This is a genomic window from Brevibacterium daeguense, assembly GCF_021729135.1.
In the GTDB taxonomy this organism is placed as follows: Bacteria; Actinomycetota; Actinomycetes; order Actinomycetales; family Brevibacteriaceae; genus Brevibacterium; species Brevibacterium daeguense.
The window spans coordinates 1-57,671 of the sequence record NZ_JAJTWW010000014.1; the positions used below are offsets into that span (position 1 = coordinate 1).

Here is a 57,671-nt window from a genome sequence, read left to right on the forward strand (position 1 = left end):
CTCGGCCGGTTCGGGTGCTGGCCGGCGAGAGCGACCGCGACGACAATGGGAGCGGCGGCGGCTCGGGCGACCCTCCGGGAAACCGCGACGCCTCGGGCGCGGGCCCGAGGTCACTTCGGGGCAGTCTTCTTCTGCCACGGCCAGCGGCCGGTGATCTCCAGTTCAAGGGACAGGCTGAGGAAGGTCCGGATGAGCACGATCGCGGCCAGCACCCCGACGGACTGGAACGTCGGTGCGATCGCGACGGTCCGGATGATGTCGGCCGCGACCAGCAGCTCCAGTCCCAGGAGAATGGAACGGCCCAGATGTCGCCGGTACCGGTGGTAGACATCCGTGTCCCCGGCCCTCTTTCTGATCAGCGCCGCCGCGGCGATGCTGGTCGCCACGAGGGCGCCGATGACGATCGCCGCCACACCTGCGACGTCCACGGCCTTGCCGACCGTCTCGATGCTGTGCTGAAACACTGGAGCTGCCTCCCTGCCTGCTGATCAATCTTCGGACCTGGGCGAGGCATCCGGAAAGCCGTCGTGGCCGGCGGCGGACAGGAGACGAGCCCGAACCGGCTGCTGCGTCACTCCGGACACCTGTCCGTGAGGCTCCGGGTCATCGCGCTGAGGAACGCGGCGACAGTCGCCCGCTCGTCCGGGCTCATCTCATTGACCACCTGGTACATCCTGTCGTGCATGTTGCGCAGGGTCTCCCGGACCTCGCGGTCTCCCTGATCGGTCGCCTCCACCGCCACCGATCGCCGGTCGCCCGGATGGGGGACTCGGCGCGCGAAGCCGTGGCGGACCAGCCGGTCGACGAGGGAGCTCGCCGAGGCGTTGGTGATGTCGAGCCGCGCGGCGAGGTCCTTCTGGCGCAGCACCGCGTTCCGGGTCCTGGCCTCGAGGAGGTAGCGCAGTGCGACTATGTCCTTCTCACCCATGCCCATGTCGCCGCGCACGCGGCCGCGCATTGCCGTTTCCGCCTCGCGGTACCTGCGCAGCAGGTTGAGGACATCCACAGCCGAGGCATCGCTGCCATCGGGCCCGTACCAGTACCCCGACGCCCGTTCACCGCCTCCCGACACGGAACTCTTCACCTCCGGCATTGCGCAACTCTCGTTTCATTGTTAGGTTGTCTAACTATTAATGATCCTACTTCACTTCCCCTCTGAGAGGCGCATTCGATGACCGCCATTCTGCCGACTGACGAGAGCGCCCGCTACCCATCCCCACCCCGGGCCGAGCATCTGGCACGCGCCGTCTCCCGCGGTCTTGCCATCAACCCCGATGTTGCCGATGTGGATACTACGATCCTCCGGGAGGGTTCCGAGTGGTCCCTGTCGATGACGATCTCGCTGCAGAACCCTCAGGCACTTGAGCGGGTGGTCGACACGGTGACGCGGGAGATCGTGCCCAGCGTGTCCCAGCTGTTGGGTGACTTTCCGCTGCGGCAGGATGTATCGTTCACAGTTGCTGATGAGAAGGGGGAGTCGCTTGCGCTCGCCGGATGATCAAGAGGGACGCTCGAAGTCGGAGGTCGTCGACCTCGTTCGCAGCGCGAGAGACCTGATGCTCCATCGCGTCGACGAAGATCTGTGTGTGGACTCGGTGCCGGCGACGCTGATCGATGTCGATCCGGGGGGCCGCTTCTGGTTCCGTCACTGGGTGAACTCCGGCGATTTCGACGGAGAGCTTGACCCCAGGCCGGGAACGCTGACCTTGAACGCCGACCGGGCCAGGGTCGTGGTGCACGGCCAGGTGACTCCGGATATCGAGGCGTCCGAGACGGAGGGCGTTGACACCGAGTGGCGGGCGACTGCTGAGATCGGATGCCTCCGGCCAGTAATCCTTAAGTTCGTGCCCCGGGTCGCCCAGATCTGGGACTGCGCGAGCCTGCCGCCCGTCGTGGTGGCCTGGGACGCTGAGCCGGCCGCGGGATCGGTGATCGAGGTGGACTTCGTCAAGCGCCGGGCGAACAGACGGGTGGTGTGAGCCGGGTGGTTCAACTGGTTGGCTCGTTAGGTCGGCTCAGGCGGTCGGCTGAGCTGGTCGGCTCGTTCGGTTCATGCGTTCGGTTCGGCCGGCGTCTCCCCGCGAGTGCGGATGAGTGAATCGTTCTCAATCGAGAACATCAGCCGGCCGCGGTCGTCGACCAGCGTCCCGGTCGAGGTGAACGCGGCGCGGCCGGGACCGGCAGGCGTGACGGAATTGATCAGCACTTCGCCGCGCAGCACTGCACCCGGGAAGACCGGGCGTTTGAACTGGAGCTCGGAGACCTTTCGACCGGCGATGATGTCGAAGCGGCTGAAGAAATTCTCCACGCACAGGCGCTGGAAGATCGCCACGGTGTGAATGCCGCTGGCGATGATCCCGCCGAAGTCGCTGGCCGCGGCGGCCTCGCGGTCGACGTGGAAGTACTGCGGGTCCCACTGCTGGGCAAAGGCGATGATCTCCTCCTCGGTGACCGTGTAGGAGCCGAGTTCGAGGGTTTCGCCGATCGGGAGATCTTCCGCCTTGAGGCGCTGCGCCGATTGGGAGACGGCTTCTTGCGAGGTCACGAGCGCGCCTCCTGCTGGTGCTTGAGCTCGGCACCCATGGCGCTGACGATGGCCTGCAGACCCTTGAGCGGCCGGACCATCACGGTGAACTCGGTGATCCTGCCCTCGGCGTTCCATTCGATGATGTCGACTCCGCTGACCTCGAAGCCGTCGATCGTCGCGGAGAACTGGAGCACCGCGGAGGAGTCGTCGTACCACTCGTGCTGGTACTCGATCGTCGGCCGGAGGACGCGGACGGCGGCCCAGAGGTAGGCGAACGTCTTCTCGGCGCCTTCCTGCGGGGTGTGCACGGCGGGGGAGCGGAAGGTGACGTCGGGAGCGAGAAGTTCTCGCAGCGCCTCGGGTGAGGGGGAGCGGACAAGCTCGTGCCAGGCGCTGATGAGCGGGGGAGCCGGTGCGGACGGCGATGATGCGGTCGACATGACAATCTCCTCGTTGAGAGCGGTGCGTGCTTCTTCGACAGCTTAGCCGGGCAGTGCTGGCCGCGCGCCCCACGGCAGCGCCACCGCCGACGGCACAGGATGGGGCTGGGGCCGCTGGTGGTGGCAGCAGTGCGGAGGTGATAGGGATTGCCTCTCACCCGCAAGCCGGTGACCTCTTCCCTCTTCGGTCCTCGGCAGGTCTACTGAGAGAATGGCCGCCGGCGGGCTCGCGGACGGTCAGGCGCACTGACTACCCGAAGGACGAGGATGACCACTGAGGCGACAACGCTCCCGAAGATGCTCGACGGCTACACCGTCATCGACCTCACTCAATTTCTCTCCGGGCCGCTGTGCAGCTCGACGCTGGCAGCGTTCGGCGCCGAGGTCATCAAGGTCGAATCGCCGGCCGGCGACGGTAACCGGAAGCTGCCCCCATTCATCGAGCAGCCCGTGACGGGCACGTCCGAGTCCGGGACGGGGACTTCCGAGCCCGGTGCCGCCTCCGGCGAGGAGTTGCCGGACCACGACCGCAGCCTCGTGCACTTCAAGCGCAACCAGGGCAAGAAGAGCATCGTGCTCGACCTCAAGACCGAGGACGGCCGCAGGGTCCTGCAGCAGCTGATCGCGCACGCCGACGTGGTGCTCCACAACTTCCGCGAGGGTGTGGCCGAGCGCGTCGGCGCCGACTACGACGCCGCGAAAGCCGCCAACCCGGACATCATCTACTGCGCGATCACCGGCATGAGCGCCCCGATCGGTGACGACCCGGAGGAACCGCTTCCTCCCGGCGGTGTCATCGACCTCGTCGCCCAGGCCCTCAGCGGCTTCCTCGGCGCAACCGGGCCGCACGGTGGAGAACCCGTCCGCAGCCGTTCCCCGATCGCCGACCAGACCTCCGGCCTCTACGCCACGGTCGCGGTCCTGTCCGCCATCATCGAGCGCGACATCCAGAACGGCGGACGCGGTTCGCGCCGCCTGCGGGTGCCGATGGTGGAGACCCTCGGCTCACTGCTGTGGGACGAGAGCCTCGACACCTCCCAGCAGCAGGGCGCGGAGAAGCGGATCGGAAACCGCTCCGGCCGCCTGTGCCCCTACAACACCTACCGGTCCCGCGACGGCAAATATGTGGCGATCGCCGCGGCCTCTCCCGGCGAATGGCGCCGGCTGCTCGACGCGCTCGACATCCCCGAGCTGCGCAAGCCCGAGTGGCAGCAGCCCGCCCTTCGGACCCGGGACGGCGACATCGTCGACGGCATCATCAGCGACTGGACCGCCCAGCACGACCGCGACGAGGTCATCGCCCGCCTCCGGGCGCACGGCGTCACCACCGGAGCCGTCCTCGAGGTCGACGACATGCTCGCTCCCGGCCCCTACCGCGACTCCGTGCTCTACGAGGCGGGCAGCTCGGTTGACGGCCCGGCCCATGCACCGCGCTTCCCCGTGGAAGTCGACGGGCACCGACCGGCGGGGCCGACGGGAATCGTGCCGCGCCTCGGCGAGCACAGCCGGGAGATCCTCGCCGAGGTCGCCGGGCTGAGCGAGGCGGAGATCGCCGGGCTCGTCGAGTCCGGGGTCGTCGCCGAGGCGGTCGGCGGCGCGGCACCGGGAGCAGCAGCACCCGGTTCCGCAGACCCCGCTCCCAGTCCCGCGACCACCGCGTCCGCCGAGCCACGATGACAGCCAGCATCGCGAACCAGACGGCGATCATCGGCATCGGCGCGACCGCCTTCACCCGCAGCAGCGGAGTCGCCGTCGATCGACTGGCAGCCGATGCCGCCTCGGCGGCGATGGACGACGCTAGGCTGGATCCGGCGGACATCGACGGAGTCATCGCCTACGCCTCGGGCGCGCGTGCGGAGGATCTCATCGTGCCGCTGGGACTGCCGAACGTCGGCTACTCAGCGACCGTGCAGCTGGGTGGGGCGAGCGGCGTGTCCGCTCTCCAGGTGGCGGCCGGCGCCATCGTCAGCGGGCTGGCCCGGCACGTGCTCGTCTTCATCGCCCGCAACGGCAGCACCGAGTCGCGGATCGGCGCTCGCATCTCCTCGATCCTGCCCAGCCCCCAGCTGCGCACCGCCTTCGAGCATCCGGTGGGCCTCTTCAGCCCCGCGCAGCACTATTCGATGATCTGCCGCCGACACATGCACGAGTACGGGACCCGGCGGGAGGACCTCGCCGAGGTCGCGCTGACCATGCGCGCCCACGCGCAGCTCAACCCGAAAGCCCAGATGTTCGGCCGCGAGCTGACGATGGAGAAGTACCTGTCCTCCCGCCCGATCGCGGAACCGTACCTGCTGGCCGACTGCTGCCTGGAGACCGATGGCGCGGTCGCCGTGATCCTCAGCGCCGCCGCCGAGGCGCCCGCCGGCCGGCCGCGCGTGCTCGTCTCCGGGGCAGCGGAGGGGAGGCCGCCGTCCGGCGACGACCTGTCCAACCGCGATCCGTTCTTCGACATCGGGCTCACCTATGCGGCGCCTCGGGCGTTCGAGATGGCCGGGCTGCGGCCGGAGGATCTGGATATCGCGATGATCTACGACTGCTTCACCTTCGAGGTCATCCATCAGCTCGAGGAGCTGGGCGTGTGCCCGCGCGGGGAGGGCGGGCCGTTCGTGCGCAGCGGCGCGATCCGCCTGGGCGGAAGGCTGCCGGTCAACCCGCACGGGGGCCTGATGTCGGAAGGCCACCTGGGCGGGATGGGACATATCGCTGAGGCAGTCCGCCAGTTGCGCGGCGACGCCGGTGAACGTCAGGTCGACGGCACCGAGGCGGTCGCGGTCACCGGGTGGGGCGACTTCGGCGATGGCTCGGTCGCGATCCTCATGCGCGGGTGAGGTGTGACGAACGGGCTGCCGCCGGGTATGGCGCTGCGTGATGGTGCTGACTGCAGCCGAACCGAACTGATCGAGGAGAGATGACAGCATGATCGACAGCCAGGAGCTCGAACAGACCCTCGGCGCAGGCTTCGGGGCACTGTTCCACCCCTACTTCGATGGACTGGCGCGCGGGCAGCTGGCGATCCCGAGGTGCACGGCATGCGGGCGGCACCAGTTCCCGCCCCGATCGGTCTGCGTGCACTGTCGAGGCCACGACTTCGCGTGGGACGTGGCGGACGACCCGCGGGGAACACTCTTCACCTGGACGGTGGTGCATCACGCGAAGGGCACCGAGTTCGAGGCGCTCGCGCCCTACGCCGTCGCGCTCATCTCGCTGGCGCAGTTCGACGTCCGCCTGTACGGGCTGATTCCGGAGCCGGAGGGGTTGGAGGTCGGCGCGTCGGTTCGGCTGGTATTCCCGTCGCCCGATGGCGAGGTGCCCGCCGGGAGTTCGACCGTCGGCCGACCGCATTGGGTGCACGCGAACCCCGACTGAGCGCTCCGATCTCTTACCGGTGCCCGGTCGGCTGATCCCCCACGGGAACTGGTCGGATCAGGAGCCTCTCCTCAGCGCGGACGATCAGAGGCGGGCAGCTTCGAAGTCCAGGCGCTTGGGACGAAAGGCGACGAACACCGCGAGGATCACGCCGGCCGTGACGAGAAGGGCGGCGGTCAGGGACACGGCGTCGGCAAGGATCCCTTCGAGGATCGATGCCAGGGGGCGGGAGCCGACGAAGCCGACCATCCACAATGCCATCACCCGTCCGCGCATCACGGGTGGGACGCGCAGCTGGACGAGGTTCATCGCGGTGGTGTTGGCAATCATGAACCCCGCGCCAGTCACAGCGAATGCGCTCAACGCCGTGATCGCAGTGGGTGCCAGCGCCACGAGCGTCGTGCCCAGGATCATCGCGGCAAGACCGATCTGGAGGACGTGTGGTTGGCGAATCGGCCGGCTGAGGAGCCGGTACCCGAAGAATCCCGCGACCGCCCCGAGGCCGAATGCGCCGGTGAGCTGCCCGACCAGATGGGTTCCGCCGCCGAGATCCACGGCGATGATCGGCGCGAGGGTGATCGAGGGCTCGGAGCCGAACCCCACCGCGGCCACCACGATCAGCAGGAGGAACATCGTGCGATCGCGCCGCACATAGCTCAATGCGGCACGGACCCGGAAGTCGGTATTGGCTGCATGCTCAGTTCCTCCGGGCAGCGCAGCAAGCAGAACCATGACAACGAACAGCGCATGGGCCAGGGCGGCGAGTGCAAACGCGAGCGCCGGACTGGCTTGAGCGGCGATGAAGGTCCCTCCCGCGGGACCGGCCACTCGGGCGAGGGTCATGGGAAGGGAGTTCAAAGCCATCGCGGTCGGAAACTCGCTGCGGCGAACGAGCAGGGGGATGATGGCCTGCTGTGCCGGTCCTCCCACCACGAAGCCCAACCCGGTGGTGAGGGTCGCCGCGAGAACGATGGCGGCATCGAGGTGACCTTCGAGGTCACCGCGGAGGTAGCAGAATACTGCCGTCGAACCCGACCCCACAGTGCAGAGCACCCGTCCCACCACGATCTGCCGCACGATATTGCCCCGATCGGCCCAGGTGCCGCTGATGGGTGTCAGAAAGATCTGCGGCGCGAACTGGACAACGGAGACGAGACCGACCCACAGCGCCGATCCGGTGGCAGCATAGACCACGACCGCGGCCACGATGCTGTGGATCCAGATTCCGACCCCGCTGATGAGTTTGCCCCAGAAGAGCGCCCCGAACTGCCTGTCGAGAGTCAAGCGCACTGCGCCGCGCGCAGGAACCTGTTCCTCAGCGGTGGAGGTTTCGGGGTCGCCTGTCATGCCTGGGCGAACCGTTCGTCGATACTGGTGCTGAGCCGGTGCAGCAGCTCCGCGAGCTTCGTGACATCCGGATCGTCCCAGCCGGCAACGGCCTCCTGGATGATTTGGCGGCGGCGGGAGGTCGCCTGCTCGAGGATTGCATTGCCCTGCTCGGTGAGGCTGAGCCGTGCTTGGCGCTTGTCGTCACCACACGTCACCTTCACCAGCAGTGAGTCCTTGACCATGCTGTCGATCAATCGGCTCGCCGTCGAATGCTTGACGCCGAGTTCCGTTGCGACGTGCCCGATCGATGGACCGCGATCGCCGGTTGTCAGCCGTGCTACTGCGCGCAGGACTCGCACCGACGCCACTCCACCATCGAAACCGAGGCCGTCCAGGATGAACCGGCGGTACGACGGGCGCTGCGTCGCTATCCGAAAGCCATGGATCGCGTCGTCAAGCGCATGCAGATCCTGCTCGCTCATATATGTATGTGTAGCACATACATATCTTTTACGGGATGCTGAGCACGTGGTCGTGGGGGTTGCGCCGTGGCTTCAGACAGCGGTGAAGCCGGCCGGCCAGGCGATGGCCGACCGCTGCTCGCGCAGCCAGCGGACGACGGCGCCCGTCGTGCGGGTCGATTGCTCGCCGTCGCGCAGCGCGATCGACAGCACGAGCGGGGTCACCGGATCCACGACCGGGCGGTGCACGAGGGGGTGTGCGTGCGCGGGACTCGTGAAGTCGGTTGCGGTGGAGAACGCGAGGCTGTCGGCGCCTGCGATGAGGCGGTGAGTCGAGGGCCCGGAATCGGCCACGCTCTGGACTTTCAGCTCATAGGGTTCGCGGAACGTCTCGAACACGGTGCGCAGGAAGGTCTGCGGAGCGTGGGTGATCATCCGCCGGCCCCGCAGCCGTTCCATCGGCACCGCATCGAGAGCCGCGAGAGGGCTGTCCGCGGTGAGGGTGACGTGAAGCGTGCCTGCTGCGAGGTCGACGAACCTGACGCCATCGTGCTCAAACGGGATCTCCGGGCTGCGGACCACCAGACCGAGGTCGAGCTCGCGAGCGGCGACCAGCTGCACGATGCGCACGGTGCCGGCTTCGACGATCTCGACGGTCGCCTCGGCGGAACGGTCCTGGATCTCGCCGACCAGACGCGGCACGAGCGAGAGCATGAATAGCGAGACGGCGCCGATCGTCAGGCGCGGCTGCTCCGCTGTCCTGAGCTCCTCGGCGCGCCGGGTCAGGGCGCTCTCGGCGCCGAGGAGGTCGGCGATCAGCGGGAGGAGGTCCTCGCCCTCTGCGGTGAGTCGGACGCCGCTGGCAGTGCGGGTGAGGAGGATCAGGTCGAGGTCCTCCTCGAGGCGCCGGATCTGCTCGCCGAGCGCCGGTTGCGAGATCCCGAGCGACGCTGCGGCTCGGCGGAGCGAGCCGTGTTCGACGGCCGCCTCGAGGTAGCGGAACCGCTTGATGTTCATGGGTCCATTGTGGCCCACCTGCTACGCTCCAGAACTGATGCAACGGTGCATGTGAACGAGAGGCTTCCCGAGGACGATGACTACCCAACTCCCCAGCGAGCAGATTGCCAGTTCTCTGTCCGAGGAATCGAAGGAGATCCTCTCGCAGAGCGTCGACCTCGGCGGTCTGCGATCGAGGAACCGCTTTGCCATGGCACCGATGACGCGCACGAACTCGGCAGACGGAGTTCCCCCGGAAGGCACCGGCGAGTACTACGCCGAGCGCGTGCGGGGAGGGGTCGGACTCATCATCACGGAGGGCATTCTGGTGCCCGACGCAGTCGCCGGTTTCAGCGCTCGGTCTCCCGTGATCGCCGATCCGGCCGCGCAGGAACGTTGGAGAGATGTCGTTGCGACCGTGCACGACAGCGGCGGTGCGATCGTGAGTCAGCTCTGGCACACGGGAATCCAGCGGCGACGGCCAAAGCGATTCCACCCGGAACTCGCCCCTGCCAGTCCCTCGGGAATCAACCTCGCCGGCGAGGCGGTCGAGGAACCACTGTCGATCGCGCGAGTCGACGAGATCATCGCCGCATATGCCGAGGCCGCACGAATCGCGCAGAACGTCGGGTTCGACGGGATCGAGCTCCACGGCGCCCACGGATACCTGATCGACGAGTTCTTCTGGAGCACGACGAACACGCGCAGCGACCGGTTCAAAGCAGGTCCGCAGTTCGCGGTGGAGATCCTCAACGCTATTCGAGGCGAAGTGGGGGAAGAGTTCCCCATCATCTTCCGGTACTCGCAGTGGAAGGCCGATCAGTACTCGGCACAGATCGCGGAAACACCGCATGACCTCGAGCGCTTGCTGTCGGCTCTGGCGGCAGCAGGTGTGGACTGCTTCCATCCGTCGACCCGTCGGTACTGGACCAGCGCTTTCCCGGACCACGGAGAGCTGAGCCTCGCCGGCTGGACGAAGAAGCTCACAGGCCTTCCGACTATCGCAGTGGGCTCGGTGGGCATCGACACGCCCTTCAGCGCCGAGAACATCATGGCCGGTTCACTTGCCCCGGAGAACCTCGACTTGGTCGCGGAATTCGTCGTTCGTGGGGAATTCGACGTCATCGCACTGGGGAGGGCACTGCTGGCAGACCCACAGTGGGTCGACAAGGTCCTCTCCGCGGGCGCCTCGGACGTGGTGAAGTTCGATCGCGACATGGTCGAGGAGAACGGCGAGCGCCTGTACTGACGCGGGCGGCCGCGGCAGTCTATAGTTCTTCGCACAGTCGTCAGTTCTTCGCACAGTTGTCGAAGAGCTGAGCGACGCGCCCCTGCCCGAAGGAGGGTGCGATGGTCGACGCACATGTCGCCAGCGTGTCCGACCCGCGCGCCCTCCGGCGAGCACGGATCGATGCAGCTGCCGCTGTTGTGGGATCCGCGGTATTCGGCGCGGTGCTGACATCGCGGGCCCCGGCGGAGCTGCCGGCACGGGTCTTCGCCGGAGCGGCGGGGCTCGCCTTCGTTGCGAGTGCGGCCCTGAGCATTCTGCGCCGGCAACCCTCCTTCTCGACCATCGCCGATCGGGTCACGCTCTTCCGCTGCGTGCTCGCCGGAGGATGTACCACCCTGGTCGCCCTCTCGTTCCTCGGAGCATTGCCGATGCGCTCATGGCCGCTGGTGTTCGTCGCGGTACCGACGTTGCTGCTCGACGCAGTCGACGGGCGAGTGGCACGCAGAAAGAGGTGCGCCTCGGTGCAGGGGGCTCAACTCGACATGGAGGTCGATGCCGCGCTCCTGCTGGTGCTGTCGGTGCCGGCTGCGGCCACTGTCGGACCGTGGGTCCTGGTGATCGGAGCGATGCGGTATCTGTTCATCGCCGCGACGTGGTGGCGGCCGGCGCTGCGTCAGCCGCTGCGCTTCAGCAGGTTCCGCAAGGCGGTGGGCGGCGTCCAAGGGGCAGCGCTGGTCTTCGGGCTGGCTCCAGTGGTGCCGCTGGCAGCGGCGACGGGGGTGCTGCTCGGGGCACTTGCTCTGCTGGTGTTCTCATTCGGTCGAGATATCTGGGAGCTGGAGCGTAAGTACAGAGGCGCCGCGGCGGCTCATTCGTCGAATCGGCCGCCGCACCAGCATGAGTCTCCCGAGCCCGGATAGACCCGGGCACCGCTACCCGATCAGGCTTATCCCTGCCTCGAACAGCACCGGCCGCGACGACGCCAGCGACTCGTAGATCGGGTCGATCCGTTTGCCGGTGACGTGGAGGTAGTGGTTGAAGCTCAGGATCGCGCCGTACTTGAAGCAGGCGTAGGCCTTGTACCAGTCGAAGTCGCCGATTAGCACAGTCGCTGCGGAACCAGAGCCAGAAGGAACCGATGCCGCTGCCCCTCTCGAATGTCGCTCGTACGCCTGAACCACGAAGTCAGGACCCAGTCGCACAGGAAATTTCTCCGCCCATTCCGGTGCCCACACCTCGGGGTCAAGCATCATCGCCAGCCATCCGAGGTCGCGGCCGACCGGTCCGATGCTGGCGAGCTCCCAGTCCACGACTGCCTGCACCGTTCCTGTGTCGGCCGTGCAGGAGCCGATGCCTGGGAGGTTGTCGGCCTCCCCAGTGCCGTCACCAGCCTCAGCACCCCCAGAGTCTCCGGCGGCCAGCGCATCAATGTCGAACAGCACGTTGTTCGTCTGGAAGTCGCCATGGGTCAGCCCGATCCTATGCTCCTGCGGCTCGCTCGCGAGCAGCGCATCGCGTAATGCCCTGCCCTGCTCAAGGACCTCACCCTCGGCGGACTTCTCGAGCAGCCGCGACCACAGCGCCGCTTCCTCCGCGACCGACCGTTGCACCTCCCAGTCCGGCAGCGCCTCGACCGCAGGCGCCGAGTGGATCGTGTGAAGAACACCGACAGCGGCCTCCACGGCCTGTTCGACCACGTGCTGCTGGGCCGACCACTTCGGATCGCGGAACCCCAGCGACGAGCCGTCGAGGTATTCCTGCACGATCGCATCCGTGCCGAACCAGGCCGGGTCGGACGTGGACCACACGAGTTCGGCGACGGGTACCTCGGTCGTGGCGAGGAACTCCAGCAGCGGCACCTGGCGCAGGACGTCCGTGTTTCCCTTCCTGCGGACGCCGGGCGGGGCGAACCGGATCACGTAGCCGGCTCGCCCCGAGGCGCGTCGGCCCCGGGTCCTTTCGTGCCGGGCCTGGCCGTCGGCATGGATGACCTCGAACCCGAACGACAAGCCCGCGTTACCGGGCATGCGGTGCAGCCTGGTGATGCCCTCAGCATCCGACCACAGAGCGTGCGCCCAGCGCCCGAGGCGCCCCGCCAGTTCCCCGTTCAGATCATCGAAGTCCACTGCCATGCTGCTCACTTCCGTCCTCCGTTTCCGCCGATTCGAAGCGGTCAATCGACCCGACCTGCTAGCCGACGATTCCCCGCCCACGGGATTGGGTGCCGTCAGGCCCGCGGGTCGAGGACGATCTTGCACACTCCCTCGGCGCGGCTGTCCATGAGCTCGTAGGCCTCTGCTCCCTCGGACAGCGGAATGCAGTGCGTGATGACCGCCTCGGGCTTCAGGCGGCCCGTACGGGTGAGCTCGATGAGGGTGGGCAGCTCGAACTGCACGGAGCACAGCCCGATCGCGAACTCCAGCTCTTTCACCTGGGCGCGCTCCATGTGGAAGGAGTACTTCTTGTTCTGGTTGACGCCGACCACGCTGACCCGGCCGGTGCGACGGACGATCCGCTGGGCGGTCTCGATGGTGACATCGGCGCCCACGGCCTCGACGGCGACGTGCGATCCGAGGCCACCGGTCCACTCGCGCACCTGGGCGACCGGGTCCTCGGCCTCGACAACGCGGACTCCCTGCGCGGCGGCCATCTGCCTGCGCTCGGGGACGGGATCGATGCCGAACACCTCGGCGGCGCCCATCAGCAGGGCGTGCTGGGCGGCGAGCTGGCCGATCGGGCCCAGACCGATGACGGTGACCGATTCGCAGGGGGAGATGCGGGCTCGCCGGGCCCCGTACCAGGCGGTCGACGCTGCATCGGTGAGGACGACGGCGGCGTCGTCGCTGAGCTCGTCCGGGATGGTGAATAGGTTCCGGTCGGCGTCGGGCACCGCGACGAACTGTGCCTGCGAGCCCTGCAGGCGGGAGCCCAGGCCGTAGCACTTCTCCAGCGCACCGCTGCGGGTGCGGCACATGCTGGTCCGGCCTTCTCCGCACTCGGGGCAACGGGTGCAGCCGACCGAGGCGGGAATGAGGACCCGGTCACCCGCCCGGTGGCGGTCGACGGCTGAGCCTGCCTCGACGACGACGCCGACCGCCTCGTGCCCCACGCAGAAGCCGAGGTCCTCGCTGAAGCCCTCGCCGTGGTAGATGTGCAGGTCGCTGCCGCAGATGCTGACCCGGGTCACCTCGATGATCGCTGCGCGGTCGTCCTGCAGCTGCGGATCGGGCACCTCCGAGTAGCGGATGTCGCGGGGGCCGTGGAAGGTCAGGGCTTTCATGCAGGGACCGCCTGGAGATGGCGCATCTCGGTCACATCCTTGTGATCGGAGGGCGGGGGTATTCAGGTATCGGGGAGCCCGTTCAGTTGCAGTGAACGATTGTTCAGGATGTTAACAAACTAAAGGCCGTGGGGACAAGGCTACGCAAGCTACTCGCGGGTAACGGCATGCTCTCGTTGTTCCTCGTTCGAACATCCGTTAAGTTCAACTCAAGGCTCCCAACGACGAGGTGCGGGGCCCCGAACTCAGCCTTGAGCGGATGAGAAAGACGAGGGTGTCTGATGAAGAGAATCATGGTGTCGATCGCTGCGGCAGCCAGTGCCGCGCTGGCGCTGAGCGCGTGTGCGGGGTCCGCCGGCTCGGCCGGGGGTTCGAACGCCGCCGGCGGTGAAGGCTTCGACTACGGCGCGTCCCAGGAGGACGTCGACGCGCTGCTGGCAGACCTCGAGCCGGTCAAGCTCAAGTACCAGCCGTCGGCGAACTCGCCGGAGTCGACCGGCGCGCCCTCCGCGGAGATGTTCAAGGAGTACATCGAGGAGCGCTCCGGCGGGAAGATCGAGATCGAGATCATCTGGGGACAGGCGATCGCGCCCTACACGGAGATCGACGATGCGCTCACCGACGGACGCCTCGACCTCGCCTACACCATCCCCGCGTATTCCCCTGCCGAGTACCCGGCGTTCAACGCGCTCATGGCATACTCGCAGTTCGGGCCGACCTCGCCCATGGAGGCAGAGCTGGCGACCGGCGCGATGATGGCCGAGCTCGCCTGGTCGAACGAGGCGGTGATGGCCGAGTTCGAGGACCAGGGTCTGACCGTGCTGTCGTCGATGATCATCGGCGGCGAGTACTACATGATGTGCAACCCGGACAACACCGGTGTCGAGGCGCAGGACTGGGACGGGCGCTCGGTGCGAGCGGGCAGCACGATGAACGAGCTCGTGATCCGCGGCGCGGGTGCCTCGCCGGTGTCGCTGGAATACGGCGAGATCTTCGAAGCGCTGCAGCGGAACACCATCGGCTGTGCTTTCGTGCAGTTCGCCGCCGCGACGAACTTCGGCATTCCCGAGGTGGCACCCAACATCAGCTACCTCACCGAAGGGTCGGTGGCCGGCCGGGTGTCGAACGTCCAGCTGGCCGGCAGCAGCTTCCAGAATCTGCCGCTGGCCTACCAGCAGATCGTCTTTGACGCCGAGCAGTATTCCTGGGGCGGCTGGCAGCGCAACGTTGTCGACTCCAAGGCGCTCGGCATCGAGCAGGCGATCGGCGCAAATGGGGAGATCGGGCCGATCGCCGAGGACGTGCAGCAGGACATGATCGACGCGCAGCTCGAAGCTGTCCGGAACGCCGAGGATCAGGGGCTGATGGCTCCCGAGGTCGAGGACCAGGCCAAGGAGCTCGCGGAGAAGTGGGCCGGAGTTCCTGAGGAACTCGGTTACGAGGACGGTGGCGACCTGCTCGACATCCACGAGTGGTACACGCCGGGTGAGGTCGACTTCATGCCATTCGCGACGAAGCTCTACGAGGACGTAGTGCTGCCGCACCGTCCGGAGTAAGTGGCCGGCGAGCGTCGAAGACAGCAAGGGAACGCTACCCACCCAACTATCCCGGCTCAACAGGCCGGGAGCGGCGATGAGGCCGCACACCACAACGGAAGGTGACGCATGAAGAAGAAGTTGCTGACGACTCTCGCTCTGGCAACCAGCGTGGGATTGGCGGTGAGCGGCTGCGCCGGCTCGGCGGGATCAGCAGGAGCGGCCGGCGGCGGCGAGGGAGGCTTCGACTACGGCGCTTCCCAGGCGGAGGTCGATGCCGCACTCGCCGACCTCGAACCGGTGACGCTCAAGTACCAGCCCTCGGCCGCCTCGCCGAACTCCGTGATGGCGACGAGTGCCCATGCCTACAAGGAAGCCGTTGAAGAACGGTCCGGCGGGAAGATCACTCTCGAGCTTGTGTGGGGGCAGGCGATCGCCGGCTACGCCGAGATCGACGATGCGCTCGCCGACGGGCGCCTCGACCTCGCGTACAATCTGCCGATCTACAACCCGAGCGAGTATCCGTCTTTCGACGCGGCAGTGACGGCGATGTCCGGACTGCCGACCTCACCGGTGGTCGGTGAGTTGGTGAGCAACGCGGTGTCTGGGGAGATCGGCTGGCAGGCCGAGAGCCTGCTGGGGGAGTACGAGGCGCAGGGCGTCGTCCCCTTGACGCCGATCATCGCCTCCGGGACCTACTACGGAGTCTGCAATCAGGAGGGCAATACCCTCGATGATTGGAATGGTCGGCAGGTTCGGGTCGCCAGTACCTCTCACCACACGGTCGCCGAGAACCTGGGCGCTTCCCCCGTTTCCATGGAGTATGTCGAGGTGTTCGAGGCGCTCCAGCGCGGAACGGTCGACTGCACTTTGGCACAGCTCATCTCGTCTGCGGAAGCAGGCGTACTCGAGGTGGCACCGCATATCTCCTACACCACCGACGAGAACAGCATGTCCTCGCGTGCGGTTGGTGCGGAGTTGGCTGGAGCCAGTTTCGAAACGCTTCCGCTTGCGTATAAGCAGATCATCTTTGACGCCGCGAACGAGGTGCGCCCTGCTGCGGGTGCGACGTCCATCGTTAACGGTACGGCGTTGGCAGTGACTCAGGCGAAGGAGGCCGGCGGCACTATCACTCCGTTCGGCCCTGAGGCCGACGAGGCGATCGGGAAGACGAACGAGGAGCTCATCGCCGGCGTGGTCGACACAGGGCTGCTCGGGGACGACATCGAGCAGCGCATCCGGGAGTCGTCCGACAAGTGGGTCGCCAAGGCTGAGGAGCTCGGGTACCGGGACGAAGGCACGATCGAAGACCTCGACGAGTGGTGGGACGGCGAAGCAGTCGACTTCTCCGATTGGTCGACCGCGGTGTACCAGGAGAGCATGCTGGCGCACAGGCCGGAGTAGTGGAGTCGCCCTGCTCCCCGCCGGCCACACAGTGCTCGCAAACGCGGAGGTCCCTGCTTCCAGAAGAAGCAGGGACCTCCGCGTTTGACGACGAACTAGACGAACAGAGTTTCGATCCACCGGCGCGTGTCCGCAGGATCGATGACATCGTCGATGTCGAAGAGCATTGCGGCCTTAATTGCCCGGCCCTGGTCGTATGATTTTGCAACCAGTTCCTCGTACAGCTCCTGCCGGGCTGCAGGATCTTCGATCGCCTCGAGTTCTTTCGAGAAGCCGAGGCGAACCGCGCCTTCCAGACCCATTGAACCGATTTCACCGCTGGGCCACGCAATCGTGAACTGGTTCTCGACGAAGCTTCCGCCGGTCATTGCCATGGCACCCAGGCCGTATCCCTTGCGCACGATGATTGCACCGAGGGGAGTGGTGAGGTTTGCGCCGATGCTGAAGAACTTGCCGAAGACTCGGACGCCGGGTTCGGTTTCCGCCTCAGGACCGACAATGAATCCGGGAGTATCGACGAAGGACACGACTGGCAGCCGGTGGCGCTCCGCCAATGTCAACATGTCGTTGAAGGACAGCGCTGCATCGACGTCGATCGCACCCCCGAGATGATGGTTGTCGTTCGCGATGACTACGAAAGGATTGTTTTCGACGCGCGCAAATCCGACGATCGCGCCAGGGGCAAATCCTCGGCGCAGCTCTACGAAGCTGCCGAGATCGACAACGTTGCGGATCGCATCCCGGATCTCGAACGCTCGCAAGCGGTCGCTCGGGATCACCGTGCGGGAATCGTCCGGTTGAGGTGCCCCGGTCTCGCCCCCGGCGAGTTCCGAACAGCCGGTCAGATACCCCAGCACAGTTTTGGTTGCGGCGACAGCGGCTGCATCATCGCGAACCAGAAGATCGATTACGCCGTTTGCAGCATGGACCTTTGCGGGACCAATTTCCTCTGCTCGGAACTTGCCCAGCCCGCCACCTTCCACCATGGCGGGACCGCCCAGACCGATGCTGGCGTCCTCGGTTGCGATCAGCACGTCGGCGAGTCCCGCAATCGCGGCATTGCCTGCAAAGCAGCGCCCGGAGACTACGGCGATCATCGGAACAACACCGGTCAGTCGAGCCATGAGCGCGAAGGTTTCACCGTTGAGATGCGCACCTGGGAGTCTGTCGGTTTCCCCCGGCCGCCCGCCCCCTCCTTCGGCAAAGAAGACGATTGGAAGCTTCCTCGATCCGGCGATGCGTAGCAGCCGCTGAATCTTGGCGTGGCCTCGGGTGCCCTGCGTGCCGGCCATGACCATGTAGTCATAGCTCAGTACAGCGGCGTCGACTACCCCTGCACCGGTATTGATCTTGCCGATCCCGCAGAGGAGCCCGTCGCCGCTGGTGTTCTCGATCAGATCGTCGAGGGAGCGGCGAGCCGCCTGGGCGGCAATGGCTAGTGGCGCATACTCGACAAAGCTGCCCGGGATGACGAGGTCGGCGAGATTCTCCCGTGCAGTTCGGCGATTGCGCTGGTGGATCTTGGCAACGGCGTGCGGGCGATGCTCATCCCGAACATTCTCGTGAAGCTTGATGACTTCCTCGAGTTGTGGATGTGGTGTGCGCGATTGGTCCTGAGCTTCCCGCTCAACCGAGTCCGTTCTTTGGATGATGAAGACGGGATCGCCCTTCATCACCGGGTCACCAATATCGACCAGCGCTACTGCACTTTCGTGCGGCGGGGCAGAAATGGGGTGATGCATCTTCATCGCCTCGATCAGACCGAGTTCTCCCGGCCGTCCGTCGAGGGACACGACTGTGCCAGACAGCGGCGCAACCACGAGTTCGTCGCGGGGGCCGAGATCTAGAGCTCGACCTTCACGGCTCCGTGGGGCGTCAGCTTCAGGCAGAGCAGCAGAACCGCGTGCAGCACTCCCGTCTGCGGTGATCGCGCTCGAAATTCGTGCTTCGGATCGTCGGACCAGGGAACCGGCATTCTCGTCGATCCACCCCGTGGACAGGTGTTCGGGGTCGATCTCGCTGAGGACTTCAAGGAGGAACTCGCGGGTAGTTTGCACTCCTTCGATCCGGAATTGCTGAAGAGCGGTTACGAGGCGTTTTCGGGCACCCTCGAACGTATCCGAGGAGCAGATGACTTTCGCCAGCAACGTGTCATAGAGCGCCCCGATTTTGACGGACGCTCCTGCCCAGGTGTCGACTCGCACTGCCGGACCGGACGGCAGATCGAATACCTGCAACACACCGGTGGAGGGCTGCGGTTCGCCGTCCACGGACAAGGATTCTGAATTCACTCGCGCCTCGATCGCGAAGCCCGACGTGGTTCCCGCCCACTCCGAGTGCAAGGCATAGCCGGCCAGATCGTCGCCCCTGGCGATCGCAATCTGCAGTTCGACAAGATCCAGACCGGTGACGGCCTCGGTGATGGTGTGTTCCACCTGGATGCGGGGGTTCACTTCCATGAAGACCCATTCGTCTTCGCGCACGAGGAACTCGACGGTAGCCAGTGACTGGTAATCCATCGATTTCAGCAGACTGACGGCAGCGGAGTGAAGCGCAGCGCGAAGTTCGGCCCGAAGTCCAGGTGCAGGAGCGATCTCGATCACTTTCTGTCGTCGGCGCTGAAGCGAGCAGTCGCGGTCTCCGATTGCGTAGACGTCGCCGTCTGCTGCCACACACTGCACCTCGACGTGGCGCGCTCCGTGCCACCACTTCTCGGCGAATACTCGGTTGTCGCCGAACCCGAATTCCGCCTCCTTGGAGCACTGGATGATTGCGGATTCTACGTCGTCGGGAGCATGGACAACTCGGATCCCCCTGCCGCCGCCGCCGGCGAGGGCCTTGATTGCGATTCCGCCGGTCGAGCGAGAAAGCAGATCCAGAGCGGGTTCCGGTTCAGCGAGCACATCCGTGGACTCGGAAACCGGGATTCCGACTGCTTGGGCCAGCCTTTTGGACTCGGCCTTGTCCGCAGCCTTACGCAGTACATCGGACGCCGGGCCCAGAAACTGGATCGAAGCCTCCTCGCACGCTTGGGCAAGCGCCGCGGATTCCGCGAGAAACCCGTAACCCGGATGTATGAAATCGGCACCTTGCTCGCGGGCGACCGAGATCAGCTCGTTGATGTTCAGGTACGCCTGAGGCCCGATACCGGAGAGTTCGACGGCGATATCAGCATGGCGGACGTGGAAGCTGTCGACATCGTCCTTCGGGTGCACACTCACCGTCCGCAAGCCCATCGCTGACGCTGTACGAATGATCCGTGTTGCAATCTCGCCGCGGTTTGCAACCAAAAGGGTTTCCATTGATGCCTTTCCTGAATGATGTCTGAAGTTCCTGCTGAAACGCGAAGGGCGAGTGGAGCCGGAAAAGGGAGTCGGGTCATTTCCGGCCCCGCACGCTTGTCTATTTGCTCGTCAGCTGAACCAGGCCCTCACGCTTGACCCGGAACCCTGTTTCGTTCAGGTCCCAGGTGGAGCCCCCTACGCCTCGTGCACGCAGTTCGACCTTCTGCACCTTGTGCGTCGGGGTCTTGGGCAGCTCGTCAACGATTTCGATGTACCGGGGCACCGTGAAGTAGGGCATTCTCGGAACCAGGAAGCGAATCAGTTCGATCGGGTCAAGGGACTGGCCCTCGCGCAATACGATGAATGCTTTGATCTCCTGTTCGGACAGTTCGGAATCGACTCCCACTACCGCTGACTCAAGCACCTGGGGGTGTTCATTGATGGTGGTCTCCACCTCGAAGCTGGAGATGTTCTCCCCTCGTCTCCTCAGTGCATCCTTTGCTCGATCCAGGAAGTAGAAGTGCCCGTCGACATCGACCTTGAAGATGTCTCCGGTGTGCACCCAGCCGTCCTGGTCGATCATGTCTGCGGTCTTCTCCGGAAGGTTGTGATATCCGGACATCACCATCAGGGGATGTTCCGGTTTCACCAGCAGCTCGCCGGGTGTGTTCGGTGCAACTTCTCGGCCGTCGTCCCCGACGACCTTGAGAAGGTAGCTCGGCCGCCGTTTCCCGGCCTCGCCCGGACGGACATCATCAGGATCCTCGCCCCTCAGGACGGAACCTACTTCGCTCATGCCGTACACCGGCTTCGCTTGCACTCCGAAGCGCCGGCAGAACGCCTCCGCGTTCGTGGGCAATGGTGCCATCGCTGCTTCGAGCAACGTGTTCTCCGAATCGCCGGCCGTTGGAGCCTGTTGCTGGAGCATCTCCGCCTGGGCCCCGAGCAACACTGTCCTAGTCACCTTGTTGTCGTTGACGACATTCCAGAACCTACTGACCGAGAACCCCGGTTCCAATACGCACGTGACGCGGCTGATGAGACAGCCGTAAACTCCCGCCCATTGACCAGCGAGGTGGAACAGCGGCAACGTCACGAGGATGCACTCATCAGCGGTGGGTTCGTACGAATCTTCTTGGGAACAATAGGTGTAGGCATGCACCTGCGACGATTTCACCCCCTTGGAGGGCCCTGTCGTGCCGGACGTGTACATGTAACCGATGATGTCGTCGGGCTTGCATGCTCCGGGGAGTGCCGGCTTTGCCACGCGAATCTCGTCGTACCGCCGGAAGTCCAGCGTAGTGTTCGTTGGAGTTCCTTGCGTCGAGTTGCGGACGACGATCGTCCTGAGGCTGGAGAGCTGATCCGCGACCGCGAGAATCCTCTCGACGTAGTGTTCCTCGACCACCAGCACCTCGGCAGCGGAGTCGTTGAGCACGTGGGCCAGGAACCTTCCGCGCAGGGCGGTGTTGATGGGAACCTCAATGAGGCGCTGAAGCGCTACGCCCATCCAGGCAAAGACGAAATCACTAGAATTGTCGAGCAGGAATGCGATCGGCACTTGAGGGCGTTCGACCAACTCCCGAATACCTTGTCCGATGGCGAGGGCTTCCTCGAATGTCTGCTCAAATGTCCAGGACTTGCCCTGATACCTGAGGAATTCCTTCGACGGACATTCGTCCCGCGCTCGTTCGAATGCGTTGCTGATCGTGCGCGCGGCGATGGGTGGCAATGCGCCGGGGGTCATGTCATGTCTCCAATTCGTGAGAGGGGTATGGCGTGGAGGAAGCGTTCTTGCAGGAGAACCCGGTGCATCTCGGGTGCTGGGTAGCGGGTCTGCTCACTGAGAGAACATGGAGTCGCCGACCTCGTCGAAGTAGGCCTCTATACCTTCTATGTCCTCGGCGATCTGCACATAGGCGTCCCGGTACTCCTGATCCGTTGGCGGGATCTCCCTCGATGCTGGGGTGTTGTTCTCGAAGGCCGAGGCGTGGCGCTCGTGAAGTTCCCTGTATGCCGCGACTATTGTCTCGGCATCTTGGACTGATTCGGGCGCCTTGTCGGCATGCTCGGCGAGCATGGTTCGGTGCAACTCGTCAAGAGCGTCATTGATTTCGTCCGATGCCTCGATGCTGACGTTGGCATCTTTACCCGCCTCACCAGTAGTCAGAATCTCCGCTTCTTCTTCGACTCCGACCTTTGCGTAGTGTTCTAGGAACGCTCTGCTGCCTGTTGTTCGAAAGAGTTCGACGAGCTCGGGCGGCAGCTCTTCCGTCAGCCCCTGGTTCATGACGATGACCTGCGCGGCGGCCGAGAAGGACGTCGGGGTGATGTATTCCACCTGCTCGAAGTGGCCGAGGTCCCTGGCGCCCGTGAGCACTCCGACCGTGCAGTCGATGGCTCCTCGCTGGAGGCCTTCGTACGACTCGTCGTTGGACATTGAGACGGGGGTGAGTCCGACCGCCTCTGCTTCGCGGATGTGTGCGGGAGACGCCGCTCGAACCAGTGTCCCCTTGGCATCTTCGATGCCTTCAATCGGTTCCTTGCACTGCAGGCTGTACGCGCCGGTGGAAGCCACGACCAGAGGTTCGGCGCCGTGCTCGGCGTACTCGTCGAGAATGACCTGCTGTCTGAACAGCTCGCTCAGTGCGCTGCTTGACACGGGAGCGTGGAAACCGGGCGCTGCCGGCGTCAGAATTGATAGCTGCTCGCCCCAGGTGGCGACGGGCAACTCGCTGGGGTAGTAGGCCGTCGGCGCCATTGCGATGTCGACCATGCCTGAGCCCAGTGCGTCCAGGACTTGATCTCCAGGCACCAGCGCGCTGGACCAGAAGTATTCGACTTCGAGGTTGCCCTCGTACTCTTCATCCACCGCTTCAAACATTGCGATAGCTGCCTGGCTGACGGGTGAATCCTGCGAGGTCATGTTGGAGAAGCTCAGTTTGACTGTGTCCGCTGTTTCGCCCGTACTGACACCACCCGCGCAGGCGGATAGTGAAAGAGCGGCAATTGAGCCGGCGAGGATCAAGGCTGATTTCTTCATAACATCCACTTTCGAGAGTTCGAGTGTGAAGACGGCGTCCGGGAGGTATGCCTTGCGATCGCTGCAGCCCCTTCCGACGAGAGCAGAACGCCCTTCCCGCGCAGGCCACCCAAGACTTGAACGAAGCCCGCAGGGGAAGGAGCCTCTTCGACCACAGTTATAACAACGGTGTTAATCGGCAGTCGAATGAACAGTCACTTAGACTAAATTTGACATTCGTGCCGACCGTTGTCAATACCCGTGGAGGGGTCATTGGCCCAGCAGAGTCCGAAAGCGTAGAGGTTGTTGACAAGCCCCACTCGACGAGGGAAGGTTTTAGACAAACCGATTGTTCACTAGGTGATAGAGCTTTCGGTCTTTCACCTCAGTGCGGAGGTGACAGCAATCGCGTCGTCGGCGCGAACAATCGAATAGGAACAACAATGAAGCATACAAAGAAGTTGCTTTTTAGTTCTCTGACAGCCATCGGAATAGCCTCCCTTGTGGGTTGCGCTGGATCAGCGGGTGGCAACATGGCTTCAGCTGACGAAGGCGATGCAGTGCCTTGGGGGGCGACAAAGGGAGAATTTGTCGAGGCGATGTCGGCCATGGAACCGGTGAAGATCTCCTATCAAACGGTGTCCGCTGGCCCGGGTCCATACGGGGGCCCTGAAACATTCAAGGAGCACGTTGAGGAGTGGTCGGGGGGAAAGATTGAGGTGGAACTGGTCTACAGCCAGGCAGTGAGTCCATTTGGGGAAGTCGTCGAGGCGGTAGCAGACGGTCGATTAGATATCGGAACTGAAGTTCCGACTTATACACCTGACAAGTACCCCGCAACCAACGACTTAGTCAGTTTGACAGTAACTACGCCCGGCTCTCCGTACTTCGGTGAGATGGTTTCGCAGGCAGCTTTGCTCGATTTGGCCTGGGAGTCAGAACCTCTTCGGGAGGAGTTTGAGAGCAAGGGCGTAGATCTCTTAGTTCCGACGGAGTTTGGGCAAGCCGGCGCTTTGATGTGCACCGATCCAATAACGAGCCTCGACTCACTTCGAGGGAAGCAAATCCGCGTCGCCTCGGAGGCCGATCGAAAGATTGTAGAAGGGTTTGGGGCGACTCCCGTCTCGTTTCCGTCTCCCGAGTTGTACGACGCCCTTGCTCGCAACGTGGTCGACTGTGGGATTGGACGACCCGACCAAGCGATTGGATTCGGAACTATCGAGCACGCGCCGAATATGATTTTTGGGAGCGAGCGCGCATTTGTTCGCACGCCTGTAACGGTCGTCGCGGGTCCCACAATTCAGAAGTTGCCTTTGGCGGCACGCCAGCTGATTTTTGATACCGCGACGGTGCACTCATTCATTAATAACAACACCTCGAACATGGGCTACCTTGCTGATGTGTTTGACCGTTCTTCTGAATATGGCGGCGCCATACATGTATTAGAGCGCGATGCTGAGGATTCTCTCAAGGAGAGCACTAACGATCTAGTGGAGCAGTTCAGAAGTTCTGAAGCTATCGATGGCGAAGCAGCTGCTCAAGCGTATGAAACTGCTTTTGAAGAATGGTCGACGATTGCTGTCGATAAAGGCTACTCGGACATTTCTGACTTCGAAGAATTTGTCGCAACCCATAAGGTCAATCCCGTGAACGTCGAGGGGTTCGCTAACGCAGTGTTTGAAGAGATCTACCTGCCGCATCGCCCGTCTTAAACTCCTCTGACGAGGTGGGTGGGATCGAGCCCGTGCACGAGCTCGGCGTGGATCCGCCGCACCCCGTAGCGGCCCCGCGACGCGCGGTGGATGTTGGCGATCGTCGGTCAGCATCGCGTGGCGGATTCTGCGCTGGCTCAGCGGTCGGTCCCGCCAGGCCCGGTAGCCGCGTTCGGTCACCCGTAGTACGCGGCATGCGGTCTTAGTGCTGATGCCCTGCCCGGTTAGGGCCTTCACGACTGGGAATCGCCGTTTGGGCGAATGCCCTGGTCCTTGAGCATCGAGGCGGCCAGCTTTGTTGGTTACGGCTCTTCTTCGAGGTGCCGGGTCCGTCGTCTGGCGTCAGCGAGCTCTGCTGCTTCCGCGCTGGTCGTTCCCGGCCGCTCGCCGGCGTTGATGAGCGCTTGCTGGTGCCAGCGATACAGCGTGGCCGGCGCGATCCCGAGCCGTTTGGCCAGCTCGGTGAGGCTGCGTCCTTCGTCGAGCAACGCGAGGGCACGCGTTCGGCATTGGGATGAGTACTGGCGCGGCATGAGATGGGTTCCTCTCTGGTCAGTGCGCCCACATTCTCGCAATCGAGGGGAACGAGACTCAGGACAGGTCACCCGGCGCACCCTCCGCACGAACATCGGAAACGCGGTGGTTCCTGCTTGTCCGGGAAGCAGGAACCACCGCGTCTGATCTTGCCTTCAGTGTCGGGGCCAAATCCTGGGCTGATCGCAGCTCTCGTTCATCCCCAACAGGGACAGATGAATTTGGACGAGGTCGTCAGCCAGCTGCTCGAAGTCCGATTCGCTGTCGCTGAGGAGTTGGGCGTAGCGCATCACGATTCCGTTGACAGCATTGGCAATGGAATTCAGAGGCGCGACTGGTTTGGCGACTCCCCGTTGTCTCAAGCGTTCCATGAACCGGATGTGAGCGCCATTGATCCGCGAATGCATGTCTTCCCATAGGGAACTCATTGTTGACTCTGCTAGGGACTGATGCTGAATGATGGTGAGCAGCCCAATGTTGTCCACGTAGTTCCGCAAGTACCGGGTATCTGCAGTGCGAATGATCTGATCCGGTGCGAGCTCTGTAGGCATCACCTGGCCGGAGGAGAAGGTCTCGCTCACCTGCTCCGCAAGGTGTCGGAAGATGTCTTCCTTCGAGGAGAAGTAGGAATAGACAGTTGGACGAGTACTGCCTGCCTCGGCGGCAATGTCTGCAATTGTTGTTCTCGTATACCCGAGCCTCGTGAAGACACGGGCAGCTGCCGCCAGGATCGTTTCATCCGTGCCGGTGCCGCTCGCTGCGGGGCTCTTTCCCCGCTCATGCCTCATCCGGCCTCCCGAAATATAAGGGCTTATGGCTGGCAACCATACTGCGATGCCGATTTGTCAAAGAAATCACTCCGCTCAGTTATGAGAGCGAGCTCTCGTAGTCGCGGCCACTCAAAGGATCCGAAACGCCCGCCAGCTTTCCAGCTGGCGGGCGTAACCGCAGCAACAGAGTTATTAGCTGAAATGCCACACGAGTGGCAGTTACTCCTGCGATGGACGGTGAGGTTCGGCGAGATCCTGGTAAACCTTCTCTGCGAACGGGCGGTAATTGATGGAGCTGTCGTACCACTCGGGCAGATTCGCGAACTCGCCGTCGTCGGCGATGCCTGACTCCTTGGCGGCGGCCGTCCACTTGGATTCTGCGTCAGTGAGCGTCGTCAGCGGATCATCGCCCAGTACCCCTGAGCTTTCGATCTCGGCTACAAGATCCTTGTTCGCACCCGCGATCTTGGTATCGACTTCCTCGGAGAACTGCTGCACTTCACCGTCGTGCTCCAGGGCGGAGCGGATGCCGATGGCGTTTCCAACTGACTCCTGCATGCTCGCTGCGAAGAAGGCGATCTGTGCATCGAAGATGATCTGCTGATAGGCAAGCGGAAGCTGGCTGACGTTGCGGCCGAACACGATTGCAGAAGGGGCCTTCGCGTAGCTGACCGTACTCGGGTAACTCAGATGAGGTGCCACTTCCAAGACTCCGGTTTCTGCCAAGGACGCGAGCTTTCCGACGGTGCAGTCGATAGTGCCCCGCTGCAGGCCTTCGTAGATCTCGGGGTAGTCCATTGACACCGGTGTCGCTCCCATGGCGGTGACCTGATCAGAGATCGCCGCACTCGCGACGCGAATCTGTCTTCCCTCGAAGTCCTCTGCAGAAGTGCCAGGCTGACTGCACGCCATATAATTGCCGGCCTGGGCGAAGACGGGGATGATCGGCGTCAGCTGCTTGTCCTCGTATTCGGCCATCAGCTTCTCGGAGCCCCATCCGAGTTCCAAGCCCACAGCGTTCGCGGCGACCTCCGACACATGCGGCGAGCTCTCTAGGTTCGCGAGCATCGTGTCGATGGCGGAAAACGCCGGGTACTGCTGAGGATGGTAGCTGGGAATCGTTCGTCCGATGTCAAGGCGGCCGTCCGCCAGCGCATCGTCGATGTCGTCGTATCCAGCGATCGCCTGAGCCCACGCGATCTCGACGGTAATTTTCCCATTGGAGCGTTCCTCGATTTCATCTGCAAAGCTCGTGTCCACATGGGCGGAGGTCGAGTTGGGGCCAGATGTCGTCGGTTGGTAAGTGATAGTTACTGGCTCCAGGTCTGCTACGGCCGCGTCGACCTCTTCCTGTGCTGCGCCGAAGGAGAATCCGCTTCCCGATTCCTCGCCACCGCCCTGCGCAGTGACTCCACCGGCGCACCCTGAGATGGTCAAAGCGGTCGCGCCGATGACGCCCAAAACAGGGCCGAGCTTATTCTTCACGGTTTTCACGTACACCTCGTCGTGTATCGCGTTCTGCGCGGCGAGCGCTGCAGAACAAACTTGATGGAATTTTGCGCATATCAACTTGAACTACTAACGAACAATCGCTTAGCGTTATCGACATTAGGGGTGACTTGACACGAGCGTCAAGCAAAATTTCCGACGACTGCTCAATGGGGAGAGATCGTGAGTACTAAAAGCAGCGCGATGACGTCCGCGCGCGAATCCGCCGAGCTGGTGAACGGGCGGAGAGGTCAGTTCGGCCCTCAGAACTCGAATCCCGGCGGGATAACACTGCTACGTGAACGATTCAGCTGCCGCGCCTTTCTCGATGAGCCCGTCTCGGAGGAAGCTCTGAAGCGAATCTTGGACCTGGCCAATCGCAGTCCCTCCTGGTGCAATACCCAGCCCTGGACAGTGACGCTGGTGCAGGGTGAATCACGCGAAGCGCTGGTCAGCGAGCTTCTCGCGGCGGCGCGCGACAGCCAGCCTGCTCCGGAGATCGCGGTCCCGGAGCGCTATGAGGGGGTGCATCAGGAGCGCAGGCGCGGGGCCGGTTACGCCCTGTACGAGAGTGCTGGAATTGAGCGTTCTGACACAGATGCACGGGCAGCGCAGGCACTGAGAAATCTCGAGCTGTTCGGCGCTCCCTGTGCTCTCCTGATCACAGTGCCGCGGTATTTGGGGCCATATGCCCTAGTCGATGTCGGCGCCTATCTGTCATACCTTCAGCTTGCGGCGCAGTCGTTCGGTGTGGCGACAATTCTCCAAGCCGCTCTAGCAATGCATCCGGAGGCTGTTCGGAAGGTGGTTCCGCTGCCGGCCGACGAAGCGCTGGTGTGCGGCATCTCGCTGGGTTACCCCGACCTCGACCACCCCGCCAACTCGTTCGAAACCGAGCGGAACCAGTGGTCTATGGGACCCGGCGGTGAATGGCCGCTTCAATAGGCGAATTCGAAGTACAAGTACATCAACACACGAATGACCAACGCCGATAGCGGTTGCGGGTAACCTCACCATCCGCGGTGTCAACGCCGCAACCGATTCGGGTCCGAGAACAGGGAGATTGGCAATGACGTCAGCACAGGGACTGCCCGCAATCGAGGAGCGCACTCTGCGCCATGCTTTCGACAGAGTATTGGCAACTGCAGAGAACAAGGAATACCTTCGGTTCCAGAACCAGTCGTGGTCATTCCGCGAAGCCTTCGAGAAGGCGAAGAGCTTCGGAGCAGGTCTGCGCGAGCGGGGAGTTGAGTCTCAGCAACCGGTCGGCCTGCTGTTGGACAACTCCAGCGACTTCGTCTTCGCGTGGCTGGGCATTGCCCTGCACCGCATGATCGAGGTGCCCGTAAACACGGCTCTGCGAGGAAGGTTCCTCGCGCACGTGATCAACGACTCGGGCGTCGAAGTCCTGGTCATCGAGAGTGAGTACGTGGAGCGTCTGCTGCTGATTGAGCACGAGGTCCCCAACCTCAAGCAATTGGTGATTCGAGGAGGTGGATACTCCGAACAGGCTGCCCGCCGCTTTGCTATCAGCGCCTTCGAGGACGTCTTCACCGACTCTGAGCAACCGCTCGAGGCGACACGTCCCAACGACATCATCGGCTACATGTACACCTCGGGGACCACTGGGCCGTCCAAAGGCGTTGCAACCTCGCACGTCCACGCCTACACCTACTCCTCGCAGGAGGACTCGTCGTTCGTTACTTCCGATGACGTGATCCTGGTGACCTTGCCGATCTTCCACCTTGCCGGTCAATGGGGCGGAACTTATGCCTCGCTGATTCACCAGACAACATGCGTTCTCGAACCCCGGTTCTCGGCCACTTCGTTCTGGCCGACAGTAGTGGAGAACGGCATTACGAGCACAGTGCTGCTCGGAGCGCAGGCGGAAATCCTCCAGCAGCAGGCTCCTGGCGAAGCGGACTCACGTCATAGTCTCAAGATCGCATCCATGGCACCGCTGCCATCGAACCTGTCAGCCTTCACCGGGCGGTTTGGCATTGCAGCACGTCCGGTGTATGGCATGAGTGAGATTGGGCGCGTCCTCGAAGGGCGCGACACCTCCGACACTCGTCCTGGTGAAGCGGGAATGACTCGGGCGGGCTACCAATTGCGAATCGTCGACGAGAATGGGCGCGACGTCGAAGCCGGCGTGCCGGGTGAGCTCCTGGTTAAGCCGGAGCATCCGCTCATGGTGATGTCCGGATACCACAATCTGCCGCAGAAGACTGCCGAGATGATCGATTCAGATGGTTGGGTGCACACCGGGGACGTATTCCGGATGGATGAGGACGGGCACTTTTACTTCCTCGACCGGATGAAGGACGCCCTCCGCCGCCGCGGCGAGAACATTTCAAGCTTCGAGGTCGAGAGCTCGGTCAACGAGCACCCCGCAGTCCTCGAATCGGCTGTGGTGGGAGTGCCGTCGGAGATGTCCGAGGATGAGATCAAGGCGTTTATCGTGCTGCGCGAGGGCGAGGAGGTCGACCCGGTCGAGCTCACGCGATTCCTCGCTGAGCGGATGCCGTACTTCATGGTGCCGCGGTACCTCGAATTTGTTGCCGAGCTGCCGAAGACGCCCACGCACAAGATCCAAAAAGCAGTCCTCCGCAACCTCGGAATCAACGACGGCACTTGGGACAGGGAACAAGCTGGGATCACCGTGACCCGGGAGGGAGTCCGTTGAGAACACTCCTCGTCGCCAACCGCGGTGAGATCGCCGTCCGGATCATCCGCAGCGCCAAGCTGATGGGATTTCGCACGGTGGCCGTCCACAGCTCGGATGAAGCCACGGCCCTGCACGTGCAGCTTGCCGACGAAGCCCACGCTCTCGACCAGTCCGGGCCCAAGGCATACCTCGACATCGAGCGCATCATCGAGATCGCGCGGCAGAGCCAGGCCGATTTCCTCCACCCAGGCTACGGATTCCTGGCGGAGAATCCGGAGTTCAGCAGGGCATGTGAACGGGCCGGAGTGACTTTCGTCGGTCCGTCGGCCGAGATGCTGAAGCTGTTTGGCGACAAGGCGTCGGCCCGGCAGCATGCGACTGCACTCGGTGTTCCCGTGCCCCGCGGCACTGGTGTCATTGACGGTGGTGCCGAGGCGGGCACCTTCTTCGACGCGATCAGCGTCGAAGCGGGAGCCACCGGAATCATGGTCAAGGCGGTGGCCGGCGGTGGAGGCCGTGGATCCGCCCCGGTCCGGGACAGAGTCGAACTGGAGCGGACGCTCCGCCGGTGTTCCCGCGAGGCCGAAGCCGCCTTCGGGAACGGGGAGCTGTTTCTCGAGGAGCTGCTGGAGACCTACCGGCACATCGAAGTCCAGGTGCTCGCCGATCAGCACGGGAACGTCGTCGCCCTGGGCGACCGGGACTGCTCGATCCAGCGCCGGCGGCAGAAGCTGCTTGAGATCGCGCCGGCTCCGGAGCTGAGGGACGACGTGCGGCAGCGGCTGCAGGAGCACGCGGTCACCCTCCTTTCGGATACGCCCTACGTCGGACTCGCCACAGTGGAATTCCTGGTGCATGAAGATCGGGTCGTGTTCCTGGAGGTCAACCCGCGTATCCAAGTCGAGCACACCGTCACCGAGGAGATCTTCAACATCGACCTGGTGCGGCTGAGCCTCGAACTGGCGGCAGGCACCTCGGTGGTGGACCTGGGTCTGACAACTCATGCTCCGCCTCGGCCGGGGTTCGCCATTCAGGCGCGCATCAACGGGGAGACCGTGTTGACGACGGGAGAGATCGGGCCGGCTTCGGGCGCCATCAGCGAGCTGAACCTGCCGGCCGGACCGCGCGTGCGCGTCGACACCCACGCCCGCGAGGGCATGCGGGTCTCTGGGGAGTTTGACTCTCTGCTGGCGAAGGTCATCGCAGGGGGAAGCACATTCGCCGAGGCGCTCGAACGCCTCAGGCTGGCGATCGAGGAACTGACGATCGACGGGGTCGACCACAACGGCGCCCTCCACCTCCTGCTCATCGAGTCCCTGGGCGACGCTGCGGCGGTGCCCACCGTGTCCTACTTCGAACAGTGGTTCGAGGAGAACGCGATCGGGCAGCAGCTCAGTGTCTCCGAGGATCTCGGGCCGGTCGACGACAGCGTCCTGGTCGCCCCGGTGCCGGGCACCATCGTCGGGGTGCAGCACCAGCCGGGAGAGACAGTCAGAGCCGGGAGCGACGTCCTCGTCATCGAGTCCATGAAGATGGAGTACTCCGTTCAGGTTCACGCCACAGCAGTGCTGACCTCCGTGCACTGCTCCGTCGGGGAGCAGGTGACAGCGGGACAGGTCCTGGGCCAGATCGAGCCGATCGCCGATTCGTCAGCAGGAGCGGTGGATTTAGACCACGCCGCCGAGGAACGCGTCCGCCAGGATCTGCAGGACGTGCTCGCTCGCCAGGAGAAGGCGCTCGACCGAGGGCGGCCGGAAGTCGTCGAGGCGCGACATGCCGGTGGTCGAATGACTGCGCGCGAGCACATCGCTAGCGTCATCGACCCTGATTCGTTCGTCGAGATGGGCTCGCTGGCACTCGCTGCTCAACGCCGCCGAAGGTCAGCCGAGGAGCTGGTGGAGAAATCCCCTGCGGACGGAATCATCACGGGCACCGCCACCATTCGCGGGGTGAAGACGGCCATCGCGGCCTATGACTACACGGTCATGGCGGGGACACAGGGCTACATCAATCACCAGAAGACTGACCGGCTGCTTGAGCTGGCGATCAAGCACGAGCTGCCGTTGGTGCTCTTCGCTGAAGGCGGGGGCGGCCGGCCCGGTGACACCGACATCCCGGAGGGCGTCGGGCTGATCAGTCGGACGTTCGAGCTCGCCGCCGAGTTGTCAGGGTTGACCCTGACCGTCGCCGTCGTCTCCGGATACTGCTTTGCGGGCAATGCTGCACTGGTGGGTGCCTGCGACTTCGTAGTTGCGACCAAGGGTTCCAACATCGGCATGGGCGGTCCCGCGATGATCGAAGGGGGAGGCCTGGGCCGATTCAAGCCCACGGATATCGGGCCTGCGGACGAACAGGCCGCGATCGGTGTGGTCGACGTCCTGGTCGACGACGACCACCAGGCGGGCAGAGCAGTCAGGGACATCTTCGGCCTGGTGCACTCGCAGCCGTCCTTCGAGGTGTCTCCGAACCCCAGGCTGCGGACGACTGTCCCGGAGAGCCGCCTGCGGGCATACGACATGCGCCCGCTCATCGAGGAGCTCGTCGATCCCGGATCGTTCCTCGAGCTCGGTGCAGATTTCGCTCCGACCATGGTGACCGGCATTTGCAGCGTGGGCGGAAGACCGTTCGGGCTGCTGGCCAACAACCCGTTGCACATGGGTGGAGCAATCGTTGTGGACGGGGCGGACAAGGCCTCGCGCCTGCTCCGCATCTGCAACACCCTGGGGCTTCCGGTGCTCAGCCTCTGCGACACCCCGGGGTTCATGGTGGGACCCGAGTCCGACGGGCAGGGGGCGGTGCGGCGCTTCGGCAGCTTCTTCGTTGCCGGCGCACAGCTGACCGTGCCGCTGATTACCGTGGTGACGCGCAAGGGCTACGGACTTGGCGCGATGGCGATGGCCGGCGGCTCGTTCCGGCGGCCGGACTACCTGGTGGCGTGGCCGTCGGGCGAGTTCGGCGGCATGGGACTGGAAGGCGCGGTGCGCCTGGGATACAAGCGCGAGTTGGAGGCCGAGACCGACCCGGTCAAGCGTCAGGCGTTGTACGACTCGCTCTTGGGTAAGCTCTACGACGCGGGGAAGGCACTCAACGTCGCTGGCACGTTCGATATCGACGACGTCATCGACCCCGCAGACACTCCGGTGCTGATCAGCCGGTTCGCTGCCGATCTCGGGAGGGCCAAATGATCACCTATGCCGATCATCCATCGCTGCCGGAGCCGCGGGGGTACCACCACGCGGCTCGGGCGCAGGGCCCGTTCATCTTCACCGCGGGGCAGACGTGGTCCTCGCCGGAGGGAGCAGAGAGTAGTGAGGCTGACGCCGGGTTGCTGGCGCAGGTTCAAAGTTCGGTGAGCAACGCCATTGCAGCGCTTGAAGGGGCAGGCGGAGGGGCAACTGGGGTGGTCTCCCTCGAATTGTTCGTTGTCGGACTCACTCCGGAGTCGGTGAATGATGTGTATCGAGGCATCGGCAGGGCTTCGAGGGACCTGGGGTTCGGTGACGTTCCGATCACGGTCCTCGGAGTCGCAGCCCTTGCGATTTCAGGAGCGCTCGCTGAAACGCGCGCGATCGGCGTGCCGATCGAACGCTGAGAGCCGGCACGGATGGCTGACGCGTGCGAAAGATAAACCGGGTGCGTCAGGTGTTTCACCAGCGGGCAAGGAGCTTGGTCAAGTTCCCACCCACGAGCGCCGAACTGCGCCTCACGTCCTCCCCGCGAGGTACACGGTATGAGGTGCAATCCAATGCGCTGAGAGCGCCGCCTCCGAAGGCGGCGCTCATAGGTCATGAAGTTGCCGACAGTCTAGGTTGCAGAAATTGCGGTAGAAATAGGGACACCGAGCTGAGTCGCTATCGGTGTGTACAGGTCCACCCCTTGTTCCTTCGTTTGAAGCGATAGAAGAAGTGCGTAACGCACTGGAAGATCGCGTCGGTCCCTGCGGCTGTTGTTCTTCCACCAGCCACCCACCGGGTAAACAGCCACGTTGTTGCAGTGCGCCAGCTCCGCGCCCGTACCGGTCCACTCATCCTGATGCAGCGACCCCAGGTGCCGGGCATTTTCCCCCAGGAACCAGCGGGCCGATTCGGTCGGGCGTGAGCCGTCCTCCTCACTCTGCGCTTCCCGGTTGACTCGCTGGACGAACTCGGCCTGAGTCTCCGTCCGGCCTTGGAGATCGAATCGCAATCCGTGCGATCGGTAAGAGTACTTGTTGCGCCAACCACGGCGTGATGCGGAGGGTTCAATGAAGTAGGACAGAGTGATTCGAAGACGTACTTCGGCGGGCCCGAGGTCCCGCAGGACGTCGGCGGGCCACGGTAATGGATGGAGGCGGAAGTGCCTCATTGAATACTTTTCGCCACTGAACGGCACAAAGCTGTCTTGTGCAACCATAGTCACAGCCCCACGCGCCGAGTTCAATACTGCTTCTTCGGAGGGAACGCCCCACCCAAATTGGCGAAGCAGGGTGTGGCGAGCGCCCTTGCTTTTGTCATTGTTGAGTTGCTGCAGCATCGGCTCCGTCCACTCTGCGGAGTGGGTCAGCAATCCACGCACAGTCTCTGGCCAGTACGAGGGATAACGCTCCATCGCGAGCGTCGCGAGACGCGACGCCTGTGCCGTCGCAGCGCTCGTAGCATTCGCCGAGGTGAGTGCCACGTCATTCCGATGCCCAGTTGATCGCAAGGAGAGTGTCGGGAGCCGATCTTCGTAGAGCCCTGCACCATCACTCAGTACGTTGCCGCCCTCCATGCAGATGTCCGGTTTTATCGGCCATCGGGTTCTGCTGAAATAGAGCGAAGTAGTTGTGTGAGGTGAGATGTCCCCAGCCTGAGCAACCACCTGCCAGCCAGCGTACTGCGGGTGCGAAGGTACTCGTGACAGGTCGGTGAACGCACCAACCGTAATAGCGTTCCATGCTTGTGCAGGGTCTTGAATCGGTGAGTTCACAGAGTTTGTGCGGTGATCCATTTCGTAGTTGGAGGCGTTGCCTGCGGCAACGACGATCAGACGAGCTGAGTCTGGTTCTGGTACGGAGAGCAACTGAAGCTCATTTCCGTCGCGAACGATATCTGTTCCTGCGGCCAAAGCGTCGACAGCCGCGGACCACAGCGTGGGTTCGCCGGGCTGATCCGGCTCGGTGCTCAGAGTCAAGCAGAATGTACGACGGCGATCGCGCCGCACGGCTTCTGGGAGCGCGACCGCTGAGACTGTTGCTGTGCCGTAATCGAGAGGCTCTACTTGCCGCTCACCGCGCGCTGGATACATCCGGACCGATTCCAGCCGATGTCGGAGACCAATTTTCTTGCTATTCGTCAGCAACGGTTCTAAATCACCGTACAGCGCAAGACCGGCCATCGAAGTGCCGTGCCCCCTCGGATGCACGTCGGCCCCAGTGCCACCCAATGCGGAGTGCAGGTCAGCAGATGATAACGATCCTTCGATGAGCGTGTGCGTCCTCAATACCCCCGTGTCCAGATGACACACGGACGGTGCGTCATCGGGTGCGTGCCTGACGCGGGCGGCGAGGTCATCGACGAACTCAGTCTGCTCTTCCAGGCTGAGATCCTCAACATTGTCGATAAACTCGGGACGTCGAATCTCCATCAACGGCACCGAGGTAAACGGCAGCGCCTGGAGCTGGTCCCAGGCTGCCTGGATCCAGACAACGAGTCGATCACCAATGCGGAACGAGCCCTTGCGCGCTTGAAGCCGGTAGGCCGCCACAAAGTGATCAATATGATTGGCTTGTGAACTATTGCCATCAAGCCAAAGCTCCCACCAATGGACACCTCGTCGCGGTGGCTCACCGTCCGATGTCCAAAGGTCATCGATGAATGCCTGACGGATGCGTGAAATGTTGGCGACGAGCAGTTGGTTGCGGGGACGCCCCTTCGGTGAGTTCTTCTCTTCGTCGAGGTAGTCCTCGAATATCTTGAGGAACTGTCCGCGATATGAGTCTGATACCCAAACGACCGCTGTCTCTGGTTCTTGTTTTTCGCCCCCTCGAACGGACAATAACAGCCATTTGGGTCTTCTGACTCGTCCGCCCGTATAGCTGTTGAGCGAATCGATCTTCAGCGGAAATGCGGCACCCTCACCTTCTAGCACAATGAAGGTGCCCGTAGCACGTAGCTCCTCATTGGTGGGAATCGCGGAAACGACTTGCTCGTCGATGCGCTTAAAGATGTCCTCGACCGACCGCTTAAGTCCCGATCCGTGTGCACGACGGTCAACCTCACGAGGAGGCTTACCGGGACCGCCCCCTCCTCGATGGAAGTTTGCATTTTCAACATAGCCCAGGACGTAAAGGTGATCGAGGCTGCGTCCGGCCTCAGCCAAGGCTTGCCGTTCGCCTAGCAGTTAAAGCAAGGACGACGTCATCCCGAGTCACAGTAATGTCACCTCGCATAATTACAGTCTTTGCTGCAGTTTCTGCTGCTTTGACGAGCTCCGCATGACTAAGCCCAAGAGTGTACTCGCCGAGCTTGGCCATGCTAGTGCCGCTCGCAAGAGACCCAAGGCGAGCCTTGATAACAGCAGCGGCCTGGCGAGCGTCGGGCAAAGAATAAGTGAGCACCGCATCGAATCGCCGAAACAGTGCCTTGTCTAGTATCGTTCGATGATTTGTCGCAGCGATCACGAGGGATTCGGAGCTCGCTTCTTCAAGGAAAACCAGAAAGGAGTTCAGGATGCGCCGGGCTTCGCCAACATCATTGCCGGATCGATCAGCGCCGAGTGCATCAAATTCGTCGAATAAATACACCGCTCTCCGCTGAGCCACGGAGTCAAAGACAAGGCGGAGTTTGCTCGCAGTCTCCCCCATAAACTTACTGAGAAGACTGTCTAACCTGATCGTAAACATCGGTAGGGCCAGCTCAGTCGCAAGGACAGCTGCCGTCATAGTCTTGCCAGTCCCAGGTGGTCCTTCGAGCAGTAGCCGGTGCGCGGGATCAAAGCCATGCTCGAGCAGGTTCTTGCGCTGGCGCTGTTCGGCGAGGACTTGTTTGATCTGCGTGACCAGTTCAGCTGGGGCGATCAGTTCCCGCAGATGGACGTCAGGATGTGTGGCTTCAACAAGTTCAGCCAGCTCGCCCCGCGGTTGCGCGAGCGTTGTGACCTTGCCGACTTGGGTACGCTCACGCGACGCGTCAACGGCCTTCTTAATATCGTTTGCGAGCAGGTGGTGTCCAGCTTTAGCCTCACGAGCAGCGACCTGCAGCGCTACAGAATAGAAATTGTCGTCATCACCGGCTGCGTGGCTACGCACCATCGCAGTAATGTGTTGCCCAAGCCCAGCCATAATGCACCCCGCTTCCCGCGCTCGATCCTGACATCCATTTCGTCAATCCTACTCGGCTAGAGTCCTGCCATTCTGCACCGCGCCCAACAGCACGGGGCGGTCACCGCCGCTTTCAGCTCCAGCCATTCGAAGCGCCGAGATACACAATGCCGCTGGCCACCGGTGCGGTCGGCAACTTCCGCTCTTCTGGTGCCCTTGCAGATAGCAGGCGTTTATCCGGGGTAAGTTGGCGCCAGCAAAACAGTAGCTCGGCGAGATCCTTGAGCAGGACTTTGTAGGCATATGTTCACGCAACAGCGCGAGCTTCAAGAAACAGATCCGGCGGCATAGCCCGATCGAGTTCCCACGTGATCTGCATCGGCCGCGAACCCTGGTGGGAGCGATAGTGCACGATGCCGAGGCACGTGTAGGGCTCAATTCCGATGTCACCGTTCTTCGCGCGTCGCACGAAGAGAACAACCTGCGATCCCTCTTGGTCATGGGAGATGTAGCGGCGCCCCGTGCGGCTCTCCGCCCGGGTGGTGCTCTGTGACTCCCAGTGGAAGAGCCTCTCGTTGATAGCGAAGTCCCGATAGAGGGTCGTGGGGGAGTAGTCGGCCTCCGACTTCTGCAGGGTGACCAACAGCACGTCAGTCCGCGCCGCCTCTATCCACTTCACGCCTTCGCGGACTGATCTTGGCGTGCCGTTCTCCACAGTTCCGATTCCCAAACCCGCGAGAAGCTCCTCCCGTGAATACCTTGCATGGGACTTCAGCGGGTAGTGCTCAAGATGGCCTGAAAGAGGCCGTGGCAGATTTCGAGCCGAAGCTTCGAGGACGTCGAGGAGCCCGAGGAGCTCCTCTCGCATAGCCTTTGAGCCAGCAATCTCGTTCATCCCTTCGACCAGGCGATCACGCGACCCGTCGACGTACAGCGAGTAATAGAGCATCGCCGCGAACGGGTCACGCAATACCGACGAGTCGAACCGCGGTGTGGTCAGCAGTCGCCGGTACGCGGCGATTCGCGCCGGATCATCGACGTGAGTCAGAGACCGTGCCCGGCGAAGAAGCAGGTCTTCTGTCGAGTAGTCGATTCGGGCGTTCTGCGGGAACGCCCAGTCCCGCACGGCCAACCATGTGGCCGCGCGTTTGTCTCCTGCAAACGTCCTGTTGCTGGGGGAGTAGATGTCAGGAAGTGAGCGGTCCGACTCGTGAAGGTAGTCCGCCAATTGGTAGTCCGCCACGGAGACGTTCGGCGGCTTGTGCTCCCGAATGTCGCTGATCAGGCTCTTGGTCGTTAGCTGCAGATGGCTCTTGAGGTTGCCCAGCACTTCCTCGCGCGCGACCCGGTCCAGAACGATCTGTGATCCCGGTGGGAGAAACGGAAAGCCCTGCTCAGTAGCGTGGACAAGACGTCGGCGGGACAGCCCGGTAAGCGCTCGAAGCTTGATGTCGAAGCGGAAGTCCTTATGTTGATGCCCCACGAAGTCCAGCACTGTGAGCACTGACTTATTCAGTGCCTTTCTCAGTCCCCGGCCCAGCTGCTGGAGGAAGATCGTGGCTGATTGCGTGGGACGCAGCATGATCACGGTGTCGACTTCTGGAATGTCAACGCCCTCATTGAAGAGATCAACGGTGAAGATGCACGCCACCTCACCGCGTTTCAGCTTCTGGAGGCCCTCAGTCCGATCACGATCGGTCGATTCGCCAGACAGCGCTACCGACGCGATGCCGGCTCGGGTGAACTGCTGCGCCATGTAATGGGCGTGATCCACGCTGACGCAGAAGCCCAAGGCTCGCATCTTCGTGGGATCGACGACTTTGTCCGCGAGCGCGGCCAGGATTTTCGCCGTCCGAGCAGTGTTTCCGGTGTACAGGTTGCTCAGCTCGTTGACGTCGTAGCGACCTCTCTGAAACCGGAGCGCTCGCAGATCGGTCCCGTCTGAGAGGCCAAAGTAGTGGAAGGGAGCCAGAAGCTGGGATTCGAGAGCCTCCCACAGCCGGAGCTCGCTCGCGATTTTCCCATCGAAGAAGTCGACGGCGACGTTGCGGCCGTCTGCTCTTTCCGGGGTGGCGGTCAGCCCGAGGAGTTCCTCGGGATCGAAATGATTGAGGATCCGCCGGTACGTTGGAGCTGAAGCGTGATGAAACTCGTCGATGACAACGACGTCGAAGTGCTTCGGATCCCATTGGTCGAGGGTGTTCTCGCGCGACAGCGAGGCGACCGAGGCGAAAACATGGTCCCTCACCTGAGGAACGGCGCCGTCGACCATGAGCTCACCGAAGCTCCCATCTTTGAGCACATCGCAGTACGTGCGCCGAGCCTGATCGAGGATCTCTTTGCGATGAGCGACGAACAGCAGCCGCGGCGGCTTGCCTGCTTCCAGCGCAAAGCGCTGGTAATCCAAAGCGGCGACAACCGTCTTTCCCGTTCCGGTCGCAGCGACCAGCAGATTCTTGTGTCGCCCGTGGATGACTCGTTCGGCCTCAAGCTCATCCAGCATCTTCTTCTGGTGCGGAAATGGGCGGACATCAAGGTTAGAAATCGAGATCTCGGCCGAGGCCGTCGAGCCGCTTCCCAGAGCCAAGGCCCGATCAAGTCGCTCGCCGTCGCGATCCGGGCGGTACTCATCAAAGTTCTCCGACGCCCAGTACGAATCGAAGGTGTTCTGGAACTTGTCCATGAGCGCCGGAGTCGCGACCTGAGATATCCGCACGTTCCACTCCAGCCCGTCGAGGAGCGCGGCGCGACTCAGGTTGGAGCTGCCCACGTACGCGGTGTCATAGCCCGTCTTTCGATGGAAAAGCCATGCTTTGGCATGCAGGTGGGTAGTTGTGAAGTCGTAGTTGACCTTCACTTCTGCGTTGAACTCTCGCACGAGGCGATCCAGAGCCTTGCGTTCAGTTGCCCCGATGTATGTCGTTGTGAGGACTCGGATGGGGACGTTGCGTCGTCGGGCTTCGTTGAGGCTCTCTTCGATCAGCCGAATGCCGCTCCACTTCACAAATGAGCACAGGAGCTCAATCCTGTCGGCGCTCGCCATCTCCAGCCGGAGCTCCGAGGCGAGCTGGGGATCGTGCGGGGAGTTCGTCAGCAGTGCCACGTCCGACAGCGGGGTCGAGGGACGCCGAGGAGGGAGAGTGTCGAGTTCGAAGACGTCGGTCAGCAGTTGAGGGCCCTCGACGAGTTCATCCCGCGGATCTGCCTCAGGAAGTTGCGCAAGTAGCCGGTTGGCCAGTCCAACGCGCTGCTCTGGCCGGAGCGCCTCGAGTGACTGAGCGATCCTCGAAGTAAGATGAACCGCCAGGGAGTGAGGCGAATCTGCAGAGTCGACCTCCGACGTTCTGCTGTTGAGCGCAGGATGGTGCCGCAGCACGTCGTTGAGGCCCTGGTCGATCAGGGTCTCGTGCAGGCCCGGAACAAGTTCGTTCATGAGGCGGACATCGGAGAGCTGATCGGAAGAGAGCGACGGTACTCCACGTCAATTATGCCGAGAATCGTTCGAGTTCCCATTCCTGCAGCATAACTTCGATTCCGCGTCCCTGTGGCGAACCCAACTCGTCCCTCAGCGCCAAGTTCAAGTTCGCAGTGGTCGCCGGCTCCCCAAGGCACACATCCAGAATGCTCTCGATCCTCCCCAGCGCATGCCCTCGGAGACCAGGTTCGGATTGTCCTTCCGCGCGACGAACGATGTGATCTTGTCCAGCTCAGCACTGGCGAGCCCTCGTCCCTGCACTGCCGTCGCGCATCAAGGTGAGTGGCATCCGGCCATGATGTCGCTGGAGGCACAATTGGACAATGGATTGGATTTCTCTTTTAGCGGTGGTAGTCGCTCCTGTCGCTTCAATATTGACACTGTCACTCGCCAATCGACATGCCGCGCGGATGGCTGAAAAAGCGAAAGAAACCGCGGAGCATGATCGAGAGTTTGCCGCGAGCGAGAAGAGGTACGAAGACCGTCGCGACGCGGTTGTTGCTTTTCAAAAAGCCGCACTCGACGAGCAGGACGCAATAGTGAGGTATGAGTACGACTATGATAACCGCGGCTTCTCGCCTGGGGATATTCATGACGATTACCAGTTCGACGCCCTGAATGAAGCTCTCGCCGCAGTTGAATTGCTGGCGACTGACGATGTTATTGATGCGGCAAATGCCGTCCGAGACGCTGTCGTGAAGCGCTTCTCCGATCCGCGTGCTCAGCCTGTGTTGCGTGACTCGCTGGCGGCTTACAAGCGGGCGAGCCGACTAATGCTTGGTACTGCTGGGACACCGACCTCCGCGATTAGTTCCGACTGATCAAATCTGGAGTCTGGGAGGATCGGTGTGGTGTGCAGGATGCCCGATCGAAGTTGAGACTGGGCATTCGTTGCCTGGCGGGCGCCCCTGGCGGTTGAACAGCGTGCTCAGCCCACGCGCGGCGACGACAGCGGCTTCTCGCACCCGCGGATCGGTCATCTGCTTGCCCGAGGCGTCCCTCGTCATCGCCCGGAGCACGCAGACTCCCGGCGCGGCCACTGCCATAAGCCCAAGCACCCGTACGAGATCCTCGGGAGGCGGCCGAAGTTCTTCTGTGATGCTGCTCGGCCTCCAGTTGACGTGGTCGGCAAGGTGGGAGTTGGCATCGCGTTCGCCCCAGACCGCACGGGACAGGCCGTTCGACCTCTCCTCTTCCGTAATGGGAGTGATCCGCGCTGACGGAGAATCCCAGGACTCTTCGTGGGATTGACGACTTTGTCCGGTGTACAGGTTGCTCAGCTCGTTGACGTCGTAGCGTCTTCCTCTCTGGAACCGGAGCGCTCCCAGCTCGGTCCAAGCACTGACGTGTCCTACCGGCGCGGACCAGGACAACGGCCGCGCGCGGATTGTTAGCTCCCGCCCGATCGCTCGCCGCCTGCCGGCTGAGGTGCTCCCGCGAAAAGGACGGGCGCCGAGCTCCTGATGAGCGAGAGTGACGGGTCTGGCACCCGCCAACTCGACGATTGTTTCCCGCGGTGAGGTTCGAGCTGGACGATGGGATCCAGAAGTCCGGAAAAGTGTCGGCGCCGCGCGAGTAGCTCTACATCGCTAAGGCGAAACTCCTAGACCAGGATCAGTCACTTTTGTCCGAGGCGATTTCTACTAACGTCTGATACAAGCACGCAAGTTGTCGAAAGCGACTACGGACGGCGTCATGTCGCTTTCGATTGACCATTGGTTTCTAACACCTCAAGGAACGGACGGTACCCAATGATCAAGTCCGCCAATCAGTACCCGGTGCACACGTTGTTCAGTCACGAGGGCAACGTGCTGTACCGGATACCTCCTTATCAGCGCGAGTACTCCTGGCACAAAGCGCAGTGGGAAGACCTCTTTGAGGACCTGGTGGAGGCAGACGGTTCACACTTCCTGGGCACGATCATCACGCTCGATCAGACCACCGACACGCTCGAGGGCAATATCCTTCACGTTATCGACGGGCAACAGCGGCTGACGACACTCACGTGTCTATTCCGTGCTCAAGAGCAATATCGCCGAGCTCGACGACGACACGCGAACTGACTTGACTAATCTTGGCCGCCAGCTGGTGCGCAAGTCCGACAAGCAACCCAGGGTCACGCCGCAGAGGCAGGGCCATAACCTCGCCGACTTCCGGAAGGTGCTCGAGACGGCCGGCCTGCCGATCGAGGGGGAGTGGAAGCCGTACTTCCCGAGCCGCAAAATTTCCAAGTGTTACCACTACTTCCGCTCGGCCATCATCAAGCTCGCTGAGACCGAGGGACTCTCGGAACCGGAGGCCGCGTTAAGAGTGCACGAGGCCGCGTTGCAGGCGGTCATTGTGAAGATCGAGGTCGCCAATCACGCTGACGCTTTCGTGCTCTTCGAGTCGCTGAACAACCGAGGCGTGCCCCTTTCGCCTGTCGATTTGATCAAGAACCACCTTCTCGCCGAGTCTGAGAAGAGGAATGTTATGAAGGTAGACGAGGCGTTCAAGCACTGGAATGACGTGCTGGCTAGCCTCGGTGACAGCTATTCCACCCATGAGCGTTTCCTGCGGCATTACTACAACGCGTTCAAGTCAGAGCTGCCCGATGTCCCGAACGCTACGGTTGCTACGAAGTCCCGTCTCATTCGAATCTACGAGACCCTCCTTGAGCGGGATCTCGAACGGGTTGTCGACTCCTTGGTAGGAGCAAGCAAGATCTATGGACGCATCAACTGCGTGGTCGAGCTCGATCAGCCCACGTCGTTGGACCTGGCTTTTCAGCGACTGATGCGTGCACAGGGCGCGCCCTCTTACGTGCTGATTATGTGGCTGATGTCGAAGCAAACTGGACTCGAACTGAGTGAAAAGCACGTTGAGAAGGTAGTCGACCTCCTGACGAGCTTCTTTGTCCGCCGCAACTTGACAGGCTATCCACCAACATACGCCCTCGCAAAACTGTTCATGACGACTATCGACGCAGTGGGTGATGCACGTGGTGACGAGGTGCTGTCGGTGGTCAGGGAACGTCTGAGTTCAGCCTCAGCGTCCGACGACGAGTTCCGTTCGCGCCTGGTTGGGCGGATTTACCAGGAGAACACCGACGTCACCAGGTTCGTTCTTGCAACATTGGCCGAGGACTCCATGACCAGGGAAACGAAGGTGGATCTATGGCGGCAGGAGAAGAACCACTTCGTATGGACGATCGAACACATCCTTCCGCAGGGCGAGAATTTGCCACAGGCCTGGCAAGAGATGCTCGGCAGCCCAGAGGCTGCTGCTCAGGCTCAAGAGGAGCACCGACACCGACTCGGTAACCTCACCATCACCGCTTACAACAGCAACCTTGGAAACAAGTCGTTCGTGGAGAAGCGTGATCGTCAGGATTCCAAGGGAAGGTTCATCGGATACCGCAACGGCCTGTCCCTTAACACCGAACTTTCCTCGCGCGATTCTTGGCCCGCTGATGACATTGAGAGGCGCACGTCTGCGCTGGCTGACAAGGTGATCGAGCGGTTTCCCCTCGCCTGACTAATTCTCCGCAGCGCTGTTTTATCCTGCACGCGTTGACCATCTAGGTCAGGACCAGGTGGATGGGGCTGTGGCTCCTATGGCGCTATTTGACAAGGACGCTAGCGGCCCGCTCTGCCAAAAGCTCGGGGGCGCTTCACCACCTAAATCTGCTCGCGTGGAAGCGCCACCCACGGAGGGTGGGCGAATACCAGAGACCTGTGGCCTCTCTGCGGCGGGCTGAGACCCGCATCCGCTTGCCGCTCCCCGAACTCTTGGCACCACTGAGCCGGCCGGCGAGGAGGCGAGGCGGGCGGCGAGTAAGCACCTTCGGTCGCCCCGCGAGGAATGGCTGAAGGAGGAACCTGCAGCGGTTACGGAGCGGCGGAGGTCAGGAGAGGTGGCAGTTACGGCGCCCTGCGCCGTAGGCGGTCATTTTCGGCTGGGGACCGACGAGCTGCCGGCGAAGTCGAGCGGGCAGTATGAGAGGCGATGCAGCGGCTATCGTGAGCGAGCTGAGGAGGTCCGGCAAGTTCTTGAACGTGCAGCCCCTCTTCGATGTCTCGATTTAGCTCGAGCCACGCAGGCTTTTCGAGCCGACCACGGAACTCGTGGTCAGTTCAACCGATTCACGAACTATAGTGAAGAGTTATTAGACTGTCTGGTGAGCACGCGAGCCTGCGAGCCCCAGCCCAGAACGTAGACCGGAGCACCATTCACTGATGAAGGCTGACTCACCGAACTGGAAGGTCATGGGACCGCCGGCGACGCCCGAGGAGGCTGCCGCTCTGGAGGCCTTCCGAGAGGTCCTTCCCGACGACGGGCGCACCACTGCATGGGTCAACCTGACCTTTATTGACACGAACAACCGAACGGCCGAGGTTGACGTCCTGCTCCTGACCCCAGTCGGTCTATTCTGCGTAGAGCTCAAGGGCTGGCACGGCACGATCACCGGCAACTCGCAGCGCTGGTACCAGCCGGGCAAGACGCACCCCAACCCGTTCCTCGTGACGGACCGCAAGGGTAAGCGCCTGGCATCGCTACTCAAGTCGTACGCGAGCACCTCACGCATGGAGCACGCGGTCCCGTGGGTGAACGCGTTGGTCGTTTTGCACGGCCAAGGTTCGACTCTTGCAGTCGACGAGTCCGGTCGCGCCGGTGTCATCAAGCTCGATGGCTACCATGTCGCATCGAAGCCGCCCCTGCAGCGCCTCAGCGAATTCTTGGCGACTCCGCCAGAGAACCCGAAGGACAACATCGACCCGCAGGGTGCGCGGCTGGTTCGGCACCTCTGCGAGAAGGCCGACTTCCGTCCCACGCCGAAAACTCGCATGGTCGGTGACTATGCAGTAGCCGAGTCTGACCCGGTGGCCGAGGGCGTCGACTGGCAAGACGTCGTTGTCACGCACCCGAACCTGCCGAAAATCAAGCAGCGGCTCCGCTTGTACGACGTGCCACCAAAGGCTTCGGCATCGGAGCGTAAGCGCATCGAGCAGCTCGCCCAGCGCGAGTTCCAGCTCACCTACGGCATCAAGCACGAGGGCATCGCAGTCCCGCACCAATTCCTTACCACCGACGACGGCCCCGCCCTGCTCTTCGAGTACGACGACGCCGAGCGACCCCTGGACGCGTTCCTCGCTGACGAGGGCGCCGCGTTTACGATTGACGACCGGATCGCAATGGTCGAACAGCTCGGCGATATCCTCCGGTACGCGCACAATCGCCATTTGATCCATCGCGCACTGTCTCCGCAGCGCGTGTGGGTCCGGCCTTCGTCCGAGGGGCCGCGCTTGGAAGTGCGGGATTGGTACTCGGCCCAGAAGGACCGCGAGACGGCGGCCACGACCCGGTGGACGGTGATCAGTCGCGGCGTCACTGACCTAATCGGGGTCGCCAGCCACCAGGACTTGATGTGGCTCGCACCCGAAGCCCGCCAGTCCGTCACGGACGTCCCCGGCGCCCCGCTGGATGTGTTCGGTTTTGGCGCCTTGGCATTTCTGATCCTTACGGGCAAGGCGCCGGCGGCCACTATCGCCGAGCTCCAGGAGATCCAGCAGCGGGCCGGCCGCTTCGACCCGCGCGCCGTAACCGCGGGCCTTCCCGACACACTGGCCGAGGTTGTCGCCGACCTGACGGCTGTCGACGAGGCGGAGCGCCCTGCGTCCATTGCGGACGCACTCGAACTAGTCCGAATGGCGTGGGACGAGTTCCGCCGTCCCGGCGAGCAGGCCATACCCGAGGAGGTCGAGGATCCGCTCGACGCCCAGACCGGCGACATGATCGGTGGTCGCTTCCTCGTCGCGGGCAAGCGTGGCGAAGGCTCGTCGGGCGTCGCCCTCGCCGTCCTCGATGACACCGCCAAGCACGACAGGGAGCTCATACTCAAGATCGCTCGCGATGACGCCGCCGGACGCCGGCTCGACGCCGAAGCCGAGGTCCTTGCCGGCCTCGACCACCCCCGCATCGTGCGCATCGTGGAGTCACTCGATCTCGGTGGGCGTCATGTGCTGCTGATGTCCGATGCCGGCAGGGAGACACTCGCGACCCGGCTGGTCAAGGAGGGTCAATCGACGCTGGAGCAGCTGCAGCGCTGGGGTACCGACCTGCTGGAGGCGATGGCCTACTTGGTTGATGTCAAGGGGGTCTTCCACCGTGACATCAAGCCTGCCAACCTTGGCATCGCTCCCGACCCGAAATACCGCAAGCCGCATCTGACGCTGTTCGACTTTTCCCTCGCGCGCGAGCCGCTGGAGAGCATCGCCTCGGGCACTCCTGGCTACCTGGACCCGTACCTTGGCAGTGGCCGCCGGACACGCTACGACCGGGCCGCCGAGCTGTGGGCGGTCTCCGTGACGCTGTTCGAGATGGCCACCGGCGTGCTCCCGTGGTGGCCCAATGGCGCGAGTATTCCTGCGAACCCGACCGACTGGCCGGTCGTCGAGCCGGCGTCGTTCGACCCAGCCGTCGCAGCACCCCTGGCCGAGCTGTTCCGCAATGCACTCGCACCGGACGCGAAGGACCGCTTCGGCAACATCGAGGACCTGCTGCACGCCTGGACCGAGGTGTTCGCCGGCCTCGCCCTCGACGAGGACGCGCGGAAGAAGGACGACGAGCTCGCCTCTAAGGTCACCCTGGAGACGCCGCTTGAGCAATCCGGCCTCTCGGCACACGCGCTCTCGGCGTTGCGCCGGCTTGACGGCGTGGTCACCGTCGGCGACGTGCTCGGCGTGCACCCGGTTAAGATCAACGGAATTCGCGGGCTGGGGGAGACTTACCGCAAGGAGATCCAGGCTCGCATCGGGCAGTGGCGCACGGCGCTGCGCCCGGCAGAACCTTCCTCCGGGCTTGAGGTAGCACTCGGTGTCGACCGCGTGGTGAACAACCTCGTGAACTTCTTGCCCGCAGGCGACAAGCCACTCGCTCGCGCCCTGCTCGGTCTCGGCGACGGTCAAGCGTGGCCCACAGCTTCCGAGGTCGCAACCGACTTTCAGACTACGCGCGAGCGCGTTACTTCGGTGGTTGACGAAGCCGTCGCCGAATGGTCGAAGCACCAGCCGTTCCTCGCAGCGCGCAACGAGCTGAGCGATATCCTGCGGAACGCCGGCCGCGTCATGACCGTCCCGGAGGCCGTCGCCGCACTGATCACGTTGCGCGGATCGACGCTGGACGGCGACGCACGCACGATCCACGGAACCGCGCTGGTGCGCGCGATCGTTGAGTTCGACGCACGCGACCCCGAGTCCGTGTTCGTCCTGCGTCGTCGCGTCGGGACGAAGGCGGACCTGCTCGCCTTGAGCGAGAATGCACCCGGGACCGACGGCGGCGAGGCAATCCCGCCCGCGGACCTCCTCACCGAGCTCGCCGGCGAGCTGGGTGCCACGGCCGACGACCTCGTCACCGGCGGCGTCGTCACCGCCAGCACCGCGATCAGCACCCTGCGCGGCGTGGTCGACGAACTCGACAGCGCCCGCCAGCTGCAGGTTTCAGAAGCGCGCTTGCTGCGGCTGGCTGCTGCCGCGAGTCAGAACGCAGCAGTCTCAGGCTTCCAGGAGCTGTATCGGAGGGACCTTCCAATCAAGACCGCTCTGGAGCACGCGATGCGCGGCAAGCCGGGCCGCTCCATCAACCAGACGGCGGTTCGCCGAACGGTCAACGCGCGCTTTCCGCGCCTGTCCGACCCACTTCCGGCCGGATCGAACAAGCTCGATGCGCTCATGAGCGAGCTGTTCCCAGACCTGGTGAACCGTAAGGGTGTATACGAGCGCAAGAGCACCGCGCTGTTCACGACAGGTACGGTTTCAACCACGCAGTTCGCACCGACTCCGGCCGCGGAGGTCACGCGCAAGCTCACCGACTCCCTGGACCGCCGCTCGGCGCTGACCCTCACCGTTGCGCCGAAGCGATACACCGCCGCCGTACGCGCACTCTCCGCAATGTTCGACGTCGACGTGCTCGACGTCGCTGAGCTCGTGGTCACGAGAACTAAGGAGCAGATCGAAAAGGCTCGCGGCATGTGGTCGGGACTGCTCGCCTACGACGCACTCGACCGAGACAGCAAGAAGTGGAGGGCCCTTGAAAGCGTCGTCCAGCAATCCCTAGAACCCGCATGGGCGGAGCGCATCAGCACATCACGCCCGCTGCTGCTGACGAACGCCGGCCCGCTGGTCCGATACGGCATGACGTCGCGGCTAGCGACCCTGCTGGACACCGGAACCAAGCGACCGGCAGCACGTTGGCTCCTTGTCGCCAAGGCCGGCGATGCCCGTGCTCCGCTCCTGGAGGGTCGTTCTGTTCCCCTCGGTCCGAGTGGCTGGGTGGATCTACCTCGCGATCTCGCTCAGCTTGCTGATGACGACAAGGCACTACACGCCGTTACTTCGACCGGGGAGCATGCATGATTGACTCTTTAGCACTTCTTGCTGATCTCAAGGCCCAGTTGCGGATCCTGCAGGCTGATTTGAGGGAGCGCGCCGACGACCCCACCATCGGATGGGGTGCTGCCCTGCAGCGGGAGCATGCCGAGGCGCTGCGGCGCGAGCGCACGGGGCTGTCGTGGTCTGCGTGGCGGGACAACGAGGTCGATCAGGCGGCGGTCGCATGGATTGTTGCGACCACGTTCATCCGGTTCTGCGAGGACAACGACCTTCTCGTGGGCGCAACTCGCGACGGGATGCCCGTGCCCGTGGGTTGGATTGCTGGTCCGGGCGACCGTACCGCTCGGGCTCGGGAGAACCAGACAGCTTACTTCCGTGTCAATACCAGTCACCACGACCGTGACTGGCTCCAGCAGGCCTTCCGCGTGCTCGCGGCCCAGCCTGCCGGCGCCGGCCTGGTGGACCCGAAGCACAACCCCGTGTGGACCGCGGAGATCAGTGCCGAAGCCGCTACTGGTCTGCTGAGCTTTTGGCGCCGCACCGACGACGATAGCTCCCTAGTCCACGACTTCACGGACCCTTGCCTGGACACCCGCTTCCTCGGTGACCTTTACCAGGATCTGTCTGAGCATGCGAAGAAGACCTATGCCCTGCTGCAGACACCGGTCTTCGTCGAGCAGTTCATTCTCGACCGGACCCTGACTCCGGCGATCGCCGAGTTCGGCATCGACGGCCTCAAGCTCATCGACCCCACCTGCGGGTCCGGGCACTTCCTGCTCGGCGCGTTCGAGCGACTCAACGAGCAGTGGGCCGTGGAAGCGCCCGGCATGGACCCGAAGCAGCGTGTCCGTAAGGCCATGGACTCCATCTACGGTGTGGACCTCAACCCCTTCGCGGTCGCGATCGCCCGCTTTAGGCTCACTGTCGCCGGTATCCGCGCAGCAGGTGAGAAGTCACTTGTCGGCGTGCCCGAGCTTGGCTTCCACCTGGCCATCGGTGACTCGCTGCTCGGCGAGCAGGGCGTCGCTAGAGGACTATTTGACGAAGACTCCTACACCTACATTACCGAAGACGTCCGGGAGTACACCGATATTCTCAAACCTGGCCGGTATCACGTAGTCGTCGGCAACCCGCCCTACATCACGGTGAAGGACAGAGCACTGAACGCGGCTTATCGGAAAGCGTACGCGACGTGTAAGGGCAAATATGCCCTGTCGGTTCCGTTCGCTGAGTTGTTCTTCCGGCTCGCGATTCGCGGCGAACACAGTTTGCCGGCGGGTTATGTTGGCCAGATTACGTCCAACTCGTTCATGAAGCGCGAGTTCGGCAAGAAGGTCATCGAGGATTTTTTTGCAGGCAAGGACCCGGGACTTGCGATCGAAAACCCCGTTGACCTTACTCACGTTCTCGATATCGCAGGCGCCTGGATTCCCGGGCACAACCACGACGGTACCCCGACTGTCATTCTTATTGGACGTCGACGTCGACCCGTTTCTTCAACTGTTCGAGTTGTTCAGGGCGTGCGCGACGACCCTGGAAAGCGGCGCGACCCCGAAAACGGGCCCGTGTGGTGCGAGATGATGAACCATCTTGAAGAGCCGGGCTTCGAGGGCTCCTTTATTTCGGTTGTGGACCTCAAACGCTCGAAATTCGCAACACATCCGTGGTCACTAAGCGGGGGAGGAGCGGGGGATGTCAAGTCGGCAGTGGACGCTGCTGGCGTGCAGGCGCTTAGCGCAGCCGCGGATTCCATCGGTATCACTTGTTTCACTCTCGAAGATGAAGTTTATATTCGTGACCCACGCGCGCTGGAACGAATAGGAGTACAGGACCATCGCCCAATGGTACTTGGGGATTCATTGCGGGATTGGACATTTTTAGGGCAAACGTGTGCGCTGTTCCCGTATAACGAAAACCTCGATCCGGTCGAAGTCGACGACAATTCTGCGTTGGGTCGCGCAATGTGGCCATTCAGAACGAACTTGTCGAATAGCACAATGTTCAGCGGGAGATCGAAGATTGAGGACGGACTTAGATGGACCGAATATGGCAGGCTAACTAAAAGCAAGCTCCGCATTCGGCTCTCGATCGCGTTTGCGGAGGTGGCGACCCATAATCACTTCATTTTGGACCGCGGTGGGAAGGTTTTCAAGCAAACTGCTCCTGTGATCAAGCTGCCTGCCGGGGCTACAGTACAAGACCACCTTGACCTGCTGGGCATACTCAACTCGTCTACGGCGTGCTTTTGGCTCAAGGAGGTCTGCAAGAAAAAGGGTGGCGACGCCGACACACCGTGGTTGCGTACATATCAGTTCAACTCCACAAGAGTTGGAGGGATTCCTCTCCCGGGAGTACTTCCGGGCAGGCACGCAAGGGTGCTGGATGAACTGTCGCGTGCGGCGGCGGCTGCATCGCCTCACGCGGTCATTGAAAAGTTCACCCGGGAATCGACTCGATGTGACGGGCCGTCCCGGAAGCGTTCATTCATAGACCTACAGTCGCGTCTCGCGGACGCCGAAGCGGAGTGGCGTCGGACCCGCGAAAGGCTAATTTTCGCGCAGGAGGAGCTGGACTGGGAAGTCTATAAGCTCTATGGGCTTTTGGATGAAGATCTGACCTACGCTGGGTCGTTCGACAGGGTCGACCCCTCCGAACGGGCGTTTGCTATCCGTATGGCTCGCGAGGTGGGCGCGGACTCCGCCACGGCGCAGTGGTTCAACTATGATGATCCTCGAACTGGGCAGAGCCAGCACTTTCCACGGGTGCCTGACCTTCCCGATGAGTGGCCAAAGGACTATCGAGAATTAGTGGTCCGACGGCTTGCTACCCTGGATACGAATTCATCGCTCAGGTTAATCGAACGGCCCGAATTTAAGCGCCGGTGGGCGGTCGTGCCATGGGAGCGCCAACTCGACGATGTTCTCAAGGATGGGATCCTCGATCGGTTGGAGGTCGACGAACTTTTTACTGATTCCATGGGCCCGGCAACGCGGTCTGTAGTTCAGCTGGTCGAGCTGATCCGGAACGACGAGGTTTTTTTGGAGTTGGTGCGCGCGCTAACTAGCTCGACGGAACCCAATATTGCCGCAGTGTTGACGTCTCTGTGCCTCGGCGAAGCGGTACCGTATCTCGCCGCCCACAGGTACAAAGCGTCAGGCCTGGAGAAGTTCCGGGAATGGCAATTAGTCTGGGATCTCCAGCGACGGCAGGACAAGCAGGAACGCGTCAAATCGGTCCCTGTACCGCCGCGCTACGACAGCGCCGACTTTGCATCGCCCGAGTATTGGAGGGCGCGTGGAAAGCTTGACGTGCCCAAGGAGCGCTTCATCCTGTATCCGGGTGTCGGCCGCGAGGGCGACACAAGCCCGGTGCTCGGCTGGGCTGGGTGGAATCACAGGGATAGGGCGATTGCCCTTGTGCGCGAGATCTTGAATCAGCAGGCTCTTGGCGCTACGGACAGCGTGCTTGTGCCGATGGTGGCCGGTTTGGTCGAGTTGGAGCCGTGGCTGCACCAGTGGCACACGGACCTGGAGCCGAAGTTTGGGTCAAGCGCTGCGCAGACGGTCACAAGCCAAATCGACCAATTCCTTACCCAGCTCCAGCTGACCCGCGACGACGTGAATGCGTGGCGGCCGCCGGCCCCGACGCGCGGGCGCCGTCCCCAGTCGTGATGGGCGGCTGGTGAACGACTCGATAGCCGGTGAACGACTCGATAGAAGTAGTAGTGACGTATTCGATGAACGGAAGATCCCACTGATGAGCACCTCGACCGCAAGCTCCTTGACGATGATGCTGCGCGACGCGATCCACGTGCCCGAGGCTGTCCACGATGACGACTTCGTCATGCGGATCCACGAGGGCGTTCCTGCCGCTGAGCAGACCCTCAAGGACTACGTCGTCACCGATAAGATCGCCGAGGCGTTCGACGAAGGGCTGACCCTGGTGAAGTCGTCGCTGTTGCGAGGCAACGCCAAGGGTGCTTTCATCCACGGCTCGTTCGGTGCCGGTAAGTCGCACTACATGGCGGTGATGCACCTGCTGCTGACCGGAAACCCGCACGCGAGGGCGCTACCGGGTCTGCAGTCGGTGGTGGCTGGGCACGCGGATGTGTTGTCGCGGAAGTTCCTGGCTGTCGACTACCACCTGATCGGCGCGGAGTCGTTCGAGGGTGCCCTGTTCCAGGGGTACGTCAATACTGTCAAGGACAAGCACCCGGACGCTGTGGCGCCGGTGCTGCACCAGAGCGATCTGCTATTCCAGAATGCACAGGAATTGCGGACGCAGATGGGCGATGACCTGTTCTTCTCGAAGTTCGCCGCCGACTTTGATCCCGTCCTCGGCACGCTCAGCGGGGGCGGGCTCTCCGCAGCCGAGCTCGACGCCGCCGCCGCCGGAACGGCGAGCGAGCGCGATCGACAGGCCGTTGCGGCCAAGCTGGTGGAGACGTACTTCCCGGCCTACACCTCGACGTCGGCGTGGTTGCCGATCGACCAGGGTTTGCGGATCATGACCGCCCACGCCAAGGGCTTGGGGTACGACGGCTTGGTGCTTTTCCTTGACGAGCTGGTGTTGTGGCTGGCCAATCACTTGCGGGACTCGGCGTTCATCCAGAACGAGACGTCCAAGGTCGCCAAGCTCGTCGAGACCGGTTCGGGGAGGATGGCGATCCCGATGGTCTCCTTCGTCGCCCGCCAGCGCGCACTCAAGGAGTTCCTCGGCGGCGGAAACGTGGGCGCGGAGCAGGTGGCACTGGAGGATTCGTTCCAGTGGTGGGAGGACCGCTTCGACAAGATTACGCTCGCTGCCGCGGATCTTCCGGAGATCGTTAACAAGCGTCTGCTGACGCCTGCCTCGGAGGCGGGCAAGAACGCGCTTGCGTCCGCCGTTGCACGGGTGCGGGCGAACCCGACGGACTGGAAGCATCTGCTTACCGACTCCGTTGGTTCCGGGGCAGTCGACTTCGAGAAGGTCTACCCGTTCTCCCCGGCGCTGGTGGACGCCATGGTCGCGCTATCGGCGATCATGCAGCGCGAACGCACCGCGCTGAAGATCATGAGTGAGCTGCTTTACCGCGGCCGCGACGAACTCACCGTGGGTGACGTAATTCCCGTTGGCGACCTGTTCGACGTCGTTGTTCTGGGCGATGCCAAACCTCTGACCGACGACATGGTCAAGGTCTTCGAGGCCGCAGCATCCTTCTATCGCGGCAAAATGCGCCCGTACCTGCTGGACAAGCACAATGTCACGGACGCCGAGGCGCGCGCGCTCGACAGGAATCACCCGTTCCGCCGCGAAGACCGCCTCGCCAAGACCCTGCTTGTGGCGGCGATCGCCCCTGGCGCAACCTCACTCAAAGACCTGACGGCGTCCAAGCTGGCAGCGCTGAATTTTGGCTCCGTCGTGTCGATGTTCGGTGGCAACGTTTCCGGTCAAGTGGTCACGCTTGCCGCTGAATGGCAGGGCAAGTTCTCCGAAATAACAGTCGGATCCACCGCCGACCCCGTGATCAGCCTCCAGCTGACCGGCGTTGACTTTGACGCGATCCTCGCACATGTCACCCAGGAGGACTCCCACCCCAATCGACGAAAGCTCATCCGCGACACTCTCGTCGATGAGATCGGCGCAGTCGCCACCGGCTCGTACGCGGGGGAGTACGCTTTTGATCACGTGTGGCGCGGGCAGAAGCGAACGGTTGATGTTGTCTTCGGCAACGTGCGCGACAAGGCTGCGATGCCGGTCGAGGCGCTCAAGGCATCGTACGGGCGGTGGAAGCTCGTTGTCGACTACCCCTTCGATGACGAGGAGGGAAGGAATCCATCCGATGACGTGGCGCGTATTTACGACTTGAAGCAAGACAACGTGGTCTCGGACACTGTCATCTGGGTGCCACACTTCCTGACGGCACAGCGCATGGACGACGTCGGCAAGCTCGTCCAACTCGAGTACCTGTTGACCGGCGACCGATTCGACCAGTATTCCGCGAACCTTCCGGTCAACGACCGCGAGCCGGCTCGCCGCCTACTGACAAACCAGCGAGACTCCTTGCGCAGCCAGCTCGTCGCATTGCTGCGGCAGGCGTACGGCGTCGACTCCTCTGCGAACGACGACAACCTCGGCACGCGGCTTCCCGGCACGAATTTCGTGACTCTTGCCGATGGGTTCACGCCCGCACAGCCGTCGGCGGCAACGCTTCACGATGCCGTCATGGGCGTGCTCGGCTCGGCGCTGACGGCCCGATACCCCAAGCACCCGGAGATCGAGCGAGGCACCGAGGAGGTGCGTCGCGCCGAGCTCAATGCTGTGCTCAGCCTCGCGCGTCGAGCTGTTGATGCCGGTGGACGCTTGGCAGACGTCGACCGGGCGACCAGCAGCAAGGTCCGCCGCGTCGTGACTGCATACGGTGTGGGATTGCTGCGGGAGACTACATACGCCCTGGACGCCCAGCACTTCGCGTTCTTCGATGACTTCACCCGCGCTGCGGGTACCGGCGACGTCACCGTCGGGACCCTGCGCGAGGTGCTCGCAGAACGTGGTATGACCGTTGACACCATGGATCTTCTCGTCCTGACCTGGGCCAAGATCACTGACCGTGAGTGGTACCGCGCTGGCGCACGGACATCAGAACCTGGGATCGGATCGCTTGCCCCGGACATGCTGTTGCGCGAGCCCGTGCTGCCCTCCGAGGAGGAATGGCAGGTCGCGTTAACCCGAGCCAAGGCCCTCTTTGGCGTCGCTGCGGACGAGTACCACCTGTCAACCAAGGCAGTGGAGCGCGTCAGCGACGCACTCCTGGGCAAGGTGCGCCCGGCAGTGAGTACGACGTCGGAAGCCGCGACGGAGCTTTCCGAGCACCGCGCACTGCTCGGATTGGATGAGACGTCCCCGCGCTGGCAGTCCGTCACCAGGGGCCGTGACTTGGTCGCCGTCCTCGCAACGGCTGACAACGCCGTCGCGCGGATCAAGGCGCTGGCACAGTTCGACCTGCCCGCCGAGGCGCAGGCGATCAGCCGCTCAATCGCCGCATCCGGCCACGTCGTCGCGGCGCTGCGCGGGGCGAGCTGGAGCTTGATCGACAGGTTGCCCACCCTGGGTGGCGACCGGGCTGCGAGGGCGCTGGCCGCTCTGCGCGACGTCGCCCGTCAGGCAGAGCTCCATGCACCGCTCAAGCCGGCGCTGGACGCCGCGGCGCAAGAGGCGGTTGACGTGATCGCAAACGACCCCGTCGAAGTCGCGCAGCGCCGGCGGGAAGAGGAGGAGGCCCGCCGTCTGCGAGAGGAGGCCGAACGCAAGGCCGCCGAAGAGCGAGCTGCACGGGAGGCTGAGTACGCCAGGCAGCAGGCCGAAATCGAGACCAAGCGGCTCGAGCAGGCCGAACGCGACGCCGAGATTGCCCGCCAGAGGGCCGAGCTGGACCGCATCCGCCTGGAGCTGGAGGAGCGTGAACGAGCTCGCCTCGCGGAGAACAGCCGAGTCATTTCGCGCGCTGCCGAGGTCCAGGAGATCGGGCGGAAGATCACCGAGGAGCTGGCCAACCCGGTGAAGGGCAAGACGCTGCGGATCAGCTGGAGGTGGGAGTGACCAACGCCGCGACCGAGGCACCAAGAACTGTCGCTGTTTCTGAGGCGCTCGTGCGGTCACGCGCCGCCGCGCTCATTGCCAAGGGCGGTGATGCCCGCGTGCTCGTAATGCGCGCTCAGCCCCGCTGGAATGGCGGCGACCTGACCATTGACGGACAGCGAGTCCGCGTTATCGAAGGCATCTCTCAGCTCGCCATCCTCGACGCCTACGCCCAACAGACCGACGACGAGTACCTGGTCGTGCTGACCGACCGGCCGCGCGCCGACCTCAACGACACCGTGCTCGTCCGCGCCTACGGTCAGCGGATCGAGGAGCCGGACGAGTGGGGGAGCGTCCCAGCGCTCTTCGGCGGTGCTCGGGAAGTCAGCCGTGACCTCCGGAAACTCGACTGGGCGGCAACGGCGCTGCTCGACCATCAACCGGCCGGAGGCTGGGCGCCCTCTACCGATCTGGCAGTCACCGCCGAGCCCGCCATTGGTGGCTTGCTCGCCCACCTGATCAACCTCGGCTCGACTGACCTCGATGGCGTCGTACTCTTGGCCGCGCTGAGCGACGGATCACGCTCGTCGTGGGCGAGTGTGGATCCCGAGCTGCAGGACCACCTCGTCGAGTGGGCGGAAGAACAGTACGGGACCGCCGCCGGGTTCGCGCTGCGCACCACCGCCAAGCCCGGCGGGCTGGTGAAGCCGCTCGCGCTTGGACTGGCGATCGACGTGCTCTGGCCCAGCCCAGCCGGCGACCTCACTGAGGATCAGATCGCCGCGCGGACGCGGCTCCTGGAACGGTATGTAGGCGGCCGCTCCATCACACCCCTTCAAGCCCGCGAGATCGCCGACGCTTCCGTGTCCGCCGTGCTCCGACTCTCCCGCGAGAACGACCCTGAAGGCCGGCTTGGCGTCGTGCTAGACCAGGCCGAGGCG

38 protein-coding genes (1 of these 38 running past the window's edge) are annotated in these 57,671 nt (G+C 63.1%); 20 read left to right on the forward strand and 18 right to left on the reverse strand.

Annotation, left to right across the window (positions count from 1 at the left end; translation table 11 throughout):
* Positions 1 to 110 precede the first annotated feature (110 nt).
* Both LXN01_RS11335 and LXN01_RS11340 read right to left on the reverse strand, forming a co-directional pair.
* The gene (locus tag LXN01_RS11335; protein WP_236865222.1) at positions 111 to 464 is read right to left on the reverse strand and encodes a DUF1622 domain-containing protein; all 354 of its coding nucleotides are present in this window, start codon (positions 462 to 464) and stop codon (positions 111 to 113) included.
* Positions 465 to 571: 107 nt separating this feature from the next.
* Complete coding sequence (locus LXN01_RS11340) at positions 572 to 1,093, reverse strand: MarR family winged helix-turn-helix transcriptional regulator (protein ID WP_236865230.1); 522 nt, start codon at positions 1,091 to 1,093, stop codon at positions 572 to 574.
* Positions 1,094 to 1,171: 78 nt separating this feature from the next.
* Between LXN01_RS11340 and LXN01_RS11345 the strand changes: the two genes are divergently transcribed.
* Both LXN01_RS11345 and LXN01_RS11350 read left to right on the forward strand, forming a co-directional pair.
* On the forward strand, positions 1,172 to 1,498 hold the full coding sequence (locus tag LXN01_RS11345; protein WP_236865232.1) for a hypothetical protein: 327 nt from the start codon (positions 1,172 to 1,174) through the stop codon (positions 1,496 to 1,498).
* Between the two features lie 58 nt (positions 1,499 to 1,556).
* Positions 1,557 to 1,979: a hypothetical protein gene (locus tag LXN01_RS11350; protein ID WP_236865233.1), complete on the forward strand. Its 423-nt coding sequence runs from the start codon at positions 1,557 to 1,559 to the stop codon at positions 1,977 to 1,979.
* 71 nt (positions 1,980 to 2,050) lie between these two features.
* Here the strand turns inward: LXN01_RS11350 and LXN01_RS11355 are convergent, their stop codons facing one another.
* On the reverse strand, positions 2,051 to 2,545 hold the full coding sequence (locus LXN01_RS11355) for a MaoC/PaaZ C-terminal domain-containing protein (RefSeq protein WP_236865235.1): 495 nt from the start codon (positions 2,543 to 2,545) through the stop codon (positions 2,051 to 2,053).
* Positions 2,542 to 2,967: a nuclear transport factor 2 family protein gene (locus LXN01_RS11360; RefSeq protein ID WP_236865243.1), complete on the reverse strand. Its 426-nt coding sequence runs from the start codon at positions 2,965 to 2,967 to the stop codon at positions 2,542 to 2,544. The genes LXN01_RS11355 and LXN01_RS11360 overlap by 4 nt, the downstream gene beginning before the upstream one ends.
* A 267-nt stretch (positions 2,968 to 3,234) precedes the next feature.
* On the opposite strand from LXN01_RS11360, the gene LXN01_RS11365 reads away from it, so the two are divergent.
* The 3 genes from LXN01_RS11365 (at position 3,235) to LXN01_RS11375 (ending at position 6,336) form a co-directional block, all read left to right on the forward strand.
* Positions 3,235 to 4,644 carry a CaiB/BaiF CoA transferase family protein gene (locus LXN01_RS11365; protein ID WP_236865245.1) on the forward strand — a complete coding sequence of 470 codons (1,410 nt, stop codon included), beginning with the start codon at positions 3,235 to 3,237 and terminating at the stop codon, positions 4,642 to 4,644.
* On the forward strand, positions 4,641 to 5,798 hold the full coding sequence (locus tag LXN01_RS11370) for a thiolase family protein (RefSeq protein ID WP_236865247.1): 1,158 nt from the start codon (positions 4,641 to 4,643) through the stop codon (positions 5,796 to 5,798). The genes LXN01_RS11365 and LXN01_RS11370 overlap by 4 nt, the downstream gene beginning before the upstream one ends.
* An 88-nt stretch (positions 5,799 to 5,886) precedes the next feature.
* Positions 5,887 to 6,336 (forward strand): Zn-ribbon domain-containing OB-fold protein, encoded by a 450-nt coding sequence (locus LXN01_RS11375; protein ID WP_236865249.1) that lies wholly within the window; start codon positions 5,887 to 5,889, stop codon positions 6,334 to 6,336.
* Positions 6,337 to 6,420: 84 nt separating this feature from the next.
* Here the strand turns inward: LXN01_RS11375 and LXN01_RS11380 are convergent, their stop codons facing one another.
* The 3 genes from LXN01_RS11380 to LXN01_RS11390 all read right to left on the reverse strand — a co-directional run bounded on the left by LXN01_RS11380 (position 6,421) and on the right by LXN01_RS11390 (position 9,143).
* Entirely contained in the window at positions 6,421 to 7,683 is a 1,263-nt protein-coding gene (locus tag LXN01_RS11380) for an MFS transporter (RefSeq protein ID WP_236865251.1), read from the reverse strand.
* Positions 7,680 to 8,147 (reverse strand): MarR family winged helix-turn-helix transcriptional regulator, encoded by a 468-nt coding sequence (locus LXN01_RS11385; protein WP_236865253.1) that lies wholly within the window; start codon positions 8,145 to 8,147, stop codon positions 7,680 to 7,682. Before LXN01_RS11385 ends, LXN01_RS11380 begins: the two co-directional genes overlap by 4 nt.
* Before the next feature lie 72 nt (positions 8,148 to 8,219).
* Positions 8,220 to 9,143 (reverse strand): LysR family transcriptional regulator, encoded by a 924-nt coding sequence (locus LXN01_RS11390; protein ID WP_236865254.1) that lies wholly within the window; start codon positions 9,141 to 9,143, stop codon positions 8,220 to 8,222.
* Between the two features lie 76 nt (positions 9,144 to 9,219).
* On the opposite strand from LXN01_RS11390, the gene LXN01_RS11395 reads away from it, so the two are divergent.
* Both LXN01_RS11395 and LXN01_RS11400 read left to right on the forward strand, forming a co-directional pair.
* The gene (locus tag LXN01_RS11395; RefSeq protein ID WP_236865255.1) at positions 9,220 to 10,371 is read left to right on the forward strand and encodes an oxidoreductase; all 1,152 of its coding nucleotides are present in this window, start codon (positions 9,220 to 9,222) and stop codon (positions 10,369 to 10,371) included.
* A 101-nt stretch (positions 10,372 to 10,472) separates the two neighbouring features.
* Positions 10,473 to 11,273, forward strand: a complete 801-nt coding sequence (locus LXN01_RS11400; RefSeq protein WP_236865256.1) for a CDP-alcohol phosphatidyltransferase family protein — start codon at positions 10,473 to 10,475, stop codon at positions 11,271 to 11,273.
* Between the two features lie 12 nt (positions 11,274 to 11,285).
* Here the strand turns inward: LXN01_RS11400 and LXN01_RS11405 are convergent, their stop codons facing one another.
* Both LXN01_RS11405 and LXN01_RS11410 read right to left on the reverse strand, forming a co-directional pair.
* Positions 11,286 to 12,485 (reverse strand): phosphotransferase family protein, encoded by a 1,200-nt coding sequence (locus LXN01_RS11405; protein WP_236865389.1) that lies wholly within the window; start codon positions 12,483 to 12,485, stop codon positions 11,286 to 11,288.
* Between the two features lie 95 nt (positions 12,486 to 12,580).
* Positions 12,581 to 13,633 carry an alcohol dehydrogenase catalytic domain-containing protein gene (locus LXN01_RS11410; protein WP_236865257.1) on the reverse strand — a complete coding sequence of 351 codons (1,053 nt, stop codon included), beginning with the start codon at positions 13,631 to 13,633 and terminating at the stop codon, positions 12,581 to 12,583.
* 281 nt (positions 13,634 to 13,914) lie between these two features.
* Between LXN01_RS11410 and LXN01_RS11415 the strand changes: the two genes are divergently transcribed.
* Positions 13,915 to 15,189: a type 2 periplasmic-binding domain-containing protein gene (locus tag LXN01_RS11415; RefSeq protein WP_236865258.1), complete on the forward strand. Its 1,275-nt coding sequence runs from the start codon at positions 13,915 to 13,917 to the stop codon at positions 15,187 to 15,189.
* A 108-nt stretch (positions 15,190 to 15,297) separates the two neighbouring features.
* Positions 15,298 to 16,572 carry a TRAP transporter substrate-binding protein gene (locus LXN01_RS11420; protein WP_236865259.1) on the forward strand — a complete coding sequence of 425 codons (1,275 nt, stop codon included), beginning with the start codon at positions 15,298 to 15,300 and terminating at the stop codon, positions 16,570 to 16,572.
* Positions 16,573 to 16,667: 95 nt separating this feature from the next.
* Here the strand turns inward: LXN01_RS11420 and LXN01_RS11425 are convergent, their stop codons facing one another.
* From LXN01_RS11425 to dctP, 3 genes are all read right to left on the reverse strand, one after another.
* Complete coding sequence (locus LXN01_RS11425; RefSeq protein WP_236865261.1) at positions 16,668 to 19,874, reverse strand: acetyl-CoA carboxylase family protein; 3,207 nt, start codon at positions 19,872 to 19,874, stop codon at positions 16,668 to 16,670.
* Between the two features lie 100 nt (positions 19,875 to 19,974).
* On the reverse strand, positions 19,975 to 21,603 hold the full coding sequence (locus tag LXN01_RS11430) for an AMP-binding protein (protein WP_236865263.1): 1,629 nt from the start codon (positions 21,601 to 21,603) through the stop codon (positions 19,975 to 19,977).
* 93 nt (positions 21,604 to 21,696) lie between these two features.
* A complete protein-coding gene (dctP, locus tag LXN01_RS11435; RefSeq protein ID WP_236865264.1) occupies positions 21,697 to 22,899 on the reverse strand; it encodes a TRAP transporter substrate-binding protein DctP in 1,203 nt (400 codons plus the stop codon).
* Between the two features lie 422 nt (positions 22,900 to 23,321).
* Here dctP and LXN01_RS11440 point away from each other — a divergent pair, with 422 nt between their 5' ends.
* Positions 23,322 to 24,590, forward strand: a complete 1,269-nt coding sequence (locus tag LXN01_RS11440) for a type 2 periplasmic-binding domain-containing protein (RefSeq protein ID WP_236865266.1) — start codon at positions 23,322 to 23,324, stop codon at positions 24,588 to 24,590.
* A gap of 302 nt (positions 24,591 to 24,892) precedes the next feature.
* On the opposite strand, the gene LXN01_RS11445 is transcribed toward LXN01_RS11440, so the two are convergent.
* The 3 genes from LXN01_RS11445 to LXN01_RS11455 all read right to left on the reverse strand — a co-directional run bounded on the left by LXN01_RS11445 (position 24,893) and on the right by LXN01_RS11455 (position 27,388).
* Entirely contained in the window at positions 24,893 to 25,123 is a 231-nt protein-coding gene (locus LXN01_RS11445) for a transposase (RefSeq protein ID WP_236865268.1), read from the reverse strand.
* Between the two features lie 156 nt (positions 25,124 to 25,279).
* Positions 25,280 to 25,912, reverse strand: a complete 633-nt coding sequence (locus LXN01_RS11450) for a TetR/AcrR family transcriptional regulator (protein WP_236865270.1) — start codon at positions 25,910 to 25,912, stop codon at positions 25,280 to 25,282.
* Between the two features lie 201 nt (positions 25,913 to 26,113).
* Positions 26,114 to 27,388, reverse strand: coding sequence for a type 2 periplasmic-binding domain-containing protein (locus tag LXN01_RS11455; RefSeq protein ID WP_236865271.1), 1,275 nt, complete (start codon positions 27,386 to 27,388; stop codon positions 26,114 to 26,116).
* A 198-nt stretch (positions 27,389 to 27,586) separates the two neighbouring features.
* Between LXN01_RS11455 and LXN01_RS11460 the strand changes: the two genes are divergently transcribed.
* The 3 genes from LXN01_RS11460 (at position 27,587) to LXN01_RS11470 (ending at position 33,235) form a co-directional block, all read left to right on the forward strand.
* Positions 27,587 to 28,327, forward strand: a complete 741-nt coding sequence (locus LXN01_RS11460) for a nitroreductase (protein ID WP_236865273.1) — start codon at positions 27,587 to 27,589, stop codon at positions 28,325 to 28,327.
* Between the two features lie 124 nt (positions 28,328 to 28,451).
* Positions 28,452 to 30,068, forward strand: a complete 1,617-nt coding sequence (locus LXN01_RS11465) for an AMP-binding protein (RefSeq protein ID WP_236865275.1) — start codon at positions 28,452 to 28,454, stop codon at positions 30,066 to 30,068.
* Positions 30,065 to 33,235 (forward strand): acetyl-CoA carboxylase family protein, encoded by a 3,171-nt coding sequence (locus LXN01_RS11470; RefSeq protein WP_236865278.1) that lies wholly within the window; start codon positions 30,065 to 30,067, stop codon positions 33,233 to 33,235. Before LXN01_RS11465 ends, LXN01_RS11470 begins: the two co-directional genes overlap by 4 nt.
* 619 nt (positions 33,236 to 33,854) lie before the next feature.
* On the opposite strand, the gene LXN01_RS11475 is transcribed toward LXN01_RS11470, so the two are convergent.
* The 3 genes from LXN01_RS11475 to LXN01_RS11485 all read right to left on the reverse strand — a co-directional run bounded on the left by LXN01_RS11475 (position 33,855) and on the right by LXN01_RS11485 (position 40,762).
* A complete protein-coding gene (locus LXN01_RS11475; RefSeq protein WP_236865279.1) occupies positions 33,855 to 36,389 on the reverse strand; it encodes a S8 family peptidase in 2,535 nt (844 codons plus the stop codon).
* Positions 36,382 to 37,320 carry an AAA family ATPase gene (locus LXN01_RS11480; protein ID WP_236865282.1) on the reverse strand — a complete coding sequence of 313 codons (939 nt, stop codon included), beginning with the start codon at positions 37,318 to 37,320 and terminating at the stop codon, positions 36,382 to 36,384. Before LXN01_RS11480 ends, LXN01_RS11475 begins: the two co-directional genes overlap by 8 nt.
* Positions 37,321 to 37,636: 316 nt before the next feature.
* The gene (locus LXN01_RS11485; RefSeq protein WP_236865284.1) at positions 37,637 to 40,762 is read right to left on the reverse strand and encodes a DEAD/DEAH box helicase; all 3,126 of its coding nucleotides are present in this window, start codon (positions 40,760 to 40,762) and stop codon (positions 37,637 to 37,639) included.
* A gap of 365 nt (positions 40,763 to 41,127) precedes the next feature.
* Between LXN01_RS11485 and LXN01_RS11490 the strand changes: the two genes are divergently transcribed.
* The 7 genes from LXN01_RS11490 to pglZ all read left to right on the forward strand — a co-directional run.
* Positions 41,128 to 41,625 carry a hypothetical protein gene (locus LXN01_RS11490; RefSeq protein WP_236865286.1) on the forward strand — a complete coding sequence of 166 codons (498 nt, stop codon included), beginning with the start codon at positions 41,128 to 41,130 and terminating at the stop codon, positions 41,623 to 41,625.
* Between the two features lie 930 nt (positions 41,626 to 42,555).
* A complete protein-coding gene (locus LXN01_RS11495; protein WP_236865288.1) occupies positions 42,556 to 42,867 on the forward strand; it encodes a DUF262 domain-containing protein in 312 nt (103 codons plus the stop codon).
* Complete coding sequence (locus tag LXN01_RS16390) at positions 42,821 to 44,320, forward strand: GmrSD restriction endonuclease domain-containing protein (protein ID WP_236865290.1); 1,500 nt, start codon at positions 42,821 to 42,823, stop codon at positions 44,318 to 44,320. Before LXN01_RS11495 ends, LXN01_RS16390 begins: the two co-directional genes overlap by 47 nt.
* A gap of 701 nt (positions 44,321 to 45,021) precedes the next feature.
* Complete coding sequence (gene pglW / locus LXN01_RS11505) at positions 45,022 to 49,197, forward strand: BREX system serine/threonine kinase PglW (RefSeq protein WP_236865292.1); 4,176 nt, start codon at positions 45,022 to 45,024, stop codon at positions 49,195 to 49,197.
* Positions 49,194 to 52,844: a BREX-2 system adenine-specific DNA-methyltransferase PglX gene (pglX, locus tag LXN01_RS11510; protein ID WP_236865294.1), complete on the forward strand. Its 3,651-nt coding sequence runs from the start codon at positions 49,194 to 49,196 to the stop codon at positions 52,842 to 52,844. The genes pglW and pglX overlap by 4 nt, the downstream gene beginning before the upstream one ends.
* An 85-nt stretch (positions 52,845 to 52,929) precedes the next feature.
* The gene (locus LXN01_RS11515) at positions 52,930 to 56,751 is read left to right on the forward strand and encodes a DUF6079 family protein (protein WP_236865296.1); all 3,822 of its coding nucleotides are present in this window, start codon (positions 52,930 to 52,932) and stop codon (positions 56,749 to 56,751) included.
* Positions 56,748 to 57,671, forward strand: partial view of a BREX-2 system phosphatase PglZ gene (pglZ, locus tag LXN01_RS11520; RefSeq protein WP_236865298.1) — the 5' portion only. It continues 1,755 nt past the right edge of the window; only the first 924 of its 2,679 coding nucleotides appear in the window; the start codon lies at positions 56,748 to 56,750; its stop codon lies off the right edge, out of view. Before LXN01_RS11515 ends, pglZ begins: the two co-directional genes overlap by 4 nt.

Excerpts from the sequence above, each read along its gene's own strand:
- LXN01_RS11410 (WP_236865257.1), bottom strand. The coding sequence starts at position 13,633 with ATGAAAGCCCTGACCTTCCACGGCCCCCGCGACATCCGCTACTCGGAG.
- LXN01_RS11340 (WP_236865230.1), bottom strand. The coding sequence starts at position 1,093 with ATGCCGGAGGTGAAGAGTTCCGTGTCGGGAGGCGGTGAACGGGCGTCG.
- LXN01_RS11415 (WP_236865258.1), top strand. The coding sequence starts at position 13,915 with ATGAAGAGAATCATGGTGTCGATCGCTGCGGCAGCCAGTGCCGCGCTG.
- LXN01_RS11495 (WP_236865288.1), top strand. The coding sequence starts at position 42,556 with ATGATCAAGTCCGCCAATCAGTACCCGGTGCACACGTTGTTCAGTCAC.
- LXN01_RS11460 (WP_236865273.1), top strand. The coding sequence starts at position 27,587 with ATGACGTCCGCGCGCGAATCCGCCGAGCTGGTGAACGGGCGGAGAGGT.
- LXN01_RS11450 (WP_236865270.1), bottom strand. The coding sequence starts at position 25,912 with ATGAGGCATGAGCGGGGAAAGAGCCCCGCAGCGAGCGGCACCGGCACG.
- LXN01_RS11480 (WP_236865282.1), bottom strand. The coding sequence starts at position 37,320 with ATGGTGCGTAGCCACGCAGCCGGTGATGACGACAATTTCTATTCTGTA.
- pglX (WP_236865294.1), top strand. The coding sequence starts at position 49,194 with ATGATTGACTCTTTAGCACTTCTTGCTGATCTCAAGGCCCAGTTGCGG.
- LXN01_RS11405 (WP_236865389.1), bottom strand. The coding sequence starts at position 12,485 with ATGGCAGTGGACTTCGATGATCTGAACGGGGAACTGGCGGGGCGCCTC.
- LXN01_RS11385 (WP_236865253.1), bottom strand. The coding sequence starts at position 8,147 with ATGAGCGAGCAGGATCTGCATGCGCTTGACGACGCGATCCATGGCTTT.
- LXN01_RS11440 (WP_236865266.1), top strand. The coding sequence starts at position 23,322 with ATGAAGCATACAAAGAAGTTGCTTTTTAGTTCTCTGACAGCCATCGGA.
- pglW (WP_236865292.1), top strand. The coding sequence starts at position 45,022 with ATGAAGGCTGACTCACCGAACTGGAAGGTCATGGGACCGCCGGCGACG.
- LXN01_RS11465 (WP_236865275.1), top strand. The coding sequence starts at position 28,452 with ATGACGTCAGCACAGGGACTGCCCGCAATCGAGGAGCGCACTCTGCGC.
- LXN01_RS11360 (WP_236865243.1), bottom strand. The coding sequence starts at position 2,967 with ATGTCGACCGCATCATCGCCGTCCGCACCGGCTCCCCCGCTCATCAGC.
- LXN01_RS11515 (WP_236865296.1), top strand. The coding sequence starts at position 52,930 with ATGAGCACCTCGACCGCAAGCTCCTTGACGATGATGCTGCGCGACGCG.
- LXN01_RS11390 (WP_236865254.1), bottom strand. The coding sequence starts at position 9,143 with ATGAACATCAAGCGGTTCCGCTACCTCGAGGCGGCCGTCGAACACGGC.
- LXN01_RS11400 (WP_236865256.1), top strand. The coding sequence starts at position 10,473 with ATGGTCGACGCACATGTCGCCAGCGTGTCCGACCCGCGCGCCCTCCGG.
- LXN01_RS11350 (WP_236865233.1), top strand. The coding sequence starts at position 1,557 with ATGCTCCATCGCGTCGACGAAGATCTGTGTGTGGACTCGGTGCCGGCG.
- LXN01_RS11375 (WP_236865249.1), top strand. The coding sequence starts at position 5,887 with ATGATCGACAGCCAGGAGCTCGAACAGACCCTCGGCGCAGGCTTCGGG.
- LXN01_RS11490 (WP_236865286.1), top strand. The coding sequence starts at position 41,128 with ATGGATTGGATTTCTCTTTTAGCGGTGGTAGTCGCTCCTGTCGCTTCA.
- LXN01_RS11395 (WP_236865255.1), top strand. The coding sequence starts at position 9,220 with ATGACTACCCAACTCCCCAGCGAGCAGATTGCCAGTTCTCTGTCCGAG.
- LXN01_RS11485 (WP_236865284.1), bottom strand. The coding sequence starts at position 40,762 with ATGAACGAACTTGTTCCGGGCCTGCACGAGACCCTGATCGACCAGGGC.
- LXN01_RS11370 (WP_236865247.1), top strand. The coding sequence starts at position 4,641 with ATGACAGCCAGCATCGCGAACCAGACGGCGATCATCGGCATCGGCGCG.
- dctP (WP_236865264.1), bottom strand. The coding sequence starts at position 22,899 with ATGAAGAAATCAGCCTTGATCCTCGCCGGCTCAATTGCCGCTCTTTCA.
- LXN01_RS11445 (WP_236865268.1), bottom strand. The coding sequence starts at position 25,123 with ATGCCGCGCCAGTACTCATCCCAATGCCGAACGCGTGCCCTCGCGTTG.
- LXN01_RS11365 (WP_236865245.1), top strand. The coding sequence starts at position 3,235 with ATGACCACTGAGGCGACAACGCTCCCGAAGATGCTCGACGGCTACACC.
- LXN01_RS11425 (WP_236865261.1), bottom strand. The coding sequence starts at position 19,874 with ATGGAAACCCTTTTGGTTGCAAACCGCGGCGAGATTGCAACACGGATC.
- LXN01_RS11420 (WP_236865259.1), top strand. The coding sequence starts at position 15,298 with ATGAAGAAGAAGTTGCTGACGACTCTCGCTCTGGCAACCAGCGTGGGA.
- LXN01_RS11380 (WP_236865251.1), bottom strand. The coding sequence starts at position 7,683 with ATGACAGGCGACCCCGAAACCTCCACCGCTGAGGAACAGGTTCCTGCG.
- LXN01_RS11430 (WP_236865263.1), bottom strand. The coding sequence starts at position 21,603 with ATGACCCCCGGCGCATTGCCACCCATCGCCGCGCGCACGATCAGCAAC.
- LXN01_RS11345 (WP_236865232.1), top strand. The coding sequence starts at position 1,172 with ATGACCGCCATTCTGCCGACTGACGAGAGCGCCCGCTACCCATCCCCA.